The 55,796-nt window shown below is 71.2% G+C and carries 55 protein-coding genes, 1 pseudogene and 1 riboswitch (2 of these 57 cut by a window edge); of the genes and pseudogenes, 32 read left to right on the forward strand and 24 right to left on the reverse strand.

All coding sequences use genetic code 11. The features are described from left to right. Positions 1 to 613, reverse strand: partial view of a trypsin-like peptidase domain-containing protein gene (locus tag ACL02U_RS11095; protein WP_412790552.1) — the 5' portion only. The gene continues 1,352 nt to the left of window position 1, outside the view; the window shows 613 of its 1,965 coding nt (coding positions 1-613); the start codon lies at positions 611 to 613; its stop codon lies off the left edge, out of view. Beyond that, positions 610 to 963: a CU044_2847 family protein gene (locus ACL02U_RS11100; protein WP_412790553.1), complete on the reverse strand. Its 354-nt coding sequence runs from the start codon at positions 961 to 963 to the stop codon at positions 610 to 612. The genes ACL02U_RS11095 and ACL02U_RS11100 overlap by 4 nt, the downstream gene beginning before the upstream one ends. A gap of 208 nt (positions 964 to 1,171) precedes the next feature. On the opposite strand from ACL02U_RS11100, the gene ACL02U_RS11105 reads away from it, so the two are divergent. The 3 genes from ACL02U_RS11105 to ACL02U_RS11115 all read left to right on the forward strand — a co-directional run bounded on the left by ACL02U_RS11105 (position 1,172) and on the right by ACL02U_RS11115 (position 5,205). Beyond that, entirely contained in the window at positions 1,172 to 1,351 is a 180-nt protein-coding gene (locus ACL02U_RS11105) for a DUF6104 family protein (RefSeq protein ID WP_023586593.1), read from the forward strand. 1,828 nt (positions 1,352 to 3,179) lie between these two features. Then, positions 3,180 to 4,172: a hypothetical protein gene (locus ACL02U_RS11110; RefSeq protein ID WP_412790554.1), complete on the forward strand. Its 993-nt coding sequence runs from the start codon at positions 3,180 to 3,182 to the stop codon at positions 4,170 to 4,172. Position 4,173: 1 nt separating this feature from the next. Then, complete coding sequence (locus tag ACL02U_RS11115) at positions 4,174 to 5,205, forward strand: helix-turn-helix transcriptional regulator (RefSeq protein ID WP_412790555.1); 1,032 nt, start codon at positions 4,174 to 4,176, stop codon at positions 5,203 to 5,205. Between the two features lie 102 nt (positions 5,206 to 5,307). Here the strand turns inward: ACL02U_RS11115 and ACL02U_RS11120 are convergent, their stop codons facing one another. Further along, the gene (locus ACL02U_RS11120; protein WP_412790556.1) at positions 5,308 to 6,273 is read right to left on the reverse strand and encodes a zinc-binding dehydrogenase; all 966 of its coding nucleotides are present in this window, start codon (positions 6,271 to 6,273) and stop codon (positions 5,308 to 5,310) included. Between the two features lie 301 nt (positions 6,274 to 6,574). Next, a complete protein-coding gene (locus ACL02U_RS11125) occupies positions 6,575 to 7,798 on the reverse strand; it encodes an NAD(P)-dependent malic enzyme (RefSeq protein ID WP_412790557.1) in 1,224 nt (407 codons plus the stop codon). Positions 7,799 to 8,363: 565 nt separating this feature from the next. Here ACL02U_RS11125 and ACL02U_RS11130 point away from each other — a divergent pair. Genes ACL02U_RS11130 through ACL02U_RS11140 form a run of 3 tightly spaced genes read left to right on the forward strand, consistent with a single transcriptional unit; the run spans position 8,364 to position 11,095 of the window. Further along, the gene (locus ACL02U_RS11130; RefSeq protein ID WP_412790558.1) at positions 8,364 to 9,335 is read left to right on the forward strand and encodes an ABC transporter substrate-binding protein; all 972 of its coding nucleotides are present in this window, start codon (positions 8,364 to 8,366) and stop codon (positions 9,333 to 9,335) included. A 33-nt stretch (positions 9,336 to 9,368) separates the two neighbouring features. Next, positions 9,369 to 10,298 (forward strand): amino acid ABC transporter permease, encoded by a 930-nt coding sequence (locus tag ACL02U_RS11135; RefSeq protein WP_412790559.1) that lies wholly within the window; start codon positions 9,369 to 9,371, stop codon positions 10,296 to 10,298. After that, entirely contained in the window at positions 10,295 to 11,095 is an 801-nt protein-coding gene (locus ACL02U_RS11140; protein ID WP_412790560.1) for an amino acid ABC transporter ATP-binding protein, read from the forward strand. Before ACL02U_RS11135 ends, ACL02U_RS11140 begins: the two co-directional genes overlap by 4 nt. 66 nt (positions 11,096 to 11,161) lie before the next feature. On the opposite strand, the gene ACL02U_RS11145 is transcribed toward ACL02U_RS11140, so the two are convergent. Together ACL02U_RS11145 and ACL02U_RS11150 are read right to left on the reverse strand one after the other, a co-directional pair. After that, a complete protein-coding gene (locus ACL02U_RS11145) occupies positions 11,162 to 11,941 on the reverse strand; it encodes a hypothetical protein (protein ID WP_412790561.1) in 780 nt (259 codons plus the stop codon). Continuing rightward, positions 11,938 to 12,426, reverse strand: a complete 489-nt coding sequence (locus tag ACL02U_RS11150) for a SigE family RNA polymerase sigma factor (RefSeq protein WP_412790562.1) — start codon at positions 12,424 to 12,426, stop codon at positions 11,938 to 11,940. The genes ACL02U_RS11145 and ACL02U_RS11150 overlap by 4 nt, the downstream gene beginning before the upstream one ends. Before the next feature lie 301 nt (positions 12,427 to 12,727). Here ACL02U_RS11150 and ACL02U_RS11155 point away from each other — a divergent pair, with 301 nt between their 5' ends. Beyond that, on the forward strand, positions 12,728 to 13,357 hold the full coding sequence (locus ACL02U_RS11155; protein WP_412790563.1) for a CGNR zinc finger domain-containing protein: 630 nt from the start codon (positions 12,728 to 12,730) through the stop codon (positions 13,355 to 13,357). On the opposite strand, the gene sodX is transcribed toward ACL02U_RS11155, so the two are convergent. After that, positions 13,261 to 13,695, reverse strand: a complete 435-nt coding sequence (gene sodX, locus ACL02U_RS11160; RefSeq protein ID WP_412790619.1) for a nickel-type superoxide dismutase maturation protease — start codon at positions 13,693 to 13,695, stop codon at positions 13,261 to 13,263. The genes ACL02U_RS11155 and sodX overlap by 97 nt on opposite strands. A gap of 145 nt (positions 13,696 to 13,840) precedes the next feature. Here sodX and sodN point away from each other — a divergent pair, with 145 nt between their 5' ends. Continuing rightward, positions 13,841 to 14,236 carry a superoxide dismutase, Ni gene (gene sodN / locus ACL02U_RS11165; RefSeq protein WP_412790564.1) on the forward strand — a complete coding sequence of 132 codons (396 nt, stop codon included), beginning with the start codon at positions 13,841 to 13,843 and terminating at the stop codon, positions 14,234 to 14,236. Positions 14,237 to 14,243: 7 nt separating this feature from the next. Here sodN and ACL02U_RS11170 read toward each other — a convergent pair whose 3' ends face one another. Together ACL02U_RS11170 and ACL02U_RS11175 are read right to left on the reverse strand one after the other, a co-directional pair. Continuing rightward, the gene (locus tag ACL02U_RS11170) at positions 14,244 to 15,398 is read right to left on the reverse strand and encodes a tyrosine-type recombinase/integrase (protein WP_412790565.1); all 1,155 of its coding nucleotides are present in this window, start codon (positions 15,396 to 15,398) and stop codon (positions 14,244 to 14,246) included. 24 nt (positions 15,399 to 15,422) lie between these two features. Next, positions 15,423 to 15,923, reverse strand: coding sequence for a helix-turn-helix transcriptional regulator (locus tag ACL02U_RS11175; RefSeq protein WP_030736072.1), 501 nt, complete (start codon positions 15,921 to 15,923; stop codon positions 15,423 to 15,425). A 121-nt stretch (positions 15,924 to 16,044) separates the two neighbouring features. Here ACL02U_RS11175 and ACL02U_RS11180 point away from each other — a divergent pair. From ACL02U_RS11180 to ACL02U_RS11195, 4 genes and pseudogenes are all read left to right on the forward strand, one after another. Continuing rightward, positions 16,045 to 16,200: pseudogene (locus ACL02U_RS11180) on the forward strand (helix-turn-helix transcriptional regulator); the annotation flags it as partial. Between the two features lie 541 nt (positions 16,201 to 16,741). Then, positions 16,742 to 18,016, forward strand: coding sequence for a DUF3631 domain-containing protein (locus tag ACL02U_RS11185; RefSeq protein WP_412790566.1), 1,275 nt, complete (start codon positions 16,742 to 16,744; stop codon positions 18,014 to 18,016). Between the two features lie 315 nt (positions 18,017 to 18,331). Continuing rightward, entirely contained in the window at positions 18,332 to 18,883 is a 552-nt protein-coding gene (locus ACL02U_RS11190) for a hypothetical protein (protein ID WP_412790620.1), read from the forward strand. Continuing rightward, on the forward strand, positions 18,873 to 20,570 hold the full coding sequence (locus ACL02U_RS11195) for a relaxase/mobilization nuclease domain-containing protein (protein WP_412790567.1): 1,698 nt from the start codon (positions 18,873 to 18,875) through the stop codon (positions 20,568 to 20,570). The genes ACL02U_RS11190 and ACL02U_RS11195 overlap by 11 nt, the downstream gene beginning before the upstream one ends. Positions 20,571 to 20,648: 78 nt before the next feature. Here ACL02U_RS11195 and ACL02U_RS11200 read toward each other — a convergent pair whose 3' ends face one another. Further along, a complete protein-coding gene (locus tag ACL02U_RS11200) occupies positions 20,649 to 22,073 on the reverse strand; it encodes a hypothetical protein (RefSeq protein WP_412790568.1) in 1,425 nt (474 codons plus the stop codon). Between the two features lie 216 nt (positions 22,074 to 22,289). Here ACL02U_RS11200 and ACL02U_RS11205 point away from each other — a divergent pair, with 216 nt between their 5' ends. After that, positions 22,290 to 22,949, forward strand: coding sequence for an SMI1/KNR4 family protein (locus ACL02U_RS11205; protein ID WP_412790569.1), 660 nt, complete (start codon positions 22,290 to 22,292; stop codon positions 22,947 to 22,949). A 12-nt stretch (positions 22,950 to 22,961) separates the two neighbouring features. Here the strand turns inward: ACL02U_RS11205 and ACL02U_RS11210 are convergent, their stop codons facing one another. Next, complete coding sequence (locus ACL02U_RS11210) at positions 22,962 to 23,780, reverse strand: class I SAM-dependent methyltransferase (protein WP_412790570.1); 819 nt, start codon at positions 23,778 to 23,780, stop codon at positions 22,962 to 22,964. Further along, positions 23,777 to 25,150, reverse strand: coding sequence for a helix-turn-helix domain-containing protein (locus tag ACL02U_RS11215; RefSeq protein WP_412790571.1), 1,374 nt, complete (start codon positions 25,148 to 25,150; stop codon positions 23,777 to 23,779). Before ACL02U_RS11215 ends, ACL02U_RS11210 begins: the two co-directional genes overlap by 4 nt. Positions 25,151 to 25,218: 68 nt before the next feature. Between ACL02U_RS11215 and ACL02U_RS11220 the strand changes: the two genes are divergently transcribed. The 5 genes from ACL02U_RS11220 (at position 25,219) to ACL02U_RS11240 (ending at position 28,577) form a co-directional block, all read left to right on the forward strand. Further along, the gene (locus ACL02U_RS11220; protein ID WP_412790572.1) at positions 25,219 to 25,719 is read left to right on the forward strand and encodes an ATP-binding protein; all 501 of its coding nucleotides are present in this window, start codon (positions 25,219 to 25,221) and stop codon (positions 25,717 to 25,719) included. Beyond that, positions 25,716 to 26,831, forward strand: coding sequence for a hypothetical protein (locus tag ACL02U_RS11225; RefSeq protein WP_412790573.1), 1,116 nt, complete (start codon positions 25,716 to 25,718; stop codon positions 26,829 to 26,831). The genes ACL02U_RS11220 and ACL02U_RS11225 overlap by 4 nt, the downstream gene beginning before the upstream one ends. Then, positions 26,828 to 27,181 carry an ASCH domain-containing protein gene (locus tag ACL02U_RS11230; protein ID WP_386398130.1) on the forward strand — a complete coding sequence of 118 codons (354 nt, stop codon included), beginning with the start codon at positions 26,828 to 26,830 and terminating at the stop codon, positions 27,179 to 27,181. Before ACL02U_RS11225 ends, ACL02U_RS11230 begins: the two co-directional genes overlap by 4 nt. A gap of 103 nt (positions 27,182 to 27,284) precedes the next feature. After that, complete coding sequence (locus ACL02U_RS11235) at positions 27,285 to 27,905, forward strand: DUF5753 domain-containing protein (protein ID WP_412790574.1); 621 nt, start codon at positions 27,285 to 27,287, stop codon at positions 27,903 to 27,905. 141 nt (positions 27,906 to 28,046) lie between these two features. Next, complete coding sequence (locus ACL02U_RS11240; protein WP_412790575.1) at positions 28,047 to 28,577, forward strand: NUDIX domain-containing protein; 531 nt, start codon at positions 28,047 to 28,049, stop codon at positions 28,575 to 28,577. A 28-nt stretch (positions 28,578 to 28,605) separates the two neighbouring features. Here ACL02U_RS11240 and ACL02U_RS11245 read toward each other — a convergent pair whose 3' ends face one another. The 5 genes from ACL02U_RS11245 to ACL02U_RS11265 all read right to left on the reverse strand — a co-directional run bounded on the left by ACL02U_RS11245 (position 28,606) and on the right by ACL02U_RS11265 (position 33,882). Further along, entirely contained in the window at positions 28,606 to 29,244 is a 639-nt protein-coding gene (locus ACL02U_RS11245; protein ID WP_412790576.1) for a hypothetical protein, read from the reverse strand. A 533-nt stretch (positions 29,245 to 29,777) separates the two neighbouring features. Then, positions 29,778 to 30,020, reverse strand: coding sequence for a hypothetical protein (locus ACL02U_RS11250; protein WP_412790577.1), 243 nt, complete (start codon positions 30,018 to 30,020; stop codon positions 29,778 to 29,780). A gap of 9 nt (positions 30,021 to 30,029) precedes the next feature. Next, complete coding sequence (locus ACL02U_RS11255) at positions 30,030 to 30,839, reverse strand: GNAT family N-acetyltransferase (RefSeq protein ID WP_412790578.1); 810 nt, start codon at positions 30,837 to 30,839, stop codon at positions 30,030 to 30,032. Positions 30,840 to 31,079: 240 nt separating this feature from the next. Further along, positions 31,080 to 32,369, reverse strand: a complete 1,290-nt coding sequence (locus ACL02U_RS11260) for a family 2 encapsulin nanocompartment cargo protein polyprenyl transferase (protein ID WP_412790579.1) — start codon at positions 32,367 to 32,369, stop codon at positions 31,080 to 31,082. Between the two features lie 106 nt (positions 32,370 to 32,475). Then, entirely contained in the window at positions 32,476 to 33,882 is a 1,407-nt protein-coding gene (locus ACL02U_RS11265; protein WP_412790580.1) for a family 2B encapsulin nanocompartment shell protein, read from the reverse strand. A gap of 272 nt (positions 33,883 to 34,154) precedes the next feature. Here ACL02U_RS11265 and ACL02U_RS11270 point away from each other — a divergent pair, with 272 nt between their 5' ends. Further along, on the forward strand, positions 34,155 to 35,105 hold the full coding sequence (locus ACL02U_RS11270) for a 1-aminocyclopropane-1-carboxylate deaminase/D-cysteine desulfhydrase (RefSeq protein WP_412790581.1): 951 nt from the start codon (positions 34,155 to 34,157) through the stop codon (positions 35,103 to 35,105). Here ACL02U_RS11270 and ACL02U_RS11275 read toward each other — a convergent pair. Next, entirely contained in the window at positions 35,087 to 36,685 is a 1,599-nt protein-coding gene (locus tag ACL02U_RS11275; protein WP_412790582.1) for a Na+/H+ antiporter, read from the reverse strand. The genes ACL02U_RS11270 and ACL02U_RS11275 overlap by 19 nt on opposite strands. Before the next feature lie 62 nt (positions 36,686 to 36,747). Between ACL02U_RS11275 and ACL02U_RS11280 the strand changes: the two genes are divergently transcribed. From ACL02U_RS11280 to ACL02U_RS11290, 3 genes are all read left to right on the forward strand, one after another. Further along, complete coding sequence (locus ACL02U_RS11280) at positions 36,748 to 37,008, forward strand: UBP-type zinc finger domain-containing protein (protein WP_412790583.1); 261 nt, start codon at positions 36,748 to 36,750, stop codon at positions 37,006 to 37,008. A gap of 247 nt (positions 37,009 to 37,255) precedes the next feature. Next, positions 37,256 to 37,669 carry an anti-sigma regulatory factor gene (locus ACL02U_RS11285; RefSeq protein ID WP_412790584.1) on the forward strand — a complete coding sequence of 138 codons (414 nt, stop codon included), beginning with the start codon at positions 37,256 to 37,258 and terminating at the stop codon, positions 37,667 to 37,669. Then, entirely contained in the window at positions 37,666 to 38,814 is a 1,149-nt protein-coding gene (locus tag ACL02U_RS11290) for a SigB/SigF/SigG family RNA polymerase sigma factor (RefSeq protein WP_412790585.1), read from the forward strand. Before ACL02U_RS11285 ends, ACL02U_RS11290 begins: the two co-directional genes overlap by 4 nt. Positions 38,815 to 38,858: 44 nt before the next feature. Here the strand turns inward: ACL02U_RS11290 and ACL02U_RS11295 are convergent, their stop codons facing one another. Then, positions 38,859 to 39,308, reverse strand: coding sequence for a hypothetical protein (locus ACL02U_RS11295; RefSeq protein WP_412790586.1), 450 nt, complete (start codon positions 39,306 to 39,308; stop codon positions 38,859 to 38,861). Positions 39,309 to 39,426: 118 nt separating this feature from the next. Here ACL02U_RS11295 and ACL02U_RS11300 point away from each other — a divergent pair, with 118 nt between their 5' ends. After that, positions 39,427 to 40,395, forward strand: coding sequence for a diacylglycerol/lipid kinase family protein (locus ACL02U_RS11300; protein WP_412790587.1), 969 nt, complete (start codon positions 39,427 to 39,429; stop codon positions 40,393 to 40,395). Positions 40,396 to 40,725: 330 nt separating this feature from the next. Further along, entirely contained in the window at positions 40,726 to 40,983 is a 258-nt protein-coding gene (locus ACL02U_RS11305; RefSeq protein ID WP_003992873.1) for a WhiB family transcriptional regulator, read from the forward strand. 300 nt (positions 40,984 to 41,283) lie between these two features. On the opposite strand, the gene ACL02U_RS11310 is transcribed toward ACL02U_RS11305, so the two are convergent. Further along, positions 41,284 to 42,759: a sensor histidine kinase gene (locus ACL02U_RS11310; RefSeq protein ID WP_412790588.1), complete on the reverse strand. Its 1,476-nt coding sequence runs from the start codon at positions 42,757 to 42,759 to the stop codon at positions 41,284 to 41,286. Between the two features lie 627 nt (positions 42,760 to 43,386). Here ACL02U_RS11310 and nagB point away from each other — a divergent pair. The 7 genes from nagB (at position 43,387) to ACL02U_RS11345 (ending at position 51,513) form a co-directional block, all read left to right on the forward strand. Then, positions 43,387 to 44,172 (forward strand): glucosamine-6-phosphate deaminase, encoded by a 786-nt coding sequence (nagB, locus tag ACL02U_RS11315; RefSeq protein ID WP_412790589.1) that lies wholly within the window; start codon positions 43,387 to 43,389, stop codon positions 44,170 to 44,172. Positions 44,173 to 44,348: 176 nt separating this feature from the next. Continuing rightward, complete coding sequence (locus tag ACL02U_RS11320) at positions 44,349 to 45,113, forward strand: GntR family transcriptional regulator (protein WP_412790590.1); 765 nt, start codon at positions 44,349 to 44,351, stop codon at positions 45,111 to 45,113. 166 nt (positions 45,114 to 45,279) lie between these two features. Then, a complete protein-coding gene (locus tag ACL02U_RS11325) occupies positions 45,280 to 45,552 on the forward strand; it encodes a DUF3311 domain-containing protein (protein ID WP_412790591.1) in 273 nt (90 codons plus the stop codon). Beyond that, positions 45,549 to 47,159, forward strand: a complete 1,611-nt coding sequence (mctP, locus tag ACL02U_RS11330; RefSeq protein WP_412790592.1) for a monocarboxylate uptake permease MctP — start codon at positions 45,549 to 45,551, stop codon at positions 47,157 to 47,159. Before ACL02U_RS11325 ends, mctP begins: the two co-directional genes overlap by 4 nt. Positions 47,160 to 47,238: 79 nt before the next feature. After that, entirely contained in the window at positions 47,239 to 47,745 is a 507-nt protein-coding gene (locus tag ACL02U_RS11335; protein ID WP_412790593.1) for a GNAT family N-acetyltransferase, read from the forward strand. A 77-nt stretch (positions 47,746 to 47,822) separates the two neighbouring features. Next, positions 47,823 to 47,903: riboswitch (cobalamin riboswitch) on the forward strand. Positions 47,904 to 48,043: 140 nt separating this feature from the next. Beyond that, positions 48,044 to 50,395 (forward strand): ribonucleoside-diphosphate reductase subunit alpha, encoded by a 2,352-nt coding sequence (locus ACL02U_RS11340; RefSeq protein ID WP_412790594.1) that lies wholly within the window; start codon positions 48,044 to 48,046, stop codon positions 50,393 to 50,395. A gap of 161 nt (positions 50,396 to 50,556) precedes the next feature. After that, positions 50,557 to 51,513, forward strand: coding sequence for a ribonucleotide-diphosphate reductase subunit beta (locus ACL02U_RS11345; protein ID WP_412790621.1), 957 nt, complete (start codon positions 50,557 to 50,559; stop codon positions 51,511 to 51,513). Here the strand turns inward: ACL02U_RS11345 and ACL02U_RS11350 are convergent. Then, positions 51,426 to 51,629 carry a hypothetical protein gene (locus tag ACL02U_RS11350; protein WP_412790595.1) on the reverse strand — a complete coding sequence of 68 codons (204 nt, stop codon included), beginning with the start codon at positions 51,627 to 51,629 and terminating at the stop codon, positions 51,426 to 51,428. The genes ACL02U_RS11345 and ACL02U_RS11350 overlap by 88 nt on opposite strands. Before the next feature lie 92 nt (positions 51,630 to 51,721). On the opposite strand from ACL02U_RS11350, the gene ACL02U_RS11355 reads away from it, so the two are divergent. After that, on the forward strand, positions 51,722 to 52,699 hold the full coding sequence (locus ACL02U_RS11355) for a helix-turn-helix domain-containing protein (RefSeq protein WP_412790596.1): 978 nt from the start codon (positions 51,722 to 51,724) through the stop codon (positions 52,697 to 52,699). A gap of 22 nt (positions 52,700 to 52,721) precedes the next feature. On the opposite strand, the gene ACL02U_RS11360 is transcribed toward ACL02U_RS11355, so the two are convergent. The 3 genes from ACL02U_RS11360 to def all read right to left on the reverse strand — a co-directional run. Further along, positions 52,722 to 54,173 (reverse strand): cytochrome P450, encoded by a 1,452-nt coding sequence (locus ACL02U_RS11360; protein ID WP_412790597.1) that lies wholly within the window; start codon positions 54,171 to 54,173, stop codon positions 52,722 to 52,724. Further along, positions 54,170 to 55,267: an epi-isozizaene synthase gene (gene cyc1 / locus ACL02U_RS11365; protein WP_412790598.1), complete on the reverse strand. Its 1,098-nt coding sequence runs from the start codon at positions 55,265 to 55,267 to the stop codon at positions 54,170 to 54,172. The genes ACL02U_RS11360 and cyc1 overlap by 4 nt, the downstream gene beginning before the upstream one ends. A gap of 337 nt (positions 55,268 to 55,604) precedes the next feature. Continuing rightward, positions 55,605 to 55,796, reverse strand: partial view of a peptide deformylase gene (gene def / locus ACL02U_RS11370; RefSeq protein WP_412790599.1) — the final stretch only. 459 nt of this gene lie beyond the right edge of the window; the window shows 192 of its 651 coding nt (coding positions 460-651); its start codon lies off the right edge, out of view — the gene reads right to left on this strand; the stop codon is at positions 55,605 to 55,607.

Raw genomic sequence — 55,796 nt, forward strand, 5'->3', positions numbered from 1 at the left:
TGTCGCCGAAGCGGCGCAGTGCCGAGAGGGCGACCGCCTTGCCGCCGTCCTGCTGTCTTCGGCGTGATTTGATCAGTCCGACGACCGCCCCCGTGGCGGGGTCGAGCAGCGGCCCGCCCGACACCCCGGCGGGGAGGTCGATGTCGGGCCTGATGATCAGACCGTAGGTGTCCTCGTGCCCGTTGATCTCGGCGTCCACGATCCGGAACCGGGTGGCGGGGGGACCGGGGTAGTAGCCGCAGGCCTTGAGCGGGCCGGAGTGCAGCGAGGCACGGTCGGCCAGCCACACGCATTCGTGCGGATGCTCCTCCGGCTCGCCCGTCAGGCGGACGAGCGCCATGTCCTCCTCGGCGGGCACCGTCCTGTTGCGCGCGTCGGTGAGCAGCCACTCGGCCAGGCGGGCCGGGGAGTCGAAGCCCTCGCCCCGCACCCGGAAGACGGTGTCGCGGTCGGCCTCCAGGTGGGGACGCAGCACGTGGGCGGCGGTCAGCACCCAGCCGGGGGCGACGAAGAAGCCGCTGCCCCACAGCGGTGCGCCGTCGTCCCCGGGGGGCATCAGGTGCACGGTGGCGGACCGGACGAGCTCGCAGAGCCGCTCGTGCCGCTCGTTCATGCCGCCGGGTCCCGGTCGTCCCCTCCTGCGGGCCGCCGGTCGAACTGCCATGTCAGGGTGACCTCGATGGAGGTCTTGGCCTCGCCGCGGGCGAGGACCGCGAGAGCCACCCCCTCCTTGGTGGCGAGCTCCACGCCGAAGGTGATGGCCGCCTCCGAGGGCCGGGCGGCGCGCGCGGCGTCGAGGACCGTGCCGCCCACCGACTCGATCAGCTCCCGGAGCCGCTCCACCCTGGCGGCGGCGTTCTGCGTGAAGCCGACGTCCTCCTGGTCGTCGTACGCGTCCCCGGCGCCGATCCGCGCGGTGACCACCGTGCCGTCCGGTAACTCGATGTCCTGGATGTGGCTCATGCCGCTCCCCCGTCGTGTCCGTACCGCCGGCGCATGCCGAAGGCGCCCCCTGCTGTGCGACGAAGGTCATACCCGGGTCGGTTGCACCCGACACCACGGACCGCGCCGCACCGCGGGGCGGGACGCGAGCGGTCCGGGCACCCGCCCACCGCACACGGCCTACCCTGGTGGGAGCAGGTGTTCGTCCCGTCCGCATCAGGAGCAAGCGTTGTATTTCACCGACCGGGGCATCGAGGAACTCGAGAAGCGGCGCGGCGAGGAGGAGGTCACCTTCGAGTGGCTCGCCGAGCAGTTGCGGACGTTCGTCGATCTGAACCCGGACTTCGAGGTGCCGGTGGAGCGGCTGGCGACCTGGCTGGCCCGGCTCGACGACGAGGACGAGGAGTGACACGCCCCGGCGGCTGAGGCCGGGGAGGGCGTGCCACCGGCCGGTGACCGGACCGCCTCTGCCTCACCGGGGCGGTGCGCGATTGCCTGGCGATGCGTGGTCCCCGGGCGGTGCGCGAGTGCCTGGCGGTGCGTGGTTCCCGGGCGGTGCGTGGTTCCCGGGCGGTGCACGGTTCCCGGGCGGTGCACGGTTCCCGGGCGGTGCGCGAGTGCCTGGCGGTGCACGGTTCCCGGGCGGTGCACGGTTCCCGGGCGGTGCGCGAGTGCCTGGCGGTGCACGGTTCCCGGTCTTGCTCGGCACCGGGGTCGTGGCGGCTCGGAGTTGCGCCGGCTCGGGGTCATGCTCGGCACCGGAGTTGCGCCGGCTCGGGGTCATGCTCGGCACCGGGGTCGTGGCGGTTGGGGGCTGCCGGGGAGAGGGTTTGTTGAGTCCGGGGGCACGCCGAGTCCGCGGGCTCGCCGCGTCCAAGGGCACGCCGAGTCCGGGGGCACGCCGCGTCCAAGGGCACGCCGAGTCCGGGGGCACGCCGAGTCCGGGAACCCGCTGAACCCCCGGGACTTGCTGAGCCCGCCGCCCTTCCGGGCGGGGGATGCCGATTCCGGGGAACGCCGAGTCCGGATCCGTTGCGAGCGGGGGCCGCCAAGCCGGGTCGTCATGCCGCGTCGGGGGCGGTCCTTCGTCCTGAAGCGGGCGACCTGCGCCGCAACGCGGGCACCCGCCCCGCGGCGACCGGTGGGACAGCTCGGGACGGTGGCCTCCCGGACCGGCGGCCACGGGCCCCGCACCTGGTGGCGGCGCGTCGACCGACGATGGCCGGTCGGGGGCCCGGCAGCGGGCCCGGGACCCGGCACGGCCGGCTCCGGGCACCCCGGGCGATCGACAGCCGCCCTCCCTGGATCGAAGGCGTGGGCCCCGGGTGGGGCCCGCTCCGGGACGGGCACGGGACAAGCTCGGGAGGACTCGGGGGTTGGGCCGTCCGCGGCACCGGGTGGCGGCCGCCGTCAGCCCGACAGCGGAGGGTGCGCGACGGCTCTCCGCAGCGACGCAGCCGACGGGTGTGCAACGACCATCCCGGGGCGCCGCGGAACGGCGGCGCGCCGCCGCAGCCCTCCGACTCCGGCCGGTCCGGTCCCCGGGCCGGGCGCACAGCCGGTCCGGGGGCCGGGCGCCTCTCCCCCACTGGGGCACCCGGCCTGCGGATGACGTACGCCCGGTCGGGGCTCCCGAGCGGGCGTGGATCATCCCCCGCGGACCGGCCCAGCGACGGTACGCAGGCCCCGGAACGGGGCGGACAGACCGGTGGCCGGACAGGCCAGCGGCCAAGGCCCGGCCCGATCCATCTCGCCGGAGCCGGCGGCCCGGAATGATCCGGAATGGTCCGGAGCACGCGACCCCGGCCCCTCGGCGGATCCGCCCCGGGAAAGCGTGGGGAAGGCGCGGGGAAGGCGTGCGCGGTCCCGCACAGGCCGGCACCGCCGGGACCGCCGGCACCGCCGGGACCGCCGGCACCGCCGGGACCGCCGGGACCGCCGGGACCGCCGGGACCGCCGGGACCGCCGGGACCGCCGGGACCGCCGGCGCGGGGACGATCCCCGGCAGGCGGCTGGACGCCCCCGGCCGCGCGACGGCCGGACGTCGCGCAGCCGGGGGCGAGCGCCGTTCGTCACCTCCGTGCGATCGGCGATCAGCAGAACGGGTGGTCCGGATCGTCTTGACTTCCCCGGTCCGCGATATATCGTGATTCCAGGAGACGCGATATGGCGCGTCGAAATCGCCCAGTCGGGGTGGCCGGCCGTGCGCGGCCGGTCCGGTCGAGGAGGTTCTCACCATGTCCGAGTGGTACGTCGCGGAACCGCAGAAGCTCACCTTCGACGGCCCCGTGCGCACGCTCCACGTCCGCGTGGTCAACGGCACGGTGAACGTCGTGGGCACGGACGAGGGCCCCTCCCGCCTGGAGGTCTCCGAGATCACGGGACCGCCGCTGCGGGTGATACAGCAGGGCGACAGCCTGACCGTCACCTACGACGACCTGCAGTGGAAGGGCTTCCTGAAGTGGCTCGACCGCAAGGGGCGGCAGCGCAGCGCGGTCGTCACGCTTGCGGTCCCGGTGGGCACGCGGGTGGAGGTGGGCGTGGTGGGCGCCGCCGCGATGGTGTCCGGGATCGACGGGCCCGCGGAGGTGAAGGGCGTCGCGGGGGACACCACGCTCGTGGGCCTCGGCGGACCCGTCCGCGCGGACACCGTGTCGGGGAATCTGGAGGCCCAGGGGCTCGGCGGCGATCTGCGGTTCAACTCCGTCTCCGGGGATCTGACCGTGATCGACGGGGCCGGCTCCTCGGTCCGCGCGGACTCGGTGAGCGGTTCGATGATCGTCGACCTGAACGCCGCGGGCGGCCCTGCCGACGTGGCCCTGACGAGCGTCTCCGGCGAGATCGCCATCCGGCTGCCGCACCCCGCGGACGCGCGGGTGGAGGCCCACACCGCGAGCGGCTCGCTCTCCAACGCCTTCGAGGACCTCCGGGTCGGCGGTCAGTGGGGCGCCAAGCGCATCACCGGCAGGCTGGGGGCGGGCAGCGGCAGGTTGAAGGCCACCACCGTCTCGGGTTCCATCGCGCTGCTGCGGCGGCCACCCGCGGAGGACGAACCGCGGGAGGCGGACTCCGGGCACGGGGATCCGGCGGCCGGAGAACCGGGCTCCCCGTCCGGTGCGGGCGGGCCGGCCACGGCCGGCACAGCCCCGTCCGGCGGCAGCACCGCGACCCCGGACGGCAGCGCGAACGGCGAACCGACCGACGGTACGACCGGGAAGAAGGTGCTCTGACATGCCCCCCGTCTTCGCTCACGGCCGCCTCCGCCTCTACCTGCTCAAGCTCCTCGACGAGGCCCCGCGCCACGGGTACGAGGTGATCCGCCTGCTGGAGGAGCGCTTCCAGGGCCTGTACGCGCCCTCGGCGGGCACCGTCTACCCGCGCCTGGCCAAGCTGGAAGCGGAGGGGCTGGTCACCCACGCCACCGAGGGTGGCCGCAAGGTGTACTCCATCACCGACGCGGGCCGAGCCGAGCTGGCCGACCGCAGCGGGGAACTCGCCGATCTGGAACTGGAGATCGGCGAGTCGGTCGCGGAGCTGGCAGCCGAGATCCGCGCCGACGTCCGGGGCGCGGCAGGCGACCTGCGGCGCGAGATGAAAGCGGCCGCCAGCGAGGCGCGCGGCGCCCGAGCGGGGTTCGACGATCCCGGAGACTACGGCGGCAAGGAGGCGTGGCGGGCCGCCAAGGAGGACATGCGGCGCGCGAAGCAGGAGTGGAAGGAGCAGGCGCGGCGCGCCAAGGACGAGAGCCGCCGGGCCCGCGAGGAGGCACAGCAGGCCCGCCGGCAGGCCAAGGAGGCGCAGGAGCAGGTCCGGGCGCAGGCCCAGGAAGAGCTGCAGCGCATCGCACGCCGCGTGCAGGACCAGGTACAGGACCACTTCGCGCGCGGCGACTGGCCGACCGGTCTTCGCGAGGGGCTCAGCGAACTGACGAAGGAGTTCGGCGAGTTCGGCAAGGAGTTCGGGAAGAAGTGCGGCGAGGCCCCGGGCGGCGGGCAGCCGGGCGAGGACCGCGGGACGATTCCGGAGTACTCCGGGACCCCGGAGGACTTCCCCGCCGCGTACGAGCCGACGTGGGCGCACGAGGACCCCAGCGGCGACCCGGCCCGCGATCTGGACCGGCTGCTCGACCGCTTCCGTGACGACATCCGCGACGCGGCCCGCGACCACGGCGTCGATCCCGGACAGCTCCGGGATGCGCGCCGCCACCTGTCGTCGGCGGCCGCACACATCGGGGCGATACTTCGGACCGCTCCGAGAGACTGAGCGGGAGCGGGTCCTGCCGCCGAACCCACGCCCCTGTCGACACGGAGGGGGTGCGAGAGGCGGGCCCGGGGCACCGGACCCGCCGCGACGCCCCTGACCGGGTCAGGAGTTGGTGAGCACGATCTTCCCGAACTGGTCGCCGGACGCCATCCGCTCGAAGCCCTCGCGCGCCCGGTCCATCGGCAGTACCTCGTCGATGACGGGCCGCACCCCCGTGGCGGCGCAGAACGACAGCAGGTCCTCCAGCTCGTCCTTGGTGCCCATGGTCGAGCCGACCACCTTCAGCTCCAGGAAGAAGATCCGGGTCAGTTCCGCGTGCGAGGGGCGGTCACCACTCGTCGCGCCGGAGATCACCAGCGTGCCGCCGGGACGCAGCGACTTCACCGAATGGGACCAGGTCGCGGCACCGACGGTCTCGATAACGGCATCCACCCGCTGCGGGAGCCGGGCCCCCGACTCCAGGGCCTCGACCGCACCCAGTTCCAGAGCGCGCTTGCGCTTGGCCTCGTCCCTGCTGGTCGCGAAGACCCGCAGCCCCGCAGCCTTGCCGAGCACGATGGCCGCCGAAGCGACACCGCCACCGGCGCCCTGCACCAGCACCGAGTCGCCGGGACGCACACCCGCGTTGGTGAACAGCATCCGGTACGCCGTCAGCCAGGCCGTCGGCAGACAGGCCGCCTCCTCGAAGGAGAGCTCCTTCGGCTTCGGCAGGATGTTCCAGGTCGGGACGGCGACCTGCTCGGCGAAGGTCCCCGGGTACCGCTCGGTGAGAATGGAGCGCGGTTCCTTCGGGCCGACCCCGTGCCCGCTCTGGCCGATCACGGAGTGCAGGACGACCTCGTTGCCGTCCTCGTCGACACCGGCGGCGTCGCACCCGAGGATCATCGGCAGCCGGTCCTCCGCGAGGCCGACGCCCCGCAGGGACCACAGGTCGTGGTGGTTGAGGGAAGCGGCCCTGACGTTGACGGTGCTCCAGCCCGGGCGGGCCTCGGGAGCCGGGAGTTCACCCGACTCCAGCCCCGCAAGCGGCTGGTCGCGGTCGATTCGGGCGGCGTAGACGGCGAACATGGAGCCGACGATAGGTTCCCGGCGCGGCCGGTGGAACCAGGGAGGGCTGTGACACACGCCCTCTTGCGCAGCGCCACCCCGACGCCTCGCCACCTCAACGCCCGACGCCCCGACGCCCCGACGCCCCGATGCGAACACCTTCCCCTCAATCGAAGAGAAGATCGAGAAGGTACGGAAGTCACCACCCGACCGGGCTGGGCGGCCGGGGTTCCCGGACGCCGTGCGAGTACGGCGTCGGAAGGACGCGGGAAACACGTCGGCCCCGCCCTGACGGGCGGGACCGACGTGGTACGGGCGGTCGTCAGCGGCGCGCGACGCCCTCCGCTCGGGCCGCCGCCGCGACGGCGGCGGTGACGGCGGGTGCCACTCGCTCGTCGAACGGCGAGGGGATGACGTAGTCCGCCGCGAGGTCGTCCCCGACCACCGAGGCCAGTGCCTCCGCCGCCGCGATCTTCATACCCTCGGTGATGCGGGAGGCCCGCACCTGCAGGGCGCCCGCGAAGATCCCGGGGAACGCCAGCACGTTGTTGATCTGGTTCGGGAAGTCCGAGCGCCCGGTGGCGACGACCGCCGCGTACTTGTGGGCGACCTCCGGATGCACCTCCGGGTTCGGGTTGGCCATGGCGAAGACGAAGGCGCCCTCGGCCATCCCGGCCACCGCGGACTCCGCAACCGTCCCGCCGGAGACGCCGATGAAGACGTCGGCGCCGGCCAGCGCCTTCTCCAGCGAGCCGCTGAGCCCGGCCTTGTTGGTGAAGGAGGCCAGCTCGCGCTTGACCGGCGTCAGGTCTTCCCGGTCGGCCGAGACCACGCCCTTGCGGTCGGCCACCGCCACGTCCCCGATACCGGCCTCGACCAGCATCTTCGCGATGGCGACACCGGCCGCGCCGGCGCCCGAGATGACGGCGCGCAGCTGCCCGATCTCCCGCCCGCTCAGCCGGGCCGCGTTGCGCAGCGCCGCCAGCGTGACCACCGCGGTGCCGTGCTGGTCGTCGTGGAAGACCGGGATGTCCAGCCGCTCCTGGAGCTTCCGCTCGATCTCGAAGCACCGGGGCGCCGAGATGTCCTCCAGGTTCACTCCGCCGAAGGACGGAGCGAGCCGGACCACGGTCTCGACGATCTCGTCGGCGTCGGTGCAGTCCAGCGCGATCGGCACCGCGTCGACGCCGCCGAACTGCTTGAAGAGGATGGCCTTGCCCTCCATCACCGGGAGGGAGGCCCGGGGGCCGATGTCGCCGAGTCCGAGCACGGCCGTTCCGTCCGTCACGACGGCGACGACCGACGACTTCCAGGTGTAGTCGTCCACCAGCTCCGGCTGTTCCGCGATCGCGGTGCACACGCGCGCGACGCCGGGGGTGTATGCGAGGGACAGGTCGTCCTTGTCGCGGACCGGCACGGTCGCCTGCACGGCCATCTTGCCGCCGCGGTGCAGTGCGAACGCCGGGTCGAAGGAGTCGAAGGGCTCCGCACTGCCCTCCTGGTCCGTAGTGCTCGCGCTGCGAGGATTGACGATCTCCGCTGCCACTTGTCTTACCCCTTAGGTGTTCATGGATTGAGGGTGGCCACCCCGGTAGGGGGTGGGCGGGCACCGCGCACGGCCCTGACAGGTGATGCGTACGGGCCGAGGCGCGACGGGCGCGCCGCACACGCGCCCTGAGCCCCGGATGAGGGGTGTAAAGAACCTTCTTACCCGACGGGCGCCGCCGTCGACGAGTCCATAACGTGAAGGTCACATGCCGGTGACATGACTCATGGCCAAATAAGCGGCCAAAGTCTTGACAAGGTCGCAATTTCCACCCAAGTGGACATACAGGTCATGTCGGCACCGGTCACATCGTGAGATACACCGAAGATCTTTCGGCCTGCGGCGCGGATATCCGAAGATGGTCCGGCCGCGATGTACCGGAGTGAGGCGGTTCGGGGGTCTCCCGTTATCCGATTTTGACATAGCGGGTCACCTGAATGACGGAGTCTGAATGGCAATATTCGTCATCACAGCGAGGGCGCGACACCCGAAGGTGTGTGTTCTCGTCGCCCCATCGGCACTGCCGACACCATCGGCACTCCACCCATCCGCCGGAGGAACCACCATGACCGCACGCACCACCCGTCGTACGACCGCCGCGCGCTCCCGGCTGGCAGCGGTCGGCTCGATCGCGGTCGCAGGCGCACTGATTCTCACCGGTTGCGGTGACCACACCGACAAGGGCAGTGACAGCGGCAACTCGGACACGGCCTCTTCGTCGTCGTCGGCGCCGCTCGCCGACAAGCTGCCCGCCGACATCCGCAAGGCGGGCGTCATCAAGGTCGGCTCCGACATCGCCTACCCGCCGGTCGAGTACATGGAGAACGGCAAGGCGGTCGGCATCGACCCCGACCTCGGAGAGGCGCTCGGCAAGCAGCTGGGCGTGAAGTTCGACTTCCAGAACGGCAAGTTCGACCAGCTCATCGTGGGTCTGCAGTCCGGGCGCTTCAACCTGATCATGTCCGCGATGAGCGACACCAAGAACCGCGAGAACGGCGTCGACTCCGACTCCGGCAAGAAGGTCGGCGCGGGCCTGGACTTCGTCGACTACTTCACCGCCGGCACCTCGATCCTGGTCCAGAAGGGCAACCCCAAGGGCATCCAGTCGCTGGACGACCTGTGCGGCAAGGTGGTGGCGCTGCAGAAGGGCACCACCTCCGAGGGCATCGCCCGGGACCAGAGCACGAAGTGCACCAAGGACGGCAAGGCGGCCATCAAGCTCCAGACCTTCGACACCGACCCGGAGGCGCTGCTCCGCCTGAAGCAGGGCGCGTCCGTCGCCGACCTGAACGACTTCCCGGTCGCGGCGTACAACGCGAAGACCTCGGGCGGCGGCAAGGACTTCGAGGTCGTCGGCGACCAGATCGAGGCCGGCCCGTACGGCATCGGCGTCAGCAAGGAGAACACACAGCTCCGCGACGCCGTGGCCGCGGCGATGACGGCCATCATCAAGAACGGCGAGTACCAGAAGATCATGGAGAAGTGGAACGTCACCGACGGCGCCGTCACCGACCCCAAGATCAACGGCGGCTCCTGACCCTGCCTGACGTCACACTGAAGGGCAGTCACTGTGACTGACACTGTCGACGAGGTTCCGGCGGCCACCGTGCCGCCGGAACAGATCAAGGCGATACCGGTACGCCACTACGGACGCTGGCTGTCCGCCGCGGCGGTCATCGCGATCATGGTGTTGATCGCCATGGCGTTCGCCAACGCCAACATCACCTACGGCGTCATCCCGGACTACATCACGTCCGGCACCATCATCTCCGGCGCCTGGCACACGCTGTACATCTCCGTGCTCGCCATGCTGCTCGGCCTGGTGCTGGGCGTGATCCTCGCGGTCATGCGGATGTCCTCGAACCCGGTCACCAGCACGGTGTCCTGGCTCTACGTCTGGTTCTTCCGCGGCACCCCGGTCCTGGTCCAGCTCCTCCTCTGGTACAACATCGCTCTCGTGTTCCCCGTGCTCAACCTGGGGTTCTACAAGAACGAGATGAACGACGTCATGACGCCGTTCCTGGCCGCGCTGCTCGGCCTCGGCCTGAACGAGGCCGCCTACATGGCCGAGATCGTGCGGGCCGGCATCCAGTCGGTGGACCTCGGGCAGACCGAGGCCTCGCACGCGCTGGGCATGACGCAGGGCCAGACGCTGCGCCGGATCGTCCTCCCGCAGGCCATGCGGGTGATCGTGCCGCCGACCGGCAACGAGTACATCAACATGCTGAAGACGTCGTCGCTGGCGTACGCGGTGCAGTTCAACGAGCTGATGAAGCGCGCCACGGACATCTCCAGCACCTCGCTCGCGGTCTTCGAGATGCTCTTCGTCGCGTCGATCTGGTACCTGATCCTCACCAGCATCTTCAGCGTGGGCCAGTACTACCTTGAGCGCCGCTACGCACGCGGCTCGACGCGCAGCCTGCCGCCGACCCCGCTGCAGCGGCTGCGCAAGAACCTCCGCCTGTTCGGTTCGTTCCGGCGTCCCGGGGAGGCCCGATGACCGACATGGTGAAGGACATGAGCAAGCAGTCCGACGGCCGGCCGATGGTCCGGGCCGAGGGGGTGCACAAGTCCTTCGGGCTGTCGCACATCCTCAAGGGCATCGACCTGGAGGTGAACGCCCGCGAGGTCTTCTGCCTGATCGGGCCGTCCGGCTCCGGCAAGTCCACCTTCCTGCGCTGCATCAACCACCTGGAGAAGATCAGCGCCGGGCGGCTGTACGTCGACGGGGACCTGGTCGGCTACCGGCAGCGGGGCGACAGGCTCTACGAGCTGAAGGAGAAGGAGGTCGCGGCGCAGCGGCGGGACATCGGCATGGTGTTCCAGCGCTTCAACCTCTTCCCGCACATGACGGCCCTGGAGAACGTCATGGAGGGGCCCGTCCAGGTACGGCGCGAGTCCAAGGCCGTCGCCCGGGAGCGCGCCGAGCGGCTCCTGGACCGGGTCGGCCTCGGCGACCGCAAGGGCCACTACCCGGCGCAGCTCTCCGGCGGCCAGCAGCAGCGCGTCGCCATCGCCCGGGCACTGGCGATGGAGCCGAAGCTGATGCTCTTCGACGAGCCGACGTCGGCGCTCGACCCGGAGCTGGTCGGCGAGGTCCTGGACGTCATGCGCGACCTGGCGGAGTCCGGGATGACGATGATCGTCGTCACGCACGAGATGGGCTTCGCCCGCGAGGTCGGCGACAGCCTGGTCTTCATGGACGACGGCGTGGTCGTCGAGTCCGGTCACCCCCGTGAGGTGCTGACCGACCCCCAGCACGAGCGGACGAAGTCGTTCCTGTCCAAGGTGCTGTGAGCCGACGAGCCGCGCGGGGCGGTACGGGAGTGCCCGTACCGCCCCGCGGCGCGTCCGCCCGCTGCGCTACGGCAGCAGCTCCGGCTCCAGGGCCAGCTCGCGCAGCTGGTCCCGGGTCAGCGGGAACTCCTTCAGCACCGGCCCGAGGGACCCGTCACCGGTGAAGCCCGTCCAGTCGCGGACGGTGAGCACCGTGCCGTCCTGCAGCAGCAGGCGGGCGGTCAGTTCGGCACCGCTGAACTGCGGCCGGACCTGGGTCTGCGGGTCCGTGCGCCACAGCGCCAGCCGACCGCCGCCGGACACCTGCTCCTCGGTGCAGTCCAGCTTGCGCGGCGTCTCCCCGGTGAGGGCGCAGGGGTGCGGCAAGGCGCCCCGGCCGCCCGCCGGTGCGGTGACCCGCACGGTCAGGAAGCCGGCGCCGCCGTCCCGGGTCACGGAGTACTCCCCGTCGTACGGCCCCACGTGCCTCCTCGGCTTCAGGGGCTTCTCGGTGCCCTTGATGAGCTGCCCCAGCGACACCTCCTCGATCTTCCCGATCCCCTGCGGCAGCAGCTTCGCGAATCCCTCCGCGCCGCCGCCGAACCGGCTCGCGGCGGGCGAGGCGGCCACCGGCGTGCCCGGCCCGTCGGGCAGCGCGCCGGAACCGAGCACCACCGCACCGGCGACCGCGGCCGCAGCCGCGCCGGTGACGGCCGCGCGCCGCCGCCACCGCAGCCGCGCCGCACGGGCGAAGACCGCCTCGGTGACCGGTCCGGCCTGCGCCGGCACCCCGTCCACGGCCCGCCCCAGCAGGTCCCGGACGCCGCCGTGGTCGTCGTAGGCGGATGTGTTCACAGGTGTGTTCATACGTGCTCCTCCCGCACCGAGGCCCGCAGTGCCGCGAGTCCTCTGGCCGTGTGGCTCTTGACCGTGCTCTCCCGCATCCCGAGCAGTTCGGCGGTGGCGGCCACACTGAGGTCCTCCCAGTAGCGCAGCACGATCACCGCCCGCTGCCGGGGCGTGAGTGTCGCGAGGGCGGCCCGCACCATGAGCCCGGTGTCACTGTCCGCCGACTGCTGGGGCCGGTCCGGCAGGTCGCCGTACGCCTGCTCCCGCCGCCAGAACCGGCGGCGGGCCGCGATGAACGTGTTGACGAGCGTCCTGCGCGCGAAGGCGTCGAGGTTCTCCAGGCGGCCGTGCCTGCGTGCGCCGAGGACGACCTTCACCAGCGTCGTCTGGACGAGGTCCTCCGCCTCGTCCCGGTCACCGCACAGCAGGTAGGCACTGCGGAACAGCGCCGCGCGCCTGCCCTCGACGTAGGCGTGCAGAGCCGCCTGCGAGGCCTGCTTCATCCCTGCCCCCCTCCTCGGTCCACCGGGTACGGACCGTCTCACCCCTTCCAGTGCGGTGAGGGCCCGGATCGGACGCACCGTAGGCGGCACTGATGTCTCCGTACCGCCTCCGCGGCGGCCCCGCGGGACTGCCGCGGGGGCGGCAGCGGGGCGTCCGAGGGCATGGGCGTCGGTGTCGGTGCCCGTGGCCGAAGACCTCCGCCATGCCTGAGGCACCCTCCCCGGGTAATACCCTGGGATGACGACCGGCCGTTACCCGACCACGCACCACGAACCCAGAGCGCCTGCGTAAGGACTACAAGTGGAACTGGCCTATTACTCGGACTACGCCGTGCGCCTCGTCAACAGCGAGGAGCCGGCGCGCGGAAAGGACCGTCTGACCACGGTGGAGGCGGTCCGGGAGCTGTTCGGCGACAACGGGTCGGCGGCGCGCCGCGCCGGCGACGCCGACGTCACCCGGTTCCGTTCGGTCCGGGCCCGGCTGCGCGCGGTGTTCGAGGCGGCCGACGAGAGCGACGAGACCCGTGCGGTGGACCTGCTGAACGCGCTGCTGCTGGAGTTCCCGGTCAGCCCGCAGGTCGCCGGGCACGACTTCCGCGACGACGACGGCCGCCCCCTGTGGCACATGCACCTGGCCGACCACCCGTCGAACGCGACCGCCGGATACGCCGCCATCGCGGCGATGGGTCTGGCCTTCCACCTCACCGAGTACGGAGTGGACCGCCTGGGCCTGTGCGAGGCGCCGCCCTGCCGCAACGCCTACCTGGACACCTCCACCAACCGGTCCCGCCGCTACTGCTCCGACCGGTGCGCCACCCGCGCCAACGTGGCGGCCTACCGGGCCCGCAAGCGCCTGGAGGCCGACCGGTCGGCGAGGACGGGCCGGGCGGCGGACCACACCCAGCGCAGCGCCGCCAGCGGCGAGCGCTGACCTGCCTTGAACGGGCGGTAGCGGAAGCGGGCCCGGCCGAGCACCAGCTCCTCGGGCACCACGCCGTAGTCGGTGCTGTCGCCGCCGGCATAGGTGTTGTCGCCCAGCACCCACCACCCGCCCTCGCGCCGTTCCGCGGCCCGCTTGACCACGAGCAGGTCCTGCTGGAACGGATGCCGCAGCACGACCACGTCGCCGGTCCTGATCCGGGCGCCGTACTGCACCACGAGCCGGTCGCCGTGGTACAGCGTCGGCACCATGGACGGCCCGGTCACCTCGGCCAGCCCGAAGGGCAGCACGGCCCTCGACCGCTCGACGTCCTGCGACAGCTCCGGCATCCCCGGCACCTCCCCGGTCCGTTCCTCCACCAGTCTCAGTCTCACCCCGGACTTTTGTCCTAAGCCCACGGGGGCACTCGCGAAAACCCGTCCCGCAGGGAGTAATGTCCCACCTGAGAAGACGATCACGAGGAAGGAACGCTCCATGCTTTCCCGCCTGTTTGCCCCCAAGGTCAAGGTCAGCGCGCACTGCGACCTGCCCTGCGGCGTGTACGACCCGGCCCAGGCCCGCATCGAGGCGGAGTCGGTGAAGGCCGTCCAGGAGAAGATGGCCGGCAACGACGACCCGCACTTCCAGACGCGTGCCACGACCATCAAGGAGCAGCGCGCGGAGCTCGCCAAGCACCACGTGTCGGTGCTGTGGAGCGACTACTTCAAGGCCCCGCACTTCGAGAAGTACCCGCAGCTGCACCAGCTCGTCAACGACACCCTGAAGGCCCTGTCGGCCGCCAAGGGCTCCACCGACCCGAAGACCGGCGAGAAGGCCCTCGAGCTCATCGCCGAGATCGACCGGATCTTCTGGGAGACGAAGAAGGCTTGATCTCCCTCTAGGTGGCCTGACCTGCACTTTCGCGGGCCTGGCTGCCTACCTGTCCGCACCCGGTCCGCAGGCCGCCGAGCACGGCGTCCATGACTGCCCGGGTGCGGTCTTCTTCCCCGGGCCAGAGGTGCGCGTAGATCCGCAGCGTGATGACGGCGGACGCGTGCCCGAGGACCAGCTGCACCTGCTTGACGCTCGCGCCACCGGCGATGAGCGCGGAGGCGTAGAAGTGCCGCAGGTCGTGGGTCACCATGTGCGGCAGCTCGATGGGCTTGCGGCCCTCGCGCTCGGCGACCTCGTTCTCGGCTGCCTGGAGCGCCTTGCGAGCCCCGTTCCACTCGGTCTTCCACCGCCGGTAGTTGAGCGGCTCGCCCTCCTCCATGGTGAACAGCCATTCCTTGGAGGGCCGTGCGGCGAGATGCGCGAGGAGTGCATCGGTGACGACCTCGCCGACCGGGACCGTGCGCCGCGACTTGGCGGTCTTCGGCGGCCCGATCTTCCCGGACTGGAGCCGCTGCCGGTCGACCCGGATGGTGCCGACCTTGAAGTCGACGTCCGACACCTTAAGGCCGAGCAGTTCGCCGATGCGCAGCCCTGATCCGGCGAGGGTGACGATCGCCGCGCGGATGTACGGCGGCATCACCCGCGCCATCGCCTCGACCTGCTCGACCGTGGGCGGAGTGACCTCCTCGTCCGGCATGGCAGGGAGGGTGATCCGGCGGCACGGGCTGGAGGCGATGACCTTGTCGTCCACGGCCGCCGTCATGACGCGCACGAGGACGTCGTAGACGTTCCGCACGCTGCCGGGGCCGAGCTGGTCGGAGAGGTGCTTGAAGAGCACCTGGATGTCGTTGCGGCGTATCGCCGCCATGGAGCGGGCTCCGAGCGCCGGTACGAGGTGGAGCCGCAGCGCGTTGTCAGTGATGCGCTCGCCCGCCTCGCTCGCGATGAGCGAGCCCTCCCACTTCTCGGCGTACTTCTCGAACGTGACGCGGCCGGCGCGCGGGTCGACGTACTGGCCGGTGACCATGCTGGCCGTGACCTCGTCGAGCCAGCGCTGGGCGTCGAGCTTCCGCTCGAAGTGGCGGGCGTGCTCCTTGCCGTCGAGATCACGGTAGCGGGCCCGCCATTTGCCGTTGGGGCGCTTCTGGATGTTGGCCAAGTGGCCTCTCCTTCGTGTCGGTTGTCAGTAGTGGCCGCCGTCCTCGATGTCGCCGCTGAGGGTGCGAGCGTCCCGCTCGTCGCCCATGAGGCGGAGGCACTGCTCGTGGATCGCCCGCGAGCTGTCGGGATGGGCCTTGATGTGGTCGGCGATGGCGACCACGGCCCGATGGAGGCGATCGCGCGCGTCTCGGGCCTCGTAGAACGCTTCGACGGCCTCCTGGACGAGGCGCCGACTGTCGATGTCGAGCCCCTCCAGGGGCGGGGACATCAGCTCTTCGAGAGGGAGCTCGAAGACGCGACTGAAGGCGAGAGCCTCATCGAGATTGATGCGCCGACGCGGCGTGCCGTTCTCGATGCGCCAGACCGCCGTCTGGTTCATCTTCACGCCGGCTCTGGTCACCCGATCCGCCAGCTCGGTCGTGCTCCACCCTCTGACCTCACGCTCCAGCGCCACGCGCGCGGCCACGTTCCCCTCGCTGTAGAGCAGCGGCACCTCGCCGCCCTCGGGCCTGTCGCCTGCCATCGAACCTCCATCACCACCGTCGCTATCCCAATTGAAACATAGGCTTCCCGATTTGGTTAACCGCCGATCCCGAGGTACAACTCTATGCAGATCGAATCGCCACCTAACCGAATGGGAATGCATGCGATACCTGACCACCGCCGAGGTCGCCGAGCGCTACCGCACAGCCGAGAGCACCGTCCGCTACTGGCGCCAGATCAAGAAGGGACCGCGCGGCATCAAGGTCGGCAAGCGGGTGCTGTACCCCGAGGCCGAGCTGCTGCGCTACGAGCGCACGAGTGGGGCCTGGCCTCATGAGCCGCCGGAAGCCCCGGACACAGCAACGGCCCCCGGCGCGCCAACGCCGAGGGCCGGAGATTCCCCTGCACGCCGCCCATCCCTGAACGAACGAACCGGTGAGGGGCGGGACCTTGCCCGTCCCGTCCCTCACCTGAGAGGAACGTCGATGGAGGACTCTACGTCCCCCGCCACCTCGAACACATCCCGCAAGGTCGTCTGGCCTGCTACTGCGGTCCCCGGCCAGGGCATCCCGTGGCACCGTCCGGACCGAGCGGACGGACGGTCCACCTCTCCGGGGACCGGCCACCGACCGGACCGTGCCGCTGGTCCGGTCGGTCCGGAACCGGACCAACCGGCTACCGAAACCCGGACCGAAGTTCCGGTCAACTCGGACCAGGAACCCGGAACCGACGGAGAATACGCAGCTCAACGGCCTATCGGACTGGACCGGGAACCCGGACCACGGCCCCGGTCCGGAAGCCGAGGACCGGGCAGAGAGTTCCGGTCAGTCGGCCGAAGAACCCGGACCGACGGTCCCGGTGGACCACGGTGCCCCGGGGACAGTCCCCGGACCGGGAACTGGGGATCGCGAGCGCGCCGGCCTCACGGCAGACCGGGACCAGGACGGGACCGCCGTACTGGACGACCTGCGTGCCGCGATCGGCCGGTACGTCGTACTGCCGAGCGAGGAGGCACTGACCGCGGTCACCCTCTGGGTGGCGGCCTCCCACATCCAGCCCGCCCTCCAGCACGCACCACGCCTGGCGGTGGTGGGACCGACCAAGGGCTGTGGCAAGTCCCGCGTCCTGGACGTGCTCCACGAGACCGTGTCCCGGCCGATGATGACGGTGAACACCTCACCGGCGGTAGTCTTCCGCGTCATCGGCGAGGACCCGCCGACGCTGCTGGTGGACGAGGCCGACACCATCTTCGGCCCCAAAGCCGGCGACAAGGAGGACCTGCGCGGCCTGCTGAACGCGGGGCACCAGCGCAACCGGCCCGCCTGGCGAATCTCCGGCCCGGAGCACAAGGCGACGGCGTTTCCCACCTTCGCCATGGCGGCGCTCGCCGGGATCGGCGACCTGCCAGACACGATCATGGACCGGGCGGTCGTGCTCCGCATGCAGAAGCGCAGGCCGGGTGAGCACATAGCCCCGTTCCGCTCGCGGTATTCCGTCCCGGAACTGAACGCGCTGCGCGACCGTCTGACCGCCTGGCTGGCCCCGCTGCGGAGCACCGCAGAGGGCTTGGTTCCGCAGATGCCGGTCGAAGACCGTGCCGCCGACACGTGGGAACCGCTGGTCATCGTCGCCGACCTGGCCGGCGGGCACTGGCCCTCGCGGGCCCGTGCCGCCTGCCTGGCGATGACCAGGAACGAGGTGGTCCAGGACGAGCAGACGACGCTGAAGACCCGGCTGCTGCGCGACATCCGCCGAGTCTTCGAGCACCAGGGCGACACGGAGGCGCTGCGCAGCCACGACCTGCTCGCCGCCCTCGTCCAGGACGCCGAGGCGCCCTGGGCCGAGTACGGGACGAAGGGCCTGAACGCCTACCACCTGGCCAACCTGCTGCGGGACTTCGGCATCAGCCCGGCCAACCACCGTTTCGAGAACGGCAGGCAGGCGAAGGCGTACGCCCGCAACCAGTTCCTCGACGCCTGGGCCCGCTACTGCCCCGACCCCGCCCCACCGGCCCCCGCAACCGGCGAGGCCGCGCTCGCACGTCGGGCCCAGGGCAAGCCACCGACCCCTCCGTCGAGGACGCTGCCCATCGGTCCTCCCGGCGGGCCTACCGGCCCCAGGCCCACTCGCTGACACCAGCTCCGTATCAATCCGTCGCATCCGTCCCCGCGCAGGTCAGCGCGGGGACGGAGTTCCTCGCCGATACGGATCACTCCGTACCTGCGACCGCCTCCGTACCTGTCCTGACCAGCTACGGGACGGATGCAACGGACGTGACGAAGCCCCACCCCACACGACCACCGGAGCACCACCATGCCCGAAACGAGCACCGACAACGCCCCCACCCGCCGCCGCAAGGGATTCTTCGGCCTGACCCGCCGAGCAGCAGCAAGCTGGAGCGAACGAGCCTCTAACGAGGCTTCGTCCGCGCTTGCCCCCGCCCCAGGGGTGGCGGAGGCGAAGGCCGAGCGCCAGGGGGCGCCCGAGCCGGAGGGGGTCATAACCGACTCCGCCGCCCTCCGCGCCCAGCCGCTGGCCGACGTCCAGCCACCCGTCGAGCAGCCCTCCTGGCGGGACCTCGACGCCCCCGCCCTGCCCGCACTGATGAACCGCAAGCGCACCGTGGAGAAGCGCGACCAGGAGAAGACCATCCGCTTCACGCAGACTGCTGTGAGCGTGATCAGCGCCGCCGCTCACCAGCGCGGTCAGAGGTTCGCCGGATTCGTCGGGGACGCCGCCTTGACCGTCACCTTGGGCAAGGCGGGGCTGATCGGCAGCCCGGAGGACGACCCAGTCCGCCCGCTGATCGAGGCAGTCGAGGCGCACACGCTCGCGCTGAACCGCATCGGAGGCAACCTCAACCAGATCACCGCAGCCATCCACCGAGGAACGGTGCCCGAGCGTGCCGAGGCGGTGCTGGACCGCGTCGAGCAAGCTGCCGAGAGCAGCTACCGGCTGATCGACCAGCTCCTGACGGAAGGCACCGCGCATGGTTCCTGACGTCTCCACCGGCTCCGACACCCGCGGACTGATCGCCTACCTCTTCGGCCCCGGCCGCCGCGACGAACACACCGACCCGCACATCGTCGCCGCCTGGGACATGGCCGGCACCCCGGACCCGGGCCGCGACCCGGCAGCCACCTACTCCCAGCTCGCCAAGCGCCTCGACCACCACGTCGACCTGCGCACCCGCGAACTGGGCGGCAAGAAACCACCTCAGCACGTCTGGCACTGCCCGGTCCGTACCGCGCCCGGCGACCGCTACCTCACCGACACCGAGTGGGCCGAGGTCGCCCGCCGCATCGTTCACGCCACAGGCATCGCCCCCGAAGGCGACGAGAAAGCATGCCGGTGGATCGCCGTGCGCCACGCCGATGACCACATCCACATCATGGCCACCACCGTCCGCGCCGACGGACGCCGCCCGCGCACCCACCGCGACGGACAGCGGGCCCAAGCCGAGTGCCGCAAGATCGAGGCCGAGTTCGGCCTACGCCGCCTAAAGTCCGGCGACCTCACCGCACCCCGCACCCCCACCGGCGCCGAACGGGTCAAGGCGGAACGCCAAGGCCAGATGGTCACGACACGGCACTGGCTGCGCGAGCAGGCGTACGCGGTCGCCGCCGCCGTACACAACGAGGCCGACTACTTCACCGTCCTGCAGTCCCTCGGCATCAAGGTCAAAACCCGACTCGGCCCCGAGACCGGCGACGTCATCGGCTACAGCCTCGCCGCACCAGGCGACACCAACGCGGCCGGCGAACCCGTCTGGTACGGCGGCTCCAAACTCGCCCCCGACCTCTCCATCAACCGCCTACGCGAACGCCTCCCCGCCCAGGAAACGGCAGACCGCCCCCGCCACGCGACGGACCGCGCCGCCTCATGGCGCCACACCACCACCGCCATCCGCACAGCCCACATCGCCCTCGACTCCGATGACGATGCCGCCGCCCAGGGCCACCTGGCCGCCTTCGGTGACACCCTGTACAACATCGCCAGCGCCACGACCGGCCCCCACCGGGCGGAACTACAAGCGGCGGCGACGGCGTTCAACCGCGCCCGCCGCTCCGCCACCCGCGCCGACCACCAAGCCGCCACCGCCCTACGCAAGGCCGCCAAGGAACTCGCCTACGCCTCCAACGAGCCGGGCGGACTCGCCATAGCCCTGCTCTTCGCCGCTGTGCACCTGGCCGGCGCCGCCGCCAAGTGGCACGAGCAGCGCGGCCACGAACAGCAGGCCGCTGCGGCCGAAGAAGCCTTCCGCCACCTCCAGGCGGGCTACCAGCAGGCCGCCACACCCGTCCTGGCGGACCTGGCCCGCCGCGCACCACGAGCCGCAACCGCCCGCCGCTTCGAACAGGACGTGCGCGCGGCCCTCCCCGCCCACGCCGACCGGATCCTCGCCGACCCCACTTGGGCTGCCCTGACCACAACCCTCGCCCAAGCCGAAACCGCTGGCCACAACCCCCGACGCCTCCTGGCCGAGATGGGCACCCAGCGGGAACTCGACAGCGCCGAGCAGCCCGCCGAAGTCCTCCACTGGCGCATCACCGCTCAGCCGAACCGGCGGACGCAAGCCGCTCGCAGCCGAAGCACCACCAGCGGAACGCCGTCCATGTCCGCCACGCCACACCCTCCGGCCACACCAGTGGCTACGAGTCACGAAGAGCGCAGTCGACACCGCTGACCCCGGTATCGCTCGAGTGGATGAGATGTCACCCCGGTCGGCCTCGCACTCAGGTGAGGCCGACCGGCGAACCAAGCTTCACGAGCAGTTCCACTCCTCGCTGGGCAACGCGTGCCACAGGTCGAGCCAGTCGTGGAGCAGGAAGAGGGGGCGGGTCAGGACGATGTCACCGGCCCGCTGGGAGCGGATCGCCAGGCCGAGATCGGCGAAGACCGGATCACCAGCGACGCTGTACGCCGGGCTGCCGGGCCGTGCTGTGCGGTGGACCAGCCAGTCCTCCACATGGGAAGGCGAGCAGCCGGTCAGCGGGACCGCGTCCAGTCTCACCTGGGGGCCGATGAGGGCGTCTGCGGCGACGCACCCCAGGCGGCCGTCGTGAAAGAGGGCCCTGATCCCGATCTCAGTGAAGTCGGCGTAGTTGAGCTGCTGGTCTTCGCCGTGGTGGGAGTAGGACGAGACGGCCGGTCCTTCGCCGAGGGCGCGGGTGATCTCCTCCAAGGTCATCCCGAAGTGCAGGGGGCCGACTCCCACGTACGGCGTGAACGTCCACTCGGCGCGCTCCCCCTCCCGAGCGATCCGCCACGGGCCGCGGTACCCCGCCTCGCTTCCAGCGGCGGCCATGGGCGGCTCGGGTGCTGGCTCGTGCAGGGCGGCCGGTATGGGCGCGGTCCGGTCCTCACGCCGGCGGCCAAGTCGTTCCGGAGCCGCGGTGTCCTCGGGTTGCTCTTCCAGCCAGCGGATCGCCTGCTCCTGGCCTTGGCCGAACGGGTCCTCCGCCAGCTCGCCTGCCCGGTCCAGGGCAGCGCGGCGCTCCTCCTCCGCAGTGACGAGACTGGTGACATCCTCACCCCAGGCAGCCAGCCGTTCCCGAGCGATCCATCGGTAGTACGAGTCCGCGCTCACGGCAAGGACCTCGCGAACGTCGGGCGCGTACCGGGGTACGGACGAGGCGAGGGCGGGGTCGGTCAGGAGAAGGGCAGTGGCCGCGAGCGCGGCCTCCCTCACCAACGGATCGTCGTCGTCGCAGAAGCGCGCGATGCGGTCGTGGAGTATTGGCCTTGCCGCACGAACGGCAGCCAGATCCTGCACCGTGCCAACACCGTCCTCGATGTCCATGCGGGCGATGTCGGCGAACGAAGCCAGCCAGTTCAGCAGTTCGGCGCGAAGCGACCGCCGACCGGCTCTGCGCTCCCACCGGTCTTCGGCGAGGGTGCGTGGATCGTCGAGAAGACCGGCCAGGACCAAGGCTGCCGGAGCGGTCGCCGGAAACACCTGCTCCTGATTGAGGAGCAGCCGATACAGATCGCCTACCGCCCGTACCCGGCGGGCCGGGTCGGCGGCGAGCACAGCGCCGAGGATGTCCGGTGTGTCAGGCACACCGTGCCGGCCCGTACAGACGTGCGGCACCTCCTCCCAGGCGGTGCCGGCGAGCTCTGCCTGTGCTCTGGGTGGCAGGGAGCCGGAGGGAGTACCGGGAAGGTCTGGGGTCATCTCGTTGATCACGATCGCAGTGTTCCAGCCGACTTCGACATCAGCGCCGCTGATACGTGCCACAGACCACAGACGGCTCACTCTCGAGCAACGCCCTGATGCCCTCGCCGCTCCTGATCACGGCCCGACCCACGCACTAGCAAGGACTCGAACCGAGGCGACAGGTGTCCGTTAGCCTCAGGCCGACGGGCCGGGGCAGGATCGGCCAGAGTACTGGGGTGGGATCGCGTGCAGTTTTGGAAGAAGGCCAAGCAGGGCGAGAGCCAGCGTGAGTCCGAGAATGCGATAGCCGCGTCTGCTACTCCCCCGCACGGGGCAGCAGACACCTCCTCCGAGGCACTGGTTCGCGCTCTGGTGACATCGCTCGCCGATGGCACGACCGCCACCGCAGACGGACTGCGCGGGCTGTCAGCCGACCAGCTCGACGAGATCGAACGGGACCAGCCCGCTCCGCTGGCTGCGGCCTATACCTGCTTCCTCCGTCTCGTCGGTGGCGGTGCCGGCCACTTCTTTCAAGGCAGTGACGTCTTCTACCCTCACGTCATCGGCCTCCGGGAAGCAGCGGACGAGCTCCTGAGTGAGAACCAGGAGCCCTTTCGTCTGCACACCTCCGATCGCGTGATCTTCATGCACCAGGGCTACCAATTCGAGTTCCTGCGCGGCGAAGGGCCCGATCCAGAGGTGTGGACCTACTCCGAGGGTGACGCCGAACCGTCTCGGGTCTACATCCGCTTCACGGACTGGTTGGAAGCGAACGTCCGTGAGCAAAGGGAAGCGTGGGCCCGCCTGGTTCCCTGGTACGAAGCCGAACAGCAAAAGCCCTCGGACGAGCGCCGCGTGTACTTCTACCGCCACCACCCAGACGGCAGTGTGACCGACGAGCTGTAGCGAATCGCCCCGTCACCGGCTGCAGACGAGGATGCCTCCCAGGCATGTGATCTCGTACGCGCCGTGGCGGGCGATGTGGTCGGCGACGAGGATGCGTGCCCGTTCGATCGTCGCGTCGAAGGGGACATCGTGCTGATCTGCCCAGGCGCGGTACGAGGCCATGTGGGCGATGACGGGGTCGGGGACGGGGACGGAGATGGTCCCTGGCAGCTCGACCACCTCCACGCGGCTGAACTCCTCGCCGAGGAAGGCCGGGGCCTTCTCCAGGGAGAAGCGTGCGCTGAGCGAGATCCGGGCCGGGCCGCGGTCGATGCCGAGGACGTCGCCGGCGGCCCGCTGCCAGAGGTCGTCGAGTTCGGTCTTGTCCCGGTCGCTGTTGGTGGAGGCGACCACCAGCCCGTCACGGGCCACGACCCTGGCCAGCTCCCTGACCGCCTGGGGAATGTCAGGCACGTGGTAGAGCATGTGAAGCGCGAGTGCGGCGTCGACGCTGCCTGTCGCCAGCGGAAGCCGCGTGGCGTCCGCCACGGCGACCGGGCCGGGGATGCCAGCGAGGATGCCGGGCGCGATGTCGAAGCCGAGCAGGGACAGGTCCGGGCGGTCTTGGCGGAGCCGCTGGATGAACTTGCCGTTGCCGCAGCCGATGTCGACGACCCGCCCACGTACGTCGCCCAGCTGCTCGGCCACGAGGCCGGGGAGGTCGTACCGCGGTGTCTGCCACTGGTAGAGCGATTGCCGGGCGGCCAGGTCCCGGTCTCCGTTGTAGGCGCTGCCCGCCAGGCGGGCGCGATCGGTGACGGCGGCGTCGTGGGCGGCGGACAGGTCGGTCACGTCGGCAACTCCGGAGGGTGGGCGGCGGGCAGGGACGCACGGACGGCCGTGTGTTGGAGTCGTTCGCGCAGGTGTACCGCTTGCGCGGCTCCACCGTACTGCGGCCCTTCCAGCTCCCGCCCGAGAACGGTTAGCCGGCGCACGATACTGGCCGACATGCGCTCCGGCGCGGACTGGAGCACGAAGCCGAGCATCTTCTCAGTGCCGTCCAGGTCGCCCAGGAGCAGGTGCCCGCTGGCGAGGTCGAGGTGCGCGGCGAACAGGTCACCGACCGACTGGTCGTCTCCGTCCGCGCTGCGATAGAGGCGGATCGCCGTCTCCGCGCTGACGATGGCCCGCTGGACGTGCTCCTGCCCGCCTACGGCCAGAAGGGTCGTTCCGGCGTAGGCGAACTGCTTGGCCGCAGGGAAGTCGAAGACTCCCAGTACCTCGTCCCGACCCGAAATCGCCTCGCGCGATCTTTCGGCATCCGCCAGGGCAGCGAGCGCACCTGTCGAATCGCCGACTATCGCCAACGCCCGTGCCTCCAGGCTCGCCAGCCGTGCGCCGATGCTGCCGCTCGCCCTGTGCCGTCGACCGGCCTGCGCCAAGCGGGCCGCCTGCTCGTACCGCCCTGTCCAGTACGCGATCAACGACTCCACGGCCCGTACCCAAGCCAGCATCCCCTCGTGCCCGGCCGCCTCGGCACAGGCGCGTGCGGTGCGGGCGTGGGTGGCGGCGGAGTCGTAGGCGCCGAGGTCGAGACAGACGTGCGCGGACAGGCCACAGAGGCGAGAAGCGGAGAGGTAGAGGTCAGTGGTCTGCCGGGGGTGCTGGCGCCCGCGCAGCAGCTCGAAGACCCCGTCCCGTAACCGCTTGATCTCGACGTACTGCTCCATCAGCGGGTGGCTGACGTACGTACGGGCGAGCCGGCCGACGTCGGCCTCCAGCTGCTCGACGACGAACTCGTCGGCGTTCCGCTGCGCGATGAACCGGGCGAACTCGGCCGACCGCACCGCGTCCTCAGAGAGCGGGTCTCCACGGACGTGGGTGTCTTCGGACGGCAGCACCGACGGCACGATCTCGACCTCGGCGGCGTCGGCCTCGTCCCGCTGGCCCTTGCTGACGGCAACAGCCTGGTCGAGCACGGCGACATCGACACCGAAGACCTGCGCCAGGTACTTCCGGGCGTAGGGAACGGGAACTCGCGCTTCGCGCTCGTACCGCCCGATCTCCTTGCCGGTCTTCGCGGAACGCCCCTCCAGGGCGTTGAACTCGTCGGCGACCCTCTGCTGGCTCCAGCCACGCGCGGTGCGCAGCCGGATGAGCAAGGCGCCGATCCCGGTGTCGCCCATGCCGTCCCCCAGGAACACGTGACCTCTGGCCCCCATAGTGGCCCCCGTCTTGGCCCCCACGCTGGCTCCCGACCCAAATGAGTTAAGTCGCTTTGCTGTTGACCATGGCAAGCAGACTCACCAACCAGGCGACCGACGCCGCCCCAGACCTCCTTCCGGGCACGGGCCGGCACCGCACCATGCTCTTCCCCCGCCGTCGGACCACGCCGCGTACTGCTCGCGACTTCGTCGCCGCCACGCTGACCGAATGGGGTGAGACGAGCCGCCTCGACGACATGCGGCTGTGCACCTCGGAGCTCGTCACCAACGCGGTGGTGCACGGGGCGCCCGTGGGCCGCCTCGTCCTCGTACGCGTCGAGTCCCTTGACGCGGAGCTGCGGATCGAGGTCCACGACAGCGGCGAGAAGAGGCCGATGAAGCGCGTTCCCGAGGAGTCCGCCGTCGATGGCCGCGGTCTGCTGATCGTCGCCGCGACCGCCGACAGCTGGGGCGTGAAGGAGCGAACGGGCCCCGGAAAGTGCGTCTGGGCCGCCTTCGACCGTGCCAAGAACGAGGCCGCGCCCCTGCCGCCCCACACCACCGGCCCCCAGGGAGAAACCTCGTGATCACACACCCCGTCTCGCCAAACACCGTTCTCGCCAACGCCCTCCACCACGCCGAGGACGTCCTGACCCCGCGCATCCTGGCCGCCCCGCCCGAGCGGATCGTGCTGGTCGTCGGCACCCAGATCAACGGTGCCCCGCACATCGGCACCTCGCTCGTGCAGTCACTGGCCTTCGCCATGGCCGCCCGATTGCGCGACCGCTTCGGCCTCCCCACCGAGGTGCTCTTCAGCGCCCTCGACAACGCCTCGTACGAGCTGGCGACCGACCCGGCCAGCGGCCACCGCTACCAGCGCGCCTACGCCCAGGCCCTCGGTGAGCAGGCCCTGCACGACCTCGTCGCCGCCCTCTACCAGCCCCTCTTCACCGTCCTGTCCAGGCGCCTGGGCATCCCACACCGCATCGAGACGTACACCCAGCAGCAGGCCGGCGAGCGCTACCGCCGCACCTGGCTCCGGCTCCTGCCCCGCATCGACGCAGCCCGCTGGTGGCTCGCTCCCTCCACCGGCACCCCGCACCTCCGCGTCCCCTGCCCGCACCCCGGCTGCGGCTGGGCGGAGAAGCACGCCGAACGCACCCGGGTCCACCTCACCGCCCCCGAGTCGGCGGTGGTCTCTGCCGTCTGCCTCCACCACGGCCCGTACGAGGCCACCATCACGCCCACCACCGGCGGCTACCTCGACCTGGCCACCCTCTACCGCAACCTGGTCAAGGAACTCGCCCCGGCCAGCCCCCAGGGCACCCTGCACGTCATGGTCAAGGGCGGCGACTGGGTCTTCGGCTCCCACCTCGTCGACGAGGCCCTCCGGGCCGTGGGCCTCACCCGCGCCCAGCTGCCGGCCCGTCTGTTCTGCCCTCAGGTCGTCACCGACACCGGCGCCAAGCTGTCGAAATCGCTCATACGAGAAGGCCGTGCCCCCTTGCCCGAGGGAGCCGCCCCTTGGATGCTCGACACCCGGCAGTGGCCCGGCACCGTCATCGAGTACGCCGACCAGCTGCTCGCCATGGCCGAGACCCTGCTCTCCGACCCCCGCCACTTCTTCCGCTCGTACTCGGCCGCCGAGATCGGCCGCCTGATCACCGCACCGTCCCCCAGGAGCGTTCCCTCCCGATGACCGACCGCACCGCCCGCGTCCGCGAGCTCAACCTCTACCGCCAGTACTTCGAGCTCGTCGCCGCGGGCACCAAGACCATCGAGGTGCGGGTCAAGTACCCGCACCTCGCGGACCTCACCGCCGGCGACACCATCCGCTTCCGCATCAAGGACACCGACGAAACCTGCGACGTCGAAGTCCTCCGGGTGACGGAGTACCCCGACTTCGAGGCCCTCCTCGACGGCGAAGGCCCCTCCAGCGTCAACCCGACCGCCACCCGCGACCAGCAGCTGGCCAACATCCGCACCATCTACGGGCCCGAGAAGGAAGCCCTCGGAGCCCTCGCCATCGAGATCAAGCGCATGGCCTGACCGATTCCCGCTCTTACAAGATCGGATACTCGGAGCCATCCTCGACCGGAACGGCAACGCCCATCGAAGCCGCCCCCGGCGGCACCACCCAGGAGGGGATGCGGTGACCAGTTCAGTTCGCTGGACGGATCGTCTGTCCACCGGTACGGAAGCGACTCAGGACGACGTGGTGCGCTGGTACCAGAGCACGCGCGAAGGCAAGGCGTACGTGCCCACGATGATCTGGGGCACGCTCCAGACCGAGGCGTACGCCACCGTGATCCTCGGCCAGGTCGTCGACTTCCTCGGCATCCCGAACGACGTACCGGCAGGCGTCGCCAAGCGCATGCAGCGACAGGAGGTTCTGTACGACGGCGAGCACCACTACGACGTCGTCCTCGGGGAGCAGGCGCTCTACACGAACATCGGCGGACCCGAAGTCATGCAAGAACAGATCGAGCGCCTCCTGCGAGAGCTCGGCCTGGCTTCTCTCACACTCGGGATCCTTCCCTCCACCGCACGGGTGGACCTGTTCCCCGTCCACGCGTTCAACATCTACGGCGATGGCGACCGGGCCCACGTCGAACTCGTCTCCTCCTCCGTGGACATCACGGAACAGAGCGAACTCGACCTCTACAACAAAGCCTTCACCGCGCTGAGCAGTGCGGCATCATACGGCGACGCCGCCGAGGGGCTCCTGAAGAAGGCCCACTCCTTCTGGACCAACACCCCGCTCCGGCAGTAGCCCCTCGTCCTCCAGCGGCGGAGCGCCACGCAGCAGTCCGAAGCGCACCCGATCAAGACCGTCGCGCCCCATCGCCCGCAGTCAGAACCTCGACGACAGCCTCGCCATCCAAACCAGTGCCGCCGAGGCCATCTCCCTCACATGCCCGACAATCCGCCCGAGGAAGGGGACCCAGTGGCCCAGCAGGCCGACGACCAGCCGAAGGCCCTGAAACCGGCGCTCGAATCGATGACCCTGCTGGTCGCGGCCGTCATCGTCCACGACAAGGCCACCAACCAAGTCGTCCTCCTCCAGCGCAGCGAGAACGCCAAGTTCGCCCAGGGCCTGTGGGACCTCCCCGTCGGCAAGAGCGAGCCGGGCGAACCCATCACCGAAACCGCCGTACGCGAGCTCCACGAGGAGACGGGGCTCAGCGTGAAGCCCGAGTCCCTCAGGGTCGTCCACGTCATCCACGGTGCCTGGGGTGTGGAGGCCCCCAACGGCTTCCTCACAGTCGTCTTCGTCGCCCACGAGTGGGCAGGCGAGCCCGAGAACCGCGAACCGCTCAAGCACGCCCAAGTCGGCTGGGTCCGCGCCGACTCCATCCCCGAGAACTTCGTGGACACCACGTCAAGTGCCCTCCACCGGTACCTCACCGGAGGCCCGGAGGTCTCCCTGTGCGGCTGGCGATAGAAGCGCCAGGTACGGGCACGTCGTCGCCCTACGGCTTCGGGACGGCAGGCGCGGGCAGGTCAAGGGCACGAGCAAGAGCCGCACAAACGGGGTCAGCATGGTCAGGCAAGTGCAGGGCTGCCCAGCCGATGGCAAGGCGATGGAAGGCAGCCAGGTCGCGTTCCGCATCGGCGAGCAGGCGACGCAGATCGATGATGGGCAGCTCGATCACAGGGCTGTCCTGCTGCTCAGCGTCAATGGTCAGCCGCACCACGTCGCCCATCCGTTCGGCGAGCGGAGAGGGGTCATGGCCGAAGGAGGCCCAGCCATCTCCATCGATGACCGCAAGCCAGTCGCGTCGTTCGTCCAGCCCGCTGCAACAGCCCGGCGACAGGGCGATGCCGGTTGCTGTATCAGTCACCCGCAGGCCGCCGGCGGCGAAAAGGTTGTCCATAGTGAGGAGCCCGTGCAGGAAGTTCCCTAGCGGATCGGTAGGCCGTTGCGGTCGCCCCTCACCCTCCAGGTCGACGTTGTTGCACTCGGCAATACGCATGACAGCCGTGCCGACCTCGGCAGGGCTGAGCGCACCGCCGAGCGCAAGGAAGTCGTAAGCCCCACACTCGGCCACCGGCCAGAGGTCGAAGCCATCGGTGGCACAGGTCTCCAGGACAGGCTGCAGGACGATCATCCGGAGAGTGTGCGGCATCCCTGCGGGCCGGCGCATTCGAATACCGAAGAGTGCCCGCCCCAGTCCGCACACAGTCCGCAGGACACCCGATCAGGACCGTCGTACCCCATCGCCAGCCATCAGCAAAAGGCCAGGTCAGCGACCTACAGGGAAGATCCCCGCAGGTCACCGACCCGCCCCATTACTAGGAGACCAAGAAGGCCTGACCTTCGGTCACGTCTCCCGAACCGCGGCCCCGCTGCCGCCCGGGCTCCCGGTCCGCACCCGGCCGCAGGCCGCCGAAGACGGCGTACCCCGCGGTCCGGGTGCGGACCGATCGCGTTGTCCGCCACCCGGCCGCGCACGGGTGCGGGTCCGCGCCGTGTTGACGGCACCGGCATGACCGGGGACGCCCCGGACCCGCCCGACGCCCGCTCCGAGGCGCCCGCTCCACCGGCGACCCGGACGGCGGCGCCCCGGACGGCGGCCATCGGGACGGCGGTGTTCGGCACGTCAGCGGCGGAGCCCGCAGGCCTCACCTGCGGCCGCGTCGCTCAGGTCCGGTCCGGGGAGGTGCCGCCCCGCTTCGCTGCTGCGGCCGTGCCCCGCTCGGGGAACCGTGGAGCGCGTTCGCGGGGCCGCGTGCCGGAGTCCGGTTCGCGGTAGGCGGCGCACTCGGGGTTGCGGCAGGGGCCGTGGCCCCACACCGGCACCCAGGCGCCGAGTGTCTTGTGGCGCCGGACGACCGTCTCGGCGGGCTGTCCGCAGACGGGACAGGTGTCTTCCGCACTGTCCATGTACTCAGCCTAGGCCCGGACCGGAGACGGCGCCCCCTGCCCGTGCGCCCGCGGTTCGCGCCACATCGGCCACATGCGGGGGCCGTCGGGCAGGTCGAGGGGACGGCCCGTGTCCACGAAGCCGAGGCGCTCGTAGAGCCGGCGGCTGCGCGCGCTGCTCGCCTCCAGATACGCCGGCAGGCCGATCCGGTCGCAGTGCTCCAGCCGATGGGCGAGGAGAGCGCCACCGAGCCCCTCGCCCTGGTGGCCGGGTGCCACGCCGATCATCCACAGGTACGCGTGGGCCCGGCCCTCGGGGTGGATGCCCTCGGTCAGTCGGCCGATCAGCTCGACGCGCTCGTTGTCGGGGTCGACGGCGTCCCGCATCCGGGCCGGCCCGTCGGGCTCTCCGTCCTGCTGCCCGCCAACGGCCTCGACGGCCGCTTCGGCGTCCCGCCCGTCCTGCTGGTCGTCCTGTCGGTCGTCGTCCGCCCGGACGGCGCCCCGCGCGACACGGCCCGTTCCGGCACCACCCGTTCCGGCGCCGGCCGGCTCCGTGCCGCCGTCCCGGTCGCCGCCGTCCCGGTCGCCGCCCTGCGCGTCGCCGCCCGGCAGGGAAAGCCACAGCGCGCATGCCGACCCGTCCTCGACGAGGTCGATACTCCCCTCGGCGAGCACGGTGTCGGTGAAAGCGGCCATCAGCCGGTGGTGGGTGCGGCGGCGGTAGTCCGCACCCGGGAACACCCAACTGCTGACCGGGTCGTCCTGGAAGGCCTCGTCCAGCACCCGCACCACCAACTCCCGGTCCTGCTCCACCGCGGCCCGGATCACCACGCCCATGACTGTCGCCCCCTGCTCCGCAACACACCTATGCAACAAGGGTGTTGACCCTACCGTTGTCCGCTCCGCAGCACCTCGGGGGAGCCGGGTCCGCGCCGGGTGCGGGCCGGGAACGCGGGCCCGCACCCGGCGCGGGGGAAGCGCGGATCCACCGGGCCGGAGCGCCCGAGACCGTGCGGGGTCGGTAGCCCCGCGGTCCCGGACGGCTCCGGGGTTCCGGGGGCTGCCGGCGGACGGCCGTCAACTGCTGCGCCGGGTGACGAACTCCGCCAGTGCGAGCAGGCCGTCCGCGTTCTCCGGCTCCGGGATCGCACGGGCCAGTTCCTGTACGGCTCGGGCCATCCGGTCGGCCGCCTGGGCCTGCGCCCAGTCACGCCCGCCGGCCCGTTCCACCGCGAGCGCGGTACGCCGGATGTCCCGCTCCTGCGACTCGCTCCCATCGGCGTTCCGCGGGAGCCGTGCGTACAGGAGCGCCAGTTCGGCGGCGGCCGGGCCACCGGTTGCGAGCGCCGCGACCACCGGTAGCGACTTCTTGCGTGCGGCGAGGTCTGCGCCGACCGGTTTCCCGGTGCGCCGCGGGTCGCCCCAGATGCCGATGACGTCGTCGATGAGCTGGAAGGCGAGCCCCGCCTGCCGACCGAACCCGTCCAGCGCCTCGACGTCCCCGTCCCCGGCCCCCGCGTACAGGGCACCGACGGCGCAGGCGCAGCCGAGCAGCGCGCCGGTCTTGGCCTCGGCCATGGCGAGCACCTCGTCGAGCCCGACCCCGGCCGGGTCGCGCCGCTCCAGGGCGGTGTCGGCCTGCTGCCCGGCGCACAGTTCCACGACGCAGTCCGCGAGCCGGGCGGCCGCGGCCGGGGCTGCGGGGTGCGGATCCCCGGCGAGCAACCGCAGCGCCAGGGCCTGCAGGGCGTCCCCGGCGAGGATCGCGTCGGCGTCGCCGAAGACGGTCCAGGCGGTGGGCCGGTGCCGGCGGGTGGCGTCCCGGTCCATCACGTCGTCGTGCAGCAGGGTGAAGTTGTGGACCAGTTCGACCGCCGCGGCGGCCCGGACTGCGCCGGCCCTGGCGGCGGCGCCGCCCAGCGCGGCGGCCGCGGTGAGGACGAGCGCGGGCCGGATGGCCTTGCCCGTGCCACCCTCGGCCGGGGTGCCGTCGGCGTGCTCCCAACCGAAGTGGTAGCACGCGACATGGCGCAGAAAGCCCGGCAGCGAGTCCACGGCGGCACGCAGTTCGGGATCGACCGAGGCCCGGGTGCGGTGGAGGATGTCCACCGCCTCGTGGCCGTCGACAGGTCCTTCGCGGTCATCGCGGTCTTCGTGGCCTTCGTGGCCTTCGTGGCCTTCGTGGCCTTCGTGGTCTCCCTGGCCGACACGACCGCCTTGGTCACCGTGGCCGTCGCGGCCGTCGCGGTAGCCGTGGTCACCGTGGTCGCATCGGCCGGAGTCTCGTCGCCCGGCAGCGCCGACTCTCTCCGGTTCGTCGGCGGGCCTCCGGCCGAGGGTCGGGGAGTGGGTCAGGAAGTCGGCCATCTGTCGCCCCTCGGTGGATCGTCGGGCGGTGGCGTCCACGCTGCCGGGTGGCCGCGGTGCGCGCGCCCCGCAGGGCGGGCGCACCGCGGTCCGGCGACGGGGTGGCTCACCGCCAGCGGCCGATCTCGACGTTCTCCAGGACGCCCAGCGCGTCGGGGACGAGTACGGCGGCCGAGTAGTAGGCGGTCACCAGGTACTTGATGACGGCCTGTTCGTTGATGCCCATGAAACGCACCGACAGGCTGGGCTCGATCTCGTCGGGGATGCCGGACTGCCGCAGACCGATGACGCCCTGGTCCTCCTCACCGAGTCGCAGGGCGATGATCGAGCTGGTGCGGGCCTCGGTCACCGGGATCTTGTTGCAGGGGTAGAGGGGCACCCCGCGCCAGGTGGGGATGCGGTTGCCGCCCACGTCGATCGTCTCGGGGACCAACCCCCGCTTGTTCAGCTCGCGCCCGAACGCGGCGATGGCACGCGGATGGGCGAGGAACATCCTGGTACCGCGCCGGCGGCTGAGCAGCTCGTCCATGTCGTCGGGACCGGGCACCCCGTCGTGCGGCTGGATCCGCTGGTCGTACTCGCAGTTGTGGAGCAGCCCGAAGTCCCGGTTGTTGACGAGCTCGTGCTCCTGGCGCTCCTTGAGCGCCTCCACGGTGAGCCGCAGCTGCTGCTCGGTCTGGTTCATCGGCTGGTTGTACAGGTCGGCCACGCGGGAGTGGATGCGCAGCACGGTCTGGGCGATGCTCAGCTCGTACTCGCGGGGCCGGGCCTCGTAGTCGACGAAGGTGTGCGGGATGTCGGGCTCGCCGGAGTGGCCGGCGGCCAGGTCGACCTCCTTCTCGCCGTACTTGTTGGTCCGCTGCGAGGGGACGGAGCGCAGGCGGGCCAGTTGCTCGCGCAGCGACTCCGAGCGCTCGGCGACCTGCTCGACGTCCTGGCGGGACAGGGAGAGGACCGTGCACGCCGTGTCCGCCCGAACGGTGTGCTCCCAGATGACGTCCGCCGAGAGCAGCGCCGCGTCACCGCAGTAGGCGCCGTCGGCGAGCACGCCGAGCACCTGGTCGTCGCCGTAGGGGCCGGTCCCGACCTTCTCCACCCTGCCGTGCGCCAGCAGGTACACCTCGTCGCTGGGGCTGCCGAAGGAGGCGATCACCTCGCCGGGGGCGTAGTCGCGCTGCTGGCAGCGCCGGGCCAGTTCCGAGAGCACCTCGACGTCCTCGTACCCGCGCAGCGCGGGCAGCTCGCCGAGCTCCGCGGGGATGACCTCGACTCGGTCGCCGGTCTTCACGAAGGTGATCCGGCCGTCTCCCACGGCGAACGTCAGCCGCCGGTTGACACGGTACGTACCGCCCTTGACGTCCACCCACGGCAGTGAGCGCAGCAGCCAGCGGGAGCTGATCTCCTGCATCTGCGGAGCGGACTTGGTGGTGGTGGCCAGGTTCCGTGCGGCCGCGGTGCCCAGGCTCTGCTGTGGCCTGTTCTGCTCCGCACGGACCTCTTCGCCTACCGACATAGAGAAATGCCCTCCCGGTCATGCTCCGGCGCCATGCTGCGCCGGGCACCGATCTCGCGAACAGCCTTTCATCACGCAACGTGTCGTTGCTATTACACGAAAGAGCGGGATTGGATCACCGGCCGCTGGGCAGGACCCGGGCCCCGACCGGACCGGCCGACCCGATGACCGTCCTGGGACGGTCATCGTCGCGCGGGCGGCCGCAAGCGGGCCGACGGCCGGCGAGAGGGGCTCCGGAGCCGTCCGGAGCCGGAGCCGCTCCCGGCGGGCAGATGTTCGACAATGGGCGCGTGACCGGTCCGGAAACCCTGCGCCCCCGCCTGCCGACCCCGCTGCAGGAGGTGCCCGACGCCCGGTTCGCCCGGCGGGGAGTGCGGCTGCTCCTCAAGCGCGACGACCTGGTCCACCCGGAACTGGTCGGCAACAAGTGGCGCAAACTGGCGCCCGGCCTCCGGTCGGCGGCGGGACGGCCGATCCTCACCTTCGGCGGTGCCTACTCCAACCATCTGCGCGCCACCGCCGCCGCGGGACGGCTGCTGGGCGTGCCGACCGTCGGCGTGGTGCGCGGCGAGGAACTCGCCGGCCGGCCGCTCAACCCGTCCCTGGCGCGGTGCGCGGCCGACGGGATGCGGCTGCACTTCGTCGACCGGGCGACCTACCGCCGCAAGACGGAACCGGACACCCTGGCGGCGCTGCTGCGCACGGTGGACGCGCGGGACGCCTACGTGGTGCCGGAGGGCGGCAGCAGCGCGGAGGCGGTGCGCGGCTGCCGGGCGCTCGGGGCGGAGCTGCGCGACCGGGCGGACGTGGCCGCGGTCGCCTGCGGCACCGGGGGGACCCTCGCCGGCCTGGCCGCGGGCCTCGGTCCCGGCGGGCGCGCGCTGGGCGTACCGGTGCTCAGGGGAGGCTTCCTGGACGGCGAGGTACGCCGCCTGCAGGAGGCCGCTTTCGGCGGCCTCCGCGGCGACTGGCGGCTCGACGACCGGTTCCACTGCGGCGGCTACGCCCGCACCACCCCCGAGTTGCACGCCTTCGCCGACGACTTCGAGCAGCGCCACGGAGTGCCCGTCGAACGTCTCTATGTCGCCAAGTTGCTCTACGGACTGGTCGTCCTCGTCGAGGAGGGTGCCTTCCGGCCGGGTACCGCGGTCGCGGCGGTGGTCACCGGCCGCCCCTTCCCCGAGCGGAGCGGACCGGCCGCGGCTCAGGCGGTCTCCCGGTAGGCCGCCGCCTCCTCCAGGTCCAGCCGCCGCAGCAGGGTGCGCAGCATCTCGTCGTCGATGTGGCGGCCGTCCCGGAGCTTCACGAAGACCGCGCGCTCGGCGCCGATCATCTCCCGGGACAGCCTGCGGTAGGTGTCGTCGACGGTCTCCCCGGTGATCGGGTTGGCCTGGCCGAGCCGTTCCCAGACGGCGTTGCGGCGGCGTTCCAGGACGGTGCGCAGGCGGTCGGCGAGCGGGGGCGGAAGGGCGTTGCGCTCGTCGGCGAGGAGGTCGTCGAGGCGCTGCTCGGCGACCCGGGAGGCCTGCGCCTGGGCGTTGGCCTCGGCGAGGGTGTCGGCCCGCGGGTCGCGCCCCGGGAACCGCAGCAGGCGGATCAGCGGGGGCAGGGTCAGGCCCTGCACCACCAGCGTGCCGATGACGGTGGTGAAGGTCAGGAAGAGGATGAGGTTGCGCTGCGGGAAGGGCGCGTCGCCGTCGTGCACGGTGAGCGGGACGGAGAACGCGATGGCGAGGGAGACCACCCCGCGCATCCCGGCCCAGCCGACGACGATCGGGCCGCGCCAGGTGGGGTTCTCCTCGCGGGCCCGGATCCGCGCCGACAGCAGCCGCGGCAGGAAGGTCGCCGGGTACACCCACAGGAACCGGGCGGCGACGACCGCCAGGAAGACCAGGACCGCGTACAGGGCCGCGTCGACGCCCTCGTACTCGCCGAGCCCGCGCAGCACCACGGGCAGTTGCAGGCCGATCAGCGCGAACACCGCCGACTCCAGGACGAACGCGACCATCTTCCACACCGCGTCCTCCTGGAGGCGGGTGGCGAAGTCGACCTCCCAGGAGCGGTGGCCGAGGTAGAGCGCGACGACGACGACCGCGAGCACCCCGGAGGCGTGCACCTGCTCGGCGGCCGCGTAGGCGACGAACGGGATCAGCAGGGAGAGGGTGTTCTGGATCAGCGGTTCCGACAGGTGGGTGCGCAGCCAGTGGAGCGGCGCCATCAGGACCAGGCCGACGGCGACGCCGCCCACCGCGGCGAGCAGGAACTCCCCGATGCCGCCCGCCCAGGAGGCGCCCTCGCCGACCGCGGCGGCGAGGGCCACCTTGTAGGCGGTGATCGCGGTGGCGTCGTTGAGCAGGGACTCGCCCTGCAGGATCGTCGTGATCCGCGAGGGCAGTCCGACCCGGCGGGCCACCGCGGTGGCCGCGACCGCGTCCGGCGGCGCCACCACGGCGCCCAGCACCAGCGCCGCGGTCAGCGGCAGTCCCGGCACGAGCAGGTGGGCGGCCCAGCCGACGGCGACGGTCGCGAAGAGCACGTAGCCGACCGACAGCAGCGCCACGGGCCGCAACTGGGCGCGCAGGTCCAGGTAGGAGCTGTCGGTGGCCGAGGTGTACAGCAGCGGCGGCAGCAGCAGGGGGAGGACGACGTCGGGCGCGAGCGTGTAGTCGGGGACCCCGGGCAGGTACGACACCGCCAGGCCGGCCGCGACCAGCAGCAGGGGGGCCGGCACGGGAGTGCGCCGGGCGGCTCCGGCGACCGCGGCGCTGCCGGCGACCAGCAGCAGCAGTGGCATCACGTCCATCGTTCTCCGCCCGTCCGTCTTTTCCGCGCGGTCGTCCGCGCGACCGTCGTAACCTGGCAATCATGAAACAGTGCGCGCACGCGGAGATGCTCCCGTACCCGGAACCGGAGCCGCTCGGCGAGACGTGTCAGCAGTGTGTGCACGATGGCTCGCACCCGGTGCAGTTGCGGCTGTGCCTCACCTGCGGGCACGTGGCCTGCTGCGATTCCTCGCCGGGACGGCACGCGACGGCCCACCACGCCGCGTCCGGGCACCCGGTGATGCGGACCTTCGAGCCGGGTGAGGACTGGCGCTGGTGCTTCGTCGACCACGTGCTGGTGTGACCGGCGGGTACGGTTCGAGCGTCTGGCGCCTGGGTACGTCAACCCGGCGCACGCTCTTCCGAATTGGGCACGCCCACCCTCTAGCCACGGAGCGTGTTCGGAGTTTTACTATGAGTGACGGAAACTGGTCGGGGTCCCGGGGACAGGAATGTTCAGGGCGCGATAGCGTCACCGCTGAACCACACTTCGCGTTACCCCGGGGGGCGACCCCCGGCCCCGAACAGCTCGTACCACCTTGGAGGTGAGGGTGTCCCAGATCGACGGCGAGCCCGTGACCCAGGACTTCGTGGAAGTTCGGCTGCCGGCCGCGGGGGCCTACCTGTCGGTGCTGCGCACGGCCACGGCCGGACTCGCGGCCCGTTTGGACTTCACCCTCGACGAGATCGAGGACCTGCGCATCGCGGTGGACGAGGCGTGCGCGATCCTGCTCCAGCAGGCCGTGCCCGGCTCGGTCCTCTCCTGCGTCTTCCGGCTCGTGGACGACTCACTGGAGGTGACCGTCTCGGCACCGACCACGGATGGACACGCCCCCTCGCGGGACACCTTCGCCTGGACCGTCCTGTCCGCTCTCGCGGGGAAGGTCTCCTCCGCCGTGGACGAGGACAGGACCGTTTCGATCAGCCTCTACAAACAGCGCGGCGCGGGACCCGGGCCGGCGTGAAGGACGGGGACGGGCCGGTGCGGGACGAGGAACGCGGCACACGGAAGCTGCCGACCGAGGGTGCCCCCGGGACGAGCGGTACCCGGCACACCGCCGGCGGCGTCGACGGGATCCCCGAGCAGGCCCGGCCGCATCCGCAGGACGAGCCTGCGGCGAACCAGCCGGAGGAGAGCCCGCGGAGGCGGGCCGGCAGCGCCCGCGAGGCGCCCGGGGACGCACGGCCCGGGGACGCCCCGGGCCGTGGTGGCGCCCCCACTCGAGCGAGGCCGGGAGCGGGGGAGAGAGCGAGGGCTCGGGGAAGGGCAGCGGGCGGGACGATGAGCGAGCACGAGCGACACGCCGAGGGCGACGCGCCGGGTGCGCACACCGGGCACGGCGCGCCGCAGGGTCCGCAGGACCGCAGCGGCGCACGGGCGCTGTTCGTCCAACTGCGGGCGCTGCCGCAGGGCGGTCCGGAGTACGCGGAGCTGCGCAACCGGCTGGTCCGCATGCACCTGCCGCTGGTGGAGCACCTCGCGCGCCGCTTCCGCAACCGCGGCGAGCCGCTGGACGACCTCACCCAGGTCGCCACCATCGGCCTGATCAAGTCGGTGGACCGCTTCGACCCGGATCGCGGGGTGGAGTTCTCCACGTACGCGACCCCGACGGTCGTCGGCGAGATCAAGCGGCACTTCCGCGACAAGGGCTGGGCGGTACGGGTGCCGCGCCGGCTGCAGGAGCTGCGCCTGGCGCTGACCACGGCGACGGCCGAGCTGTCGCAGTTGCACGGCCGCTCCCCCACCGTCCACGAGCTCGCCGAGAAGCTGGCCATCTCGGAGGAGGAGGTCCTGGAGGGCCTGGAGTCGGCCAACGCCTACTCCACGCTGTCCCTGGACGTCCCCGACACCGACGACGAGTCGCCCGCGGTCGCCGACACCCTCGGCGCCGAGGACGAGGCGCTGGAGGGGGTGGAGTACCGGGAGTCACTCAAACCGCTGCTGGAGGACCTTCCACCGCGTGAGAAGCGGATCCTGCTGCTGCGCTTCTTCGGCAACATGACCCAGTCGCAGATCGCGCAGGAGGTCGGCATCTCCCAGATGCACGTCTCCCGGCTTCTCGCCCGCACGCTGGCGCAGCTACGGGAGAAGCTGCTGGTGGAGGAGTGACCGTACGGGGCGTCCCCCGTACGCACGAACCGCGCGCCGCCGGTCTACCTCGGCGTCCGGCCGGGCCCCCGGATCCCGAGGGCCCGGGTGGTCTCCCCGTTCACCAGCAGGACCAGCGCGGTGACCGCGACCGCGGCCAGCACGATGCCCACCGGGATGCCGTTGCCGTCGGAGACCAGCAGGTTGTAGGCCACCGGCAGCGCCATGATCTGGGTGATGACGGCCGGGCCCCGGCTCCAGCTGCGGCGGGCCAGCAGCCCGCGGGCGGCGAGCAGCGGCAGCAGCGCGAGCACGATCAGGGTCACGCCGCCGGTGACGGCCTGCTGGCGGTCGTCCGGCCGGCCCGTCAGGCCGGCGACGAGCATCCACATCCCGCCGGCCGCCAGCGCGGCCCCTTCCAGTCCGGCCAGTGCGGCGGCGTACGTCAGGCGCCGCGGGCGCGGTCCGGCGGTCTCCGGGTCCCGGGGGGTGGTGGGGGTCTGCTCGCTGCTCACCCCAGCAGGGTAGCCCGCCGCGGGACGGCGCGACCCGGGCCACCGGCACCGCACCGCCCCCCGCACGTTGCCCACCTCGCCCTGGGCCGGGTACCGCCCAGTAGGTACCCTGCAACCCATGCGTGCACTTCTCGTGGTCAATCCGGCGGCAACGACGACCAGTGCGCGCACACGTGACGTACTGATCCACGCGCTCGCCAGCGAGATGAAGCTGGAGGCGGTCACCACCGAGTACCGCGGGCACGCGCGCGACCTGGGCCGCCAGGCCGCGCTGAGCGACGACGTCGACATGGTGGTGGCCCTCGGCGGCGACGGCACGGTCAACGAGGTGGTCAACGGACTGCTGCACGACGGACCCGCGCCCGACCGGCTGCCCGGTCTCGCGGTGGTCCCCGGTGGTTCGACCAACGTCTTCGCCCGCGCCCTCGGCCTGCCGAACGACGCGGTCGAGGCGACCGGCGCGCTGCTGGACGCGCTGCGCGAGGGCAGCGAGCGCACGGTCGGCCTGGGGCGGGCCACGGGCACGCCCGGCACGGAGGACGAGGCGGTGCCGGAGCGCTGGTTCACCTTCAACGCGGGGCTCGGCTTCGACGCGGGAGTGGTCGGCCGGGTGGAGCAGCACCGCGAGCGCGGCAGGAGGTCGACGCACGCGCTCTACGTGCGCCAGGTGGTGCGCCAGCTGCTGGGCGAGCCGAACCGGCGACACGGTGTGATCAGCCTGGAGCGGCCGGGCGAGGACCCGGTCACCGACCTGGTGCTGTCCATAGTCTCGAACACCTCTCCGTGGACGTTCCTGGGCAATCGCCCCATCTACGCCTCCCCCGAGGCGTCCTTCGACACCGGGCTCGATCTCTTCGGCCTGCGCCGCCTGTCCACCGCCGCGGTCGCCCGGTATGGCACCCAGTTGCTCACTTCGTCCCCCGAGCGGGGCCCGCGGGGCAGACATGCGGTCTCCCTGCACGACCTGGACCAGTTCACCTTGCATTCGAAGGTGCCGCTACCCCTTCAGATGGACGGTGACCATCTGGGGCTGCGTACCAGCGTGACGTTCACAGGCGTACGCCGTGCACTGCGTGTGATTGTGTGAGTGGAAGGGGCCAAAGTCCTTTCACTCGAACGTTTAGGCCAGGGTCCACCCCATGGAAGTACGGCTGTGACGCAGTCGACACCGAAGAATCAAAAAAAACTTTCCGGAAGGGGTTGTATCCGCCGCTGAGGTTTGCGAGTCTCTACGTGGCGATCGGGACGGCCCGCAACACCGGCCTCCACAGATCACCGGAATCCCTCTCCACACCACAGGACCACGGCCAGGTCACCTGGCGGTCGGCCCTTCACTTGTTGAGGGATTCGTGAAAGCGTTCACATTCACAAGCACCTGTACGTCATACGTACGGAGAACCCAGGAGAGGTAGCAGCCATGGACTGGCGTCACAACGCCGTTTGCCGCGAGGAAGACCCCGAGCTCTTCTTCCCCATCGGCAACACCGGTCCTGCGCTGCTGCAGATCGAGGAAGCCAAGGCCGTCTGCCGTCGCTGCCCGGTGATCGAGCAGTGTCTGCAGTGGGCGCTCGAGTCCGGTCAGGACTCCGGCGTCTGGGGTGGCCTCAGCGAGGACGAGCGCCGCGCCATGAAGCGCCGCGCCGCCCGCAACCGGGCCCGTCAGGCCTCCGCCTGACGATTCCACCCCAGCTGACAGCCTGAGCTTGGCGGCGCGCACGCCGGACGGCATCTCTCGTGCCCGGTGCGTGCGCTTCTCCCGCCCCCGAGCCGCAGCGCGCAGTAACCGATGCGCTTAGCAACACTTGCAGAGCAGCAACGAGCACTGGCCTCGGACCCATGGCGGTCCGGGGCTTTTTGCTGCCCCGCACCGTCCGCGCCGCCCCGGCTCCCGCGCGACGGGCCGCACCAGCCTCGGCCGTCCGGCCGGGCCGTGGTCCGCCCGGCCGGCCCGACCACGGCGCCGCGCGGCTCCGTCCTACTTCTGCGAACGCACCGGAAGGTCCAGGACCACCTGCGTGCCCCGCTCCGGCGCCGGCACCATGTCGAAGGTGCCACCCAACTCGCCCTCCACCAGGGTCCGTACGATCTGCAGCCCCAGATTTCCCGAGCGGTGCGGATCGAAGCCCTCGGGCAGGCCCACCCCGTCGTCCTGGACGGTGACCAGCAGCCGGCCCTCCCTGGTGGTGCCGCCGCGCACCGCCGAGACCTCGACGGTTCCGGTGTCCCCGTCGCTGAAGCCGTGCTCCAGGGCGTTCTGCAGCACCTCGGTCAGCACCATCGACAGCGGAGTGGCCACCTCGGCGTCCAGGATGCCGAAGCGGCCGGTGCGCCGGCCGGTGACCTTGCCCGGGGCGATCTCGGCGACCATCGCCAGCACCCGGTCGGCGATCTCGTCGAACTCCACGCGCTCGTCGAGGTTCTGCGACAGGGTCTCGTGCACGATCGCGATCGAGCCGACCCGCCGCACGGCCTCCTCCAGCGCCTCCCTCCCCCGCTCCGACTCGATGCGTCGGGCCTGGAGGCGCAGCAGCGCCGCGACCGTCTGGAGGTTGTTCTTCACCCGGTGGTGGATCTCCCGGATGGTGGCGTCCTTGGTGATCAACTCACGTTCGCGGCGGCGCAGTTCGGTGACGTCCCGGAGCAGTACCAGCGAGCCGATGCGGGTGCCCTTCGGCTTCAGCGGGATGGCCCGGAACTGGATCACCCCGTCGTGGGCCTCGATCTCGAACTCGCGGGGCGCCCAGCCGCTGGCGACCTTGGCGAGCGCCTCGTCCACCGGCCCCCGGGTCGGAGCCAGCTCGGCGGTGGTCCGCCCCAGGTGCTGGCCGACCAGGTCGGCGGCGAGGCCCATGCGGTGGAAGGCCGACAGCGCGTTCGGGGAGGCGTACTGGACGATGCCCTCGGCGTCGAGGCGGACCAGGCCGTCGCCGACCCGCGGCGAGGCGTCCATGTCGACCTGCTGGTCCGGGAACGGGAAGGCTCCGGCGGCGATCATCTGCGCGAGGTCGGAGGCGCTCTGCAGATAGGTGAGCTCCAGCCGGCTGGGGGTGCGCACGGTGAGCAGGTTGGTGTTGCGGGCGATGACGCCGAGGACGCGGCCCTCCCGGCGCACGGGGATGGACTCCACCCGCACCGGGACCTCCTCGCGCCACTCCGGGTCGCCCTCGCGCACGATGCGGCCCTCGTCGAGCGCCGCGTCCAGCATGGGACGGCGGCCGCGCGGCACCAGATGCCCCACCATGTCGTCCTGGTAGGAGGTCGGACCGGTGTTGGGGCGCATCTGGGCGATGGAGACGTAGCGGGTGCCGTCACTGGTGGGCACCCAGAGCACGAGATCCGCGAAGGAGAGGTCGGAGAGCAGCTGCCACTCCGAGACCAGCAGGTGGAGCCACTCGAGGTCGGAATCCCCGAGGGCGGTGTGCTGGCGGACCAGCTCGTTCATGGAGGGCACGTCAGCGAGCGTACCCGCGCGGCCGTGCGGGCCGGAAAAACACCCGCGGGCCGCGGCGCCTGAGAGGGACCCTCAACCCTCCCGGCACCGCAGCCCGGAGCAACATCGGCCGTGGGGTGTGCGGTCCCGGTCGGCCGAAGGGCGAGGAGCCGGGGCAGTCAGGGCAGAGAGCTCCGGTTCCTCGGTCCGCCCTCCTGTGCGGGGAAGGCGGAGGCTCGTTGGTTCGCGCTCCCTTGCGCGTTCTCCATACGCATTGTGGACTAGACCACTCTGCGCTGTCCATGCGTCGGAACCGGCTTCGGCGGTCACCGCCGCCTCCGCGGGGCTCCGCCGCACCATTCCGTCCTCAGGCAGCCTAGCCCGCCCGGGCCGCATCTGGGGACAGCTGGTCACCGCGAATTCCGCGGGCACCACCGATTCCCCGCGCCGTGCGCCGTCGCACGCCCGTCCGCAACCGGCTCCGGGAGGCGTGAGGACGGCCCGTCGCACCGTGCGCCGCACGGCGGCGGGGCGATCCCGGGGTCCTGGGCGACGGAGCCCTCCTCTGTTAGATTGGTCTAAACCACACGGGCCCGTCCGGGCCCTCCCGAGCCCACCCGAGTCCCCTCTTCAGAACGGCAGGCCAGCGTGGAAGTTGTCATCGTTCCGGACGCCGAGTCGGGCGGCGATCTGATCGCCGAGGCCATGGCGCGGCTACTGCGGCAGAAGCCGGACGCCCTGCTGGGCGTCGCCACCGGCTCCACCCCGCTGCCCGTCTACCGGGCACTCTCGGCCCGGGTGCGGGCCGGCGGCGCCGACACCTCCCGGGCGCGAGTCGCCCAGCTCGACGAGTACGTGGGACTGCCCGCCGAACACCCGGAGTCGTACCGCTCGGTGCTCCGCCGGGAGGTGCTCGAACCGCTCGGCATCCCGATGGAGAGGTTCCTGGGCCCCGACGGCGCGGCCGAGGACGTACAGGCGGCGTGCGAGGACTACGACCGGGCGCTGGCGACGGCCGGCGGAGTGGACCTGCAACTGCTCGGCATCGGCACCGACGGGCACATCGGCTTCAACGAACCGTGCTCCTCGCTCGCCTCCCGCACCCGCATCAAGACACTGACCGAGCAGACCCGCGTGGACAACGCACGCTTCTTCGAGGGCGACATCGAACAGGTGCCGCACCACGTGATCACGCAGGGCATCGGCACCATCCTGGAGGCCCGGCACCTGGTACTGCTCGCCACCGGCGAGGGCAAGGCGGACGCCGTCGCGGCGACCGTGGAGGGACCGGTCGCCGCGGTCTGCCCGGCCTCCGCGCTCCAGCTCCACCCGCACGCCACGGTCGTCGTCGACGAGGGCGCCGCCTCCAGACTGAAGCTCGCCGACTACTTCCGGCACACCTACGCCCACAAGCCGCACTGGCAGGGCCTCTGAGCCCCCGGCACGCCGTCTTGGACTAGACCAAAGGGGGTGCCGACGGTATACAAGGGAGATCACGTAGCGTGCGGAGGCACCCACGTGGGTCCCCCAGACGCGAAGCCGTGCCACGATGTGAGCCGCGGCCGATGGGGTGTCGGTCGCTTCGGCACCCGGAGCCGGGAAGGCAGAGCATGAGCACCGACGTCAGCAGTGCGGAGAACGAGAACGGGGCGAACGTCCGTACCGCGCGCGTGCCCAAGTACTACCGCCTGAAGAAGCACCTGCTCGACATGACCGAGACCATGCCGCCGGGCACACCGGTCCCGCCCGAGCGGACCCTGGCGGCGGAGTTCGACACCTCGCGCACCACGGTCCGGCAGGCCCTGCAGGAGCTGGTGGTCGAGGGCCGGCTGGAGCGCATCCAGGGCAAGGGCACCTTCGTCGCCAAGCCGAAGGTCTCGCAGACCCTGCAGCTGACCTCGTACACCGAGGACATGCGCGCCCAGGGCCTGGAGCCGACCTCCCAGCTCCTGGACATCGGCTACATCACCGCCGACGACACCCTCGCCGGACTGCTCGGCATCAGCACCGGCGGACGGGTACTGCGCATCGAGCGCCTGCGCATGGCGAACGGCGAGCCGATGGCCATCGAGACCACCCACCTGTCCGCCAAGCGCTTCCCCGCGCTGCGGCGGAGCCTGGTGAAGTACACGTCCCTGTACACCGCGCTCGCCGAGGTCTACGACGTGCACCTGGCCGAGGCCGAGGAGACCATCGAGACCTCGCTGGCCACCCCCCGCGAGGCCGGGCTGCTCGGCACCGACGTGGGCCTGCCGATGCTGATGCTCTCCCGCCACTCGCTGGACCGGGAGGGCGACCCGGTGGAGTGGGTGCGGTCGGTCTACCGCGGCGACCGCTACAAGTTCGTCGCGCGGCTGAAGCGCCCTCAGGAATAACGCCCGCGGGGCGTGTCGGGAACCACCGGCGCCCGGAGTCCCCGGGGACGCGCCGTGAGCCAATCGGCGCCGAGGTCTTCCGCTGCGTGACACCGTCTTCTAGATTGCCTGCGCGTTGCAACAGTGATCAACGCCCAGGTGGTCAGCGAGGGGACGGAGTCACCAGATGTCAGATGCCCCGCAAGTGAGCAGAGATCCGGTGGTGACGCCCGCGCGCGTCGCCATCGGCCTGTGCCTCGTCGCACCGTTCGTGGCGATGCTGTGGGTCGGGTCGTACACCAGGACGGACCCGTCCTTCGTCGGCATCCCGTTCTTCTACTGGTACCAGATGCTGTGGGTGGTCGTCGCCACCGCGCTGACGGTGGCCGCGTACTGGCTCTGGCAGCGTGACCAGCGCGGACGCCGCTCCCGGAACACGGACGGGGGTGCGGAGCAGTGAAGGACGGCGTCAACGGCGTCGCGCTCGGCGTCTTCCTCTTCTTCTTCCTCCTCGTCACGGCCATGGGCTTCCTGGCCGCCCGCTGGCGCAAGGCCGACAACGCGCACAGCCTCGACGAGTGGGGCCTGGGCGGCAGGTCCTTCGGCACCTGGATCACCTGGTTCCTGCTCGGCGGCGACCTGTACACGGCCTACACGTTCGTGGCCGTGCCCGCGGCGATCTACAGCCTGGGCGCGGCGGGCTTCTTCGCCGTGCCGTACACCATCCTGGTCTATCCGCTGATCTTCACCTTCCTGCCGCGCCTCTGGTCGGTCTCGCACCGGCACGGCTACGTCACCACTTCGGACTTCGTGCGCGGCCGCTTCGGCTCGAAGGGCCTGTCGCTGGCGGTGGCACTCACCGGCATCCTCGCGACGATGCCGTACATCGCGCTGCAACTGGTCGGCATCCAGGCGGTGCTGGACGTGCTGGGGGTCGGCGGCGGCGACAGCTCGAACTGGTTCGTCAAGGACCTGCCGCTGCTCATCGCCTTCGGTGTGCTGGCCGCGTACACCTACTCGTCCGGGCTCCGCGCCCCGGCCCTGATCGCGTTCGTGAAGGACGCGCTGATCTACATCGTCATCGCGGTCGCGATCATCTACATCCCGATCAAGCTGGGCGGCTTCGACGACATCTTCGCGGCGGCGGGCGACAAGTTCGCCGCCTCCGGCAAGGGCGGCCTGATCCCGGCGGCGGGCGGGCAGTGGGCGTACGCGACGCTGGCGCTCGGCTCCGCACTCGCCCTGTTCATGTACCCGCACTCGGTCACCGCGACGCTGTCCTCCCGCAGCCGCGAGGTGATCCGCCGCAACACCACCATCCTCCCGCTGTACTCCCTGATGCTCGGACTGCTGGCCCTGCTGGGCTTCATGGCGATCGCGGCCGGGGTGAAGGTGGACAACGGCCAGCTGGCGATCCCGCAGCTGTTCGAGAACATGTTCCCGGACTGGTTCACGGGCGTGGCGTTCGCGGCGATCGGCATCGGGGCGCTGGTCCCGGCGGCGATCATGTCGATCGCGGCCGCGAACCTGTTCACCCGCAACGTCTACAAGGACTTCATCAAGCCGGACGCCACGGCCGCGCAGGAGACCCGCGTCTCCAAGATCGTCTCCCTGCTCGTCAAGGTCGGCGCCCTGGTCTTCGTCCTGACCATGGACAAGACGGTGGCGATCAACTTCCAGCTGCTGGGCGGCATCTGGATCCTGCAGACCTTCCCGGCCCTGGTCGGCGGCCTGTTCAGCCGCTGGTTCCACCGCTGGGCCCTGCTGGCCGGCTGGGCGGCCGGCATGCTGTACGGCACGGTCGCGGCCTACGGTGTCGCCTCCCCGACGAAGGCGCACTTCGGCGGCTCCTCCAAGGAGATCCCCGGGATCGGGGAGATCGGCTACATCGGCCTGACGGCGTTCGTCCTGAACATCGCGGTCACCGTGGTCCTGACGTTCGTGCTCAAGGCGGTCAAGGCTCCCGAGGGCGTCGACGAGACGGTGCCGGCGGACTACACGGCGGACGCGGGCGACCCCGGCGTCCAGGTGGAGCTGCCGCCGGCCACGGCCGGCGCCGGGAACTGACCCCACCGCAGCGACAGCGGGCCGCCGGGGCACGGAAAACCGGCGGCCCGTTGTCGTACCCGTCGTGCACACTCGCACCATGGACATCCGCATCCGCCGCGCCCGCCCCGCCGAGCTCCCGGCCCTGGGCGAGATCACCGCCCGGGCGTACCTGGGGGACGGGTTGCTGGACTTCGGCGAGGACGACCCCTACCTCGCGGAACTGAGGGACACGGCCAAGCGGGCGGCCGCGGCCGAGGTGCTGGTCGCGGTGGAGGACGGCCGCGTGCTCGGCGGTGTCACCTTCGTCGCCCGCGGCGGGCCGATGGCCGACATAGCGGGCCCCGGGGAGGCGGAGATCCGCATGCTCGCCGTCGCGCGGGAGGCGCGCGGCCGCGGCACCGGCGAGGCGCTCGTCCGCGCCTGCGTCGACCGCGCCCGCGGGACCGGCGGCTGCTCCGGGGTCGTGCTGTCGACCCAGGCCGCCATGCACGCCGCGCACCGGATCTACGAACGCCTGGGCTTCGTCCGCACGCCCGAGCGGGACTGGAATCCGCTCCCGGAGCTGGACGATCTGGTGCTGCTGACATACGCCCTGACGCTCTGACACCACCGGGACACAACATGTGGGGGTGACGCGACAGGGCGACACAAGATGTATGCTCATGCTCGCTGTCGCCGCAGGGGAATCCGGTGCGAGTCCGGAACTGTCCCGCAACGGTGTACCCGTGCGCCTCTCCGCGCGCGGGGGTCAGTCCGAGGACCTGCCGACGGCGCACCCGGCCGTCCGGCCGGCGTGCCCTGACGTCCGGGCCTCGCGGAATGGGCCGGTGGACGCGACGCCCCGTGCGCTCGTGTGCTGCCCCCTGCCCTCAGGCCCCGCGCCGAGCGAGGGAGAGCCCCGAGTGACCATCGCGCCAGCCGATCCGGCCCCAGCCGCCCACCCGGAGGACGACGCCCCGGGGGCCGCGCTGCTGCGCACCCTCACCGAGCTGACCGCCGACCTGCCCGACACCGACCCCGGCCGGGTCGCGGCCGCCGCGCTGCGCGGCAGGTCCGCCCGGGCGGACGGGTCCGAGCTGCGCGAGCTGGCCACGGAGGCCGCAGCCGGCCTGATCTCCGAGGATCCCGCCTACTCGCGGCTGGCCGCCCGCCTGCTGACCCTCGGCATCCGCGCCGAGGCCGCCTCCCAGGACGTGGCGGCCTTCACCCAGTCGATCGCGGTCGGACACCGCGAGGGGCTGATCGCCGACCGGACCGCGGAGTTCGTACGGCTGCACGGGGCCCGGCTCGACGCGCTGATCGACCCGCGGGCGGACGACCGCTTCGGCTACTTCGGGCTGCGCACCCTGCACAGCCGCTACCTGCTGCGGCACCCGACCACCCGCAAGGTGATCGAGACGCCCCAGCACTTCCTGCTGCGGGTGGCCGCCGGCCTGGCGGAGAACGACACCGAGCGGGCCGTGGACGAGGTGGCCGCGCTGCACCGGCTGATGAGCCGGCTCGACTACCTGCCCTCCTCCCCCACCCTGTTCAACTCCGGCACCCGGCACCCGCAGATGTCGTCCTGCTACCTGCTGGACTCCCCGCGGGACGAGCTGGACTCGATCTACGAGCGCTACCACCAGGTCGCACGGCTGTCCAAGCACGCCGGTGGCATCGGGCTGGCGTACTCCCGGATCCGCGCGCGGGGTTCGCTGATCCGCGGAACCAACGGGCACTCAGGCGGCATCGTCCCGTTCCTGAAGACGCTCGACGCCTCGGTCGCCGCCGTGAACCAGGGCGGCCGGCGCAAGGGCGCCGCCGCGGTCTACCTGGAGACCTGGCACGCGGACGTCGAGGAGTTCCTGGAACTGCGCGACAACACCGGCGAGGACGCCCGCCGGACGCACAACCTGAACCTCGCGCACTGGGTCCCGGACGAGTTCATGCGCCGGGTGAGCGCCGACCGGTCCTGGTCCCTGTTCTCCCCCGCCGACGTGCCGGAGCTGGTGGACCTGTGGGGCGAGGAGTTCGACGCGGCGTACCGCAGGGCCGAGGCCGCGGGACTCGCCCGCCGGACCCTGCCCGCCCGGGACCTCTACGGGCGCATGATGCGCACCCTCGCGCAGACCGGCAACGGCTGGATGACCTTCAAGGACACCGCCAACCGCACCGCCAACCAGACGGCCGAGCCGGGGCACGTCGTCCACTCCTCCAACCTCTGCACCGAGATCCTGGAGGTCACCGACGACGGCGAGACGGCGGTCTGCAACCTGGGCTCGGTCAACCTCGGCGCCTTCGTGGACGGCGACGCACTCGACTGGGAGCGGCTCGACGCCGCCGTCCGCACCGCGGTCACCTTCCTCGACCGGGTCGTCGACATCAACTACTACCCGACCGAGCAGGCGGGCCGCTCCAACGCGCGGTGGCGCCCGGTCGGACTCGGCGCCATGGGACTGCAGGACGTGTTCTTCAAGCTGCGGCTGCCGTTCGACTCGCCCGAGGCGCAGCGGCTGTCCACCCGCATCGCCGAGCGCATCATGCTCGCCGCGTACGAGGCGTCCGCCGACCTCGCCGAGCGGGACGGGCCGCTGCCGGCCTGGGAGAAGACCCGTACGGCCCGGGGCGTGCTGCACCCCGACCACTACGACGCCGTCGAGCCGGCCTGGCCGGAGCGCTGGACGGCGCTGCGGGAGCGGATCGCCGCCACCGGCCTGCGCAACTCGCTGCTGCTCGCCATCGCACCGACCGCCACCATCGCCTCCATCGCGGGAGCGTACGAGTGCATCGAGCCGCAGGTGTCCAACCTGTTCAAGCGCGAGACCCTGTCCGGTGAGTTCCTGCAGGTCAACTCCTATCTGGTGGAGGACCTGAAGAAGCTCGGCGTGTGGGACGCCCGCACCCGCGAGGCGCTGCGCGAGGCGAGCGGATCGGTGCAGGACTTCGCCTGGATCCCCGAGGAGGTGCGCCGGCTGTACCGCACGGTGTGGGAGATCCCGCAGCGCGGCCTGATCGACATGGCCGCCGCGCGGACCCCGTTCCTGGACCAGTCCCAGTCGCTGAACCTGTTCCTGGAGACGCCGACCATCGGCAAGCTCTCCTCGATGTACGCCTACGCCTGGAAGTCCGGGCTCAAGACCACGTACTACCTGCGCTCCCGTCCGGCGACCCGGATCGCCCGCGCGGCACGCGCCGCCGTCCCCGTCCAGCAGGCCGACCCGGACCCGGTCGCCTGCTCCCTGGAGAATCCCGAGTCCTGCGAGGCCTGCCAGTGATGACCGAACCCGCCAGCACCGACCGCACCGGCGGCACCGACCGCACCGACCGCACCGGCGGCAGCGACCCCACCGCCGGCAGCGGGGCCCCCGACGGCACGGCCGTCGCCGACCGCGACCGGAGCCTCCTCGACCCGGGCTTCGAGCTGACCCTGCGCCCCATGCGCTACCCGGACTTCTACGAGCGCTACCGGGACGCGATCAAGAACACCTGGACGGTGGAGGAGGTCGACCTGCACTCGGACGTCGCCGACCTCGCCAGGCTCAGCCCGGGCGAACAGCACCTCATCGGCCGGCTGGTCGCGTTCTTCGCGACCGGCGACTCGATCGTCGCCAACAACCTGGTGCTCACGCTGTACAAGCACATCAACTCCCCCGAGGCGCGGCTCTACCTGAGCCGGCAGCTGTTCGAGGAGGCCGTCCACGTCCAGTTCTACCTGACGCTGCTGGACACCTACCTGCCCGACCCCAAGGAGCGGGCCGCCGCGTTCGCGGCGATCGAGAACATCCCCTCGATCCGCGAGAAGGCGCAGTTCTGCTTCCGGTGGATGGACTCGGTGGAGGACGTCGAGCGGCTCCGAACCCGGGCGGACCGCCGCCGGTTCCTGCTCAACCTGATCTGCTTCGCCGCGTGCATCGAGGGCTTGTTCTTCTACGGCGCCTTCGCCTACGTCTACTGGCTGCGCAGCCGCGGCCTGCTGCACGGCCTGGCCACCGGCACCAACTGGGTGTTCCGCGACGAGACGATGCACATGTCGTTCGCCTTCGACGTCGTGGACACCGTCCGCAAGGAGGAGCCGGACCTGTTCGACGACGCGCTCCGGCAGCAGGTCACGGACATGCTGCGGGAGGCCGTGGAGGCCGAGCTGCAGTTCGCGCGCGACCTGTGCGGTGACGGCCTGCCGGGCATGAACACCGAGTCGATGCGGCAGTATCTGGAGTGCGTCGCCGACCAGCGTCTGACCCGGCTCGGTTTCGCCCCGGTGTACGGGTCGGAGAACCCGTTCTCCTTCATGGAGCTCCAGGGGGTTCAGGAGCTGACCAACTTCTTCGAGCGGCGCCCGTCCGCGTACCAGGTGGCGGTGGAGGGCACCGTCGACCTGGACGAGGACTTCTGAGCCGCCTCGCGCAGTGCGCGGTCGATCCGGCGCTCGCGGCGGAGTCCCACGAGCGCCGGGGCCGCGACGAGGAGGGCGAGGGCGAGGACGGTGAGCGTTCCGAGGAATGCGTTCATGCCGTAAGGGTCGTCCACCCGGGACACCCCGGACAGTGGCAGGGCTGCCGCACATCTTCCAATTCCTGCCAACCGGGGGGCACACTGGACGCATGCTGAAGAACGTGGCGGCCGTGCTGCTGGACGGGGTGCACCCCTTCGAACTGGGCGTGGTGTGCGAGGTGTTCGGCCTCGACCGCAGCGACGAGGGGCTCCCGGTGTACGACTTCGCGGTGGTCTCGGCGCAGGGCCCCTCGCTGAACACGCACGTCCCCGGCTTCACCCTCGCCACCCCCTACGGCCTGGACCGGCTGGAGGAGGCCGACCTGATCACCGTGCCGGCCTCGGACGCGAACATCTGCTCGGCCTATCCGCCCGCCCTGCTCGCGTCCCTGCGGCGGGCCGTGGACCGGGGCGCCCGGGTGCTCAGCGTGTGCTCCGGGGTGTTCGTGCTGGGCGCCGCCGGACTGCTGGACGGGCGGCGCTGCGCCGCGCACTGGCGGCACGCGGAGACCCTGGCCCGGCGGTTCCCCGAGGCGGTGATCGAGCAGGACGTGCTCTACGTCGACGAGGACCCGGTGATCACCTCCGCCGGCTCGGCCGCCGGCATCGACGCCTGCCTGCACCTGGTCCGCAAGGAGCAGGGCCCGGAGGTCGCCAACAGGATCGCGCGCCGGATGGTCGTACCGCCGCACCGGGACGGCGGCCAGGCGCAGTACATCGCACGGCCGCTGCCCCGGTCGCGGTGCGACACGGTCGGCGGGGTGCTGTCCTGGCTGGAGCGGCATCTCGACGAGGAGATCACCGTCGAACTGCTGGCTGCCCGCGCGCACATGGCGCCGCGCACCTTCGCCCGCCGCTTCCAACAGGAGACCGGTACCACTCCGTACCGGTGGCTGCTGCGCCAGCGGGTGCTCCGGGCGCAGGAGTTGCTGGAGGCGACGGACGAGACGGTGGACGCGATAGCCGGGCGCACCGGTTTCGGTACGGCGGCGGCGCTGCGGCACCAGTTCATGCGTGCGCTGGGCACCACCCCGAACGCCTACCGGCGCACCTTCCGGGGGCCCGGGGCGGGCGAGACCGCGGCCTGAGCGCCCCGGGCGCGTTCGCCGTTCAGCGGGGGACCGGGGTCAGCAGCAGCCGTTGCGGACGCAGGGTGATGCCGACCCGGGTGGTGTCGTCGGAGCCGTCGACCTGCTCGAAGCGGTACTTCGTCGCCAGCGCCGCCGTGATGAGGCTGAGTTGGGCCATCGAGAAGTGGTCGCTGGGGCACTTGCGGTTGCCGACGCTGAACGGGCTCATGGCGTGTTTCGGTACCTCCTTGGCGCGCTCGGGGAGCCAGCGGTCGGGGTCGAAGTCCAGGTTGCGGGCGTAGGACCGCTCGTCGCGCTGGATGGCGTACGGGCTGTAGACGACGTCGGCTCCGGCCGGAATGCGGTAGCCACCCAGTTCCGTGTCGGTGACCGCCCGCCGCGTCAATATCCATACCGCGGGGCGCAAACGCATGGACTCGACGACGACATTGTTGGTGTGCCGGAGCTCGCGGACGTCCTCGAATGCCACGGGCCGGCCGCCGGTGACGGATTCCACTTCGTCGCGCACCCGGTCGGCGTGTTCCGGGTGTTCGGCGAGCGACTGGAGCAGCCACATGATCGTGGAGGCGACGGTTTCGCTTCCGGGGGTGAGTATCGCGACGACCTGGTCGTGGATCTCCTGTTCACCGATGGGGTCGCCGTTTTCGTCCGCGGCCGACAGCAATGCCGTCAGCAAATCGTCCGGCTTTTGACCGGATGCCCGCCGTTCGGCGACGATCTCGTCGACGAGGAGGTGCAAATCGGCCAGCGCCCGGTTGAATTCGCGGTTGGCCGGAAGCGGTAGCCGGTAGAGCGGACCGAGCGGGACGACCATGCGCCGGTACATGCCGCGGAAGACGGTGGCGAGCGCGTTGCACAGCCGCTCGGCGCGCTCGTCCATGTAGTCGCCGCGCAGCAGGCAGCGGGCCGCGATGCGCACGGCGACGCGGAAGGACTCGGCGGTGCAGTCGACGGTCCGGCCGGGCTGCCAGCGCTCGGTGAGCGCGTGCGCCTCCTCCTCCATGATCGACCCGTAGGCCGGTATCGCGCCCAGCCGGAAGGCGGGCTGGATGGTGCGCCGCTGGCGGCGGTGGCGCGGTCCGTTGGCGGTGGCCACGCCCTCCTTGCCCAGCAGGCCCTCCAGAGAGTCCCAGAGCGGTCCGGCGATGTGGTAGTCGGGGTTGAGGGCGAGCGCCCCGGTGAGCGCGGGGGTGGTGACGGCGTACACCGTCTTCGGGCCCAGCCGCAGGCGTACCACCTCGCCGTGGTCGCGCAGCTGGGACATGAAGGCCAGGGGGTCCCGCAGCAGCCTCCAGCCGTGTCCGAGGACCGGGACCGCGCCGCCCGCGACGGGGGGCTCCCTGAGCGCCTGCCCCTCGGGGGCGTCCGTGCCCTGCGCCGTCCTCGGGGTCTTCGTCGCCCGCGAGGCCTCCGGGGTCTCGGGGGTCTCCGGGGTCTCGGGGGTCTCGGGCTTCACCGACTCGACGGTCATTTCTCACCTGCCGCTTCGTTGTTGACGTACGGGGGCGTGGACCGGTCGTCCCAGCTGTCGACCATGTACCGGCCGGATTCGTGGTGGAACCAGTAGACGGAACTGAACCAGTTCCGCATATTCGCCAGACAGGCCCGCACGGCGGCGCTCAGCTCTTTTCCCTGCACCGTTCCGTCGTCGAGTTCGCCGGCCATTCTCAGCGCGTCCCGCTCGGCGACGAGGAATTCCGATACGCAGTCCTCGACGCGCCGTCTGAGATCTTCCACCGCCTCTTCCAGAGTCAGCCGTTCATGGGTGATGAGACTGATTCCGAGATTGTGCACCTCGTCGCCCGCTATCTCCTTGGGCAGCGAGCAGAGGTCGTTGTACCAGGCGGCGAATTCCTGGCTCAGCAGGGCCGCCCGCCGATAGGCCGGGGCTTTTCTCACACGGTCCGGGAGTTCGCGGCCGGCGCTGGGTTCCAGCAGGTCCGTCCAGATACGGTGCGCGAAGGTGAGCCTGCGCAGTTCCAGGTATTCCTCGACCGTCGGGACGATGCCCTCGGTCCGGTTGCGGAACTCCCGGTCGTAGGCGTCGATGACCGCGTGGAAGTGCCGGGTGAAGCGGGCGTTCCACGTCGGCGCCAGGAACGAGTACAGCCGGCTCACCGCGTCCGCGAGGCCCGCGACCAGCGGATCCTCGTGGTGCAGATGCTCCTGGGGGGAGTCCAGCGCCCTGTGCAGGCGCCCGTGCAATCGCCGCCAGGCGTCCGCGCGGCCGTGCACGATGTCCCGGTCGTGCCGGTCGTCCCAGACGAAGAACCACGCGCTGTAGTCGGCGACCGCCTGCAGGACCTCGTCGGAGGCGCCGAGGTAGTAGCCCGCCATGAGGTCCGTGTAGCACAAGCCGTCGGCATATTCGGCGACCTTGTCGACCGGCATGAGCCGCTTTTCGAGCAGCCAGGTCCGCGTCTTCTCCTGAAGCTTCGGCCAATAAGGGTGCAGTTGCCGGGGAAACCTCTCCTCGATCACCTCGAGAGCGAGCGACGCCGGGACCGCCGGCCTCGCACGCACCGCCGTGTCTCCACATGTGGTGCTCTCCGGGAAAGCGTGCACGAACTACCCCTCTCGGCCGCCGGTGAGCGTACGCCCCTCCGCTGTGCCGGGCGTACGCGGTTGGCTCTACCCGCCCTTCCCATTCAGCACCACAACTGACCGTTCTGGGAACGGATTTGCTTCATTCACTACCCCATCATGCCGAGAATCTCCCTCTATGCGGCTGCTGAGGGGCCTTCGTTTTCGGGTGCGGGTCGGCGACCCGCACCCGGCGCCGGGCCGGACGTGCCGCGGACAGCCGAACGGCGCCCGTCCGGCCGGAGCAGGCCGGACGGGCGCCGTTCACCGGTACGCCGGGGGCTCGGCAGGAGCCTGCCGTTCACCCGTGGGCGGTGCCTCAGTCGTTGGCGACCACGGGGTAGCGCGGCTCGTTCTCGGCCATCTGCCGCAGCGCGTCCTTGCGCTCGCGCTTGGACAGCCGGTCGAGGTAGAGGGAGCCGTAGAGGTGGTCCGTCTCGTGCTGCAGACACCGCGCGAAGTAACCGGTGCCGCGCACCCTGATCGGGTTGCCGCGCTCGTCCTGCCCGGT

It is taken from the genome of Streptomyces sp. MS06, assembly GCF_047200655.1.
In the GTDB taxonomy this organism is placed as follows: domain Bacteria; phylum Actinomycetota; class Actinomycetes; order Streptomycetales; family Streptomycetaceae; genus Streptomyces.

Coding starts and splice junctions, on each gene's coding strand:
- ACL02U_RS11100 (WP_412790553.1), bottom strand. CDS start 963: ATGAGCCACATCCAGGACATCGAGTTACCGGACGGCACGGTGGTCACC.
- ACL02U_RS11110 (WP_412790554.1), top strand. CDS start 3,180: ATGTCCGAGTGGTACGTCGCGGAACCGCAGAAGCTCACCTTCGACGGC.
- ACL02U_RS11115 (WP_412790555.1), top strand. CDS start 4,174: ATGCCCCCCGTCTTCGCTCACGGCCGCCTCCGCCTCTACCTGCTCAAG.
- ACL02U_RS11120 (WP_412790556.1), bottom strand. CDS start 6,273: ATGTTCGCCGTCTACGCCGCCCGAATCGACCGCGACCAGCCGCTTGCG.
- ACL02U_RS11130 (WP_412790558.1), top strand. CDS start 8,364: ATGACCGCACGCACCACCCGTCGTACGACCGCCGCGCGCTCCCGGCTG.
- ACL02U_RS11140 (WP_412790560.1), top strand. CDS start 10,295: ATGACCGACATGGTGAAGGACATGAGCAAGCAGTCCGACGGCCGGCCG.
- ACL02U_RS11145 (WP_412790561.1), bottom strand. CDS start 11,941: ATGAACACACCTGTGAACACATCCGCCTACGACGACCACGGCGGCGTC.
- ACL02U_RS11150 (WP_412790562.1), bottom strand. CDS start 12,426: ATGAAGCAGGCCTCGCAGGCGGCTCTGCACGCCTACGTCGAGGGCAGG.
- sodX (WP_412790619.1), bottom strand. CDS start 13,695: ATGCCGGAGCTGTCGCAGGACGTCGAGCGGTCGAGGGCCGTGCTGCCC.
- sodN (WP_412790564.1), top strand. CDS start 13,841: ATGCTTTCCCGCCTGTTTGCCCCCAAGGTCAAGGTCAGCGCGCACTGC.
- ACL02U_RS11175 (WP_030736072.1), bottom strand. CDS start 15,923: ATGGCAGGCGACAGGCCCGAGGGCGGCGAGGTGCCGCTGCTCTACAGC.
- ACL02U_RS11195 (WP_412790567.1), top strand. CDS start 18,873: ATGGTTCCTGACGTCTCCACCGGCTCCGACACCCGCGGACTGATCGCC.
- ACL02U_RS11215 (WP_412790571.1), bottom strand. CDS start 25,150: ATGGGGGCCAGAGGTCACGTGTTCCTGGGGGACGGCATGGGCGACACC.
- ACL02U_RS11220 (WP_412790572.1), top strand. CDS start 25,219: ATGGCAAGCAGACTCACCAACCAGGCGACCGACGCCGCCCCAGACCTC.
- ACL02U_RS11230 (WP_386398130.1), top strand. CDS start 26,828: ATGACCGACCGCACCGCCCGCGTCCGCGAGCTCAACCTCTACCGCCAG.
- ACL02U_RS11240 (WP_412790575.1), top strand. CDS start 28,047: ATGCCCGACAATCCGCCCGAGGAAGGGGACCCAGTGGCCCAGCAGGCC.
- ACL02U_RS11245 (WP_412790576.1), bottom strand. CDS start 29,244: ATGATCGTCCTGCAGCCTGTCCTGGAGACCTGTGCCACCGATGGCTTC.
- ACL02U_RS11250 (WP_412790577.1), bottom strand. CDS start 30,020: ATGGACAGTGCGGAAGACACCTGTCCCGTCTGCGGACAGCCCGCCGAG.
- ACL02U_RS11255 (WP_412790578.1), bottom strand. CDS start 30,839: ATGGGCGTGGTGATCCGGGCCGCGGTGGAGCAGGACCGGGAGTTGGTG.
- ACL02U_RS11260 (WP_412790579.1), bottom strand. CDS start 32,369: ATGGCCGACTTCCTGACCCACTCCCCGACCCTCGGCCGGAGGCCCGCC.
- ACL02U_RS11265 (WP_412790580.1), bottom strand. CDS start 33,882: ATGTCGGTAGGCGAAGAGGTCCGTGCGGAGCAGAACAGGCCACAGCAG.
- ACL02U_RS11270 (WP_412790581.1), top strand. CDS start 34,155: ATGTTCGACAATGGGCGCGTGACCGGTCCGGAAACCCTGCGCCCCCGC.
- ACL02U_RS11275 (WP_412790582.1), bottom strand. CDS start 36,685: ATGGACGTGATGCCACTGCTGCTGCTGGTCGCCGGCAGCGCCGCGGTC.
- ACL02U_RS11280 (WP_412790583.1), top strand. CDS start 36,748: ATGAAACAGTGCGCGCACGCGGAGATGCTCCCGTACCCGGAACCGGAG.
- ACL02U_RS11300 (WP_412790587.1), top strand. CDS start 39,427: ATGCGTGCACTTCTCGTGGTCAATCCGGCGGCAACGACGACCAGTGCG.
- ACL02U_RS11305 (WP_003992873.1), top strand. CDS start 40,726: ATGGACTGGCGTCACAACGCCGTTTGCCGCGAGGAAGACCCCGAGCTC.
- ACL02U_RS11320 (WP_412790590.1), top strand. CDS start 44,349: ATGAGCACCGACGTCAGCAGTGCGGAGAACGAGAACGGGGCGAACGTC.
- ACL02U_RS11325 (WP_412790591.1), top strand. CDS start 45,280: ATGTCAGATGCCCCGCAAGTGAGCAGAGATCCGGTGGTGACGCCCGCG.
- ACL02U_RS11335 (WP_412790593.1), top strand. CDS start 47,239: ATGGACATCCGCATCCGCCGCGCCCGCCCCGCCGAGCTCCCGGCCCTG.
- ACL02U_RS11345 (WP_412790621.1), top strand. CDS start 50,557: ATGCGCTACCCGGACTTCTACGAGCGCTACCGGGACGCGATCAAGAAC.
- ACL02U_RS11350 (WP_412790595.1), bottom strand. CDS start 51,629: ATGAACGCATTCCTCGGAACGCTCACCGTCCTCGCCCTCGCCCTCCTC.
- ACL02U_RS11355 (WP_412790596.1), top strand. CDS start 51,722: ATGCTGAAGAACGTGGCGGCCGTGCTGCTGGACGGGGTGCACCCCTTC.
- ACL02U_RS11360 (WP_412790597.1), bottom strand. CDS start 54,173: ATGACCGTCGAGTCGGTGAAGCCCGAGACCCCCGAGACCCCGGAGACC.